The following is a 54531-nucleotide window of genomic DNA, read 5'->3' on the forward strand; positions in this document are numbered from 1 at the left end:
CCTGGTCGTGGACTCCACGCACCTCACCGTGGACGAGGTGGTGGAGCGAATCCAGCGATACCTCGCGGAACGCCGATGACCGTGTCCGCCGCCTTCCCGCCCCGCCCGCTGGGTCCGGGGGCCCGCCTCCTCCGGTTCCTCGGGGGGCTGTGGTACTTCTTCTGGGGCAAGATGATCATCACGTGGACGCTGTGGCTGCTCTTCCGCGTGCGGGTCGAGGGGCGGGAGTTCGAGCCGCGCCGTGGAGGCTTTCTGGTCGCCGCCAACCATGCCAGCGCCCTGGATCCGCTGCTGGTGGGCGGGGCGCTGCGTCGGAAGGTGTACTACATGGCGCGGGACGATCTGTTCCGGATCCCGGTGCTGGGCGCGTGGTTGCGGTCGATGGGAGTCTTCCCGGTCCGCCGGGGACAGCCCGACCGCAGGGCGCTGCGCACCTCGATGCACCTGCTCGAACAGGGGGAAGGGGTCATCATCTTCCCCGAGGGGACCCGCAGCCGGGACGGGCGGTTGCGGGAGCCGCAGCCCGGGGCGGCGATGATCGCGCTGCGGACCGGCGCCATCGTCCTCCCCGCCGCTGTCATCGGGAGCCACCGCATTCTTCCCAAGGGGGCGCGCTGGCCGCGCTTCCGCCGGGTGACGGTCCGCTTCGGCCCGCCCGTTGCCGTGCCCAGGGTTGACGGGCGCCTCGATCACGCCGTCCTGGCCCAGTGGGGAGCCCGGATCATGGGTGCGATCGAGGCGATGCTGCCGCCTGAGCAGCGGCGGGGACCATGACGTCGATGGCCTGAGGGACGGCGCGGAAGACGGCGGGGACGCGTCCTACCGTCTCGCCGTCGGCATGGATGGCCAGCGGGACCTCGCTTTCCACCACCACTTCGCGGGCACTCAGGTGCGTCACTTTGCGGTGGCGGAGGTGCGCTCCGGAGAACACTCGCGGCAGCAGGCCCAGGGTTTCCATCCGGCCCAGGTCCCGCGCCGTGATGACCTCCAGGCGGCCGTCGTCGGGCCGGGCGTGGGGGGCCATGTACATCCCGCCTGCATACCACGCGGTGTTGGCTGCGGCCACCAGGAAAAGGCGGAGGCGCTGCTCGGCGCCGTCGATGCGCAGACGCGTCGGCGCACAGCGGTAGGTGACGAGCATGGTCAGGATGGCGGCGATGTAGACGGCGGTGCCGCCGATCCACTTCGGCCAGCTGTTCACCTTGGCCGCCACCTCGGCGTCGAAGCCCACGCCAGCGATCCCCGCGAAGTACCGGTCGTTCACCTGCCCGACGTCCACCCGGCGTCGTCGTCCGTTGAGCAGGACTCTTCCCGCCGCCAGGGGATCCTTCGGCACCCCGACGCCTCGCGCGAAGTCGTTGCCCGTGCCCCCGGGGATGATGGCCACGGCCGGGGGAGAGGGCACCCGGGCCCGCAGGATGCCGTTGATCACCTCGTGCACGGTGCCGTCGCCGCCCACCGCCACGATGACCTCGTAGCCCCGGCGGGAGGCCTCCTCGGCGAGCGGAATGGCCAGCTGCGGCCGGTCCTCCACGACCTCGTCGAAGGACAGACCGGCGTCGCGCAGCGCCGACCCCACCGTCCGCCACGCCCGGACGGCGCGTCCCCGGCCTGCGGCCGGGTTGAGGATGACGAACATGCGTTGCGGCATGCCTCCCCCCTATGTATGCTAGGGAGCGATGGAAATCCTCGTCGCCCGGCACATGGGCTTCTGCGGCGGCGTCAAACGCGCCGTAGAGATGGCCGCAGGGGCCGCCGCCGGCGCCGCGGGCCCCGTGGTCACCTGGGGACCGCTGATCCACAACCCCCAGGTGGTCCGGCGCCTGGCCGCCGACGGCGTCCAGGTCGCCGAGGATCTGGACGCGCTGCGGGGGGAGACCTTCGTCGTCTCCGCCTACGGCGTGGAGCGCGCGGTGTTGGAGACCGCCCGCCTCCGCGGGATGCGCATCGTGGACGCCACCTGTCCCGTAGTGATCCGGGCCCACTCGCTGGCCTTCAAGCTCGTCGAAGAAGGCTACCAGCTCATCGTCGTCGGCGACCACGGGCATCCCGAGATGGTCACCCTCAAGGAAGTGCTGGGGGACCGGGTCACCGTGGTGCACACCCGCGAAGAGGCGGCGGCGGTCAGGTTGCGCGGGCGGATCGCCGTGATGTCGCAGACCACGCAGTCCGAGGAGAACTTCCGGCAGATCGTCGGCGACCTGAGCATCCGGACGAAGGAACTCCGCGTGGTGAACACGTTGTGCCCGGCGATCACCGTGCGGCAGCAGGAGGCTGAAGCACTGGTGGAGGAGGTCGATGCACTGGTGATCATCGGCGGCCACCACTCCTCCAACACCACGCGCCTGGCCGAAATCGGCCGCGCCCACGGCCTGCCCACCTACCACATCGAGGTTCCCGAGGAGCTCAACCCGGACTGGTTCGTGGGCGTCCGGAAGGTCGGCGTGATGTCGGGGGCCAGCACCCCGGAATGGATCATCGCCGACATCGTCGCCCGGCTGAAGGAGATCGACCTCGCGCACAGCGCAGTATAAGGCGTGAGCCTGCCCGTCGTCGCCATCGTCGGCCGCCCCAACGTGGGGAAGTCGGCCCTCTTCAACCGGCTGATCGGTCGGCGCTTGGCCATCGTCGAAGATCAGCCCGGCGTGACCCGGGACCGCTTGTACGCCCGGACCTCCTGGCGGGAACGGCACTTCACCGTGGTCGACACCGGAGGATATGTCTCGGAGGCCGGGGAGCCGATCACGGACCGGGTGCGCGCCCAGATCGAGCGGGCGATGGAAGAGGCCGACGTCATCCTCTTCACCGTCGATGCCGGCAGCGGCGTGCAGCCCGAGGATCGCGAGATCGCCCAGCGCCTTCGCGAAGGCCGCCGGCCGGTGGTGCTGGCGGTGAACAAGGCCGACCGCCCCGACCATCCCGGGGTCTACGAATTCTATGCGCTGGGGCTCGGCGATCCGCACCCTGTCTCGGCCCTGCACGGCCTCGGGATCGGCGAGCTCCTGGACGCCGTGATCGGCCTGCTTCCCGAGGCGGTCCCGGAGGACACGGAAGGCGAGGCGGTGCGGGTGGCCATCGTCGGACGGCCCAACGTGGGGAAGTCCTCCCTGCTCAACGCCGTCCTCGGCGAGGAGCGGGTCATCGTCGACAGCCGCCCCGGGACGACCCGCGACGCGGTGGACACGCCTTTCCGGTGGCGGGGACGCGACTTCGTGCTCATCGATACTGCCGGGCTGCGACGCAAGGCCCGGATCGACCGGCGCCTGGAACGCTACAGCGCCGGCCGCGCCCTGGGGGCGATCGACCGCGCCGACGTGGCGGTGCTGGTCCTCGACGCCCAAGAGCCGGTGGTGGAACAGGATCAGGAGATCGCCCGCTACACCCGGGAGCGCGGCCGCGCGCTCGTCGCCGCCGTCGCCAAGTGGGATCTCGTCAGCGCCTCCCCGCAACTGCACCAGGCCGCGCAGGAGCGCCTGCTGGCCGGCCTGCGCTTCGTCCCGTACGCGTTGCTGGTGGCCACCTCCGCCGTGCGGGGGTGGGGGATCGGCGCCCTCCTCGGCGCCGTGGCCCGGGCCGCGGAGGCCCACGCCCGACGCGTGGCCACCGGCCCGCTCAACCGGCTCATTGCGGAGGCGGAGGAGGCGCACCGGCCGCCGGCAGACCGGACGGGCAGGCAGGGGAAGATCTACTATGCGACGCAGCCGTCGGTCAGGCCCCCCACCGTGGTCTGCTTTGTCAACGATCCGTCCCTCTTCCCGGAGGAATATCGCCGGTATCTCGAACATCGCCTGCGCGGGGCCTTCGACTTCGCGGGAACGCCGATCCGCCTGGAGTTTCGCCGTCGCGAGCGGGGGAGCGGGGCGGCGTGACCATCGCGGCCGTCATCGGCGCCTACCTCCTCGGCGCGGTGCCGACGGGGCTGTTGCTCATCCGCCTCCTGCGCGGGGTGGACATCCGGGCCTACGGCAGCGGAAACATCGGCGCGAGCAACGCCTTCCGGCTGGCGGGGCCCTCCGTCGCCGCGGCCGTGCTGGTCCTGGACACGGCGAAGGGAGTTGTTCCGGTCCTCCTCGCCCGGAGCTGGGGGCTCACCCCAGCGGCGGTCGTCCTGGTGGGACTGGCCGCCATCGCCGGCCACGACTGGTCGCCCTTCCTGCGCTTCCGCGGAGGGAAGGGGGTGGCGACGTCGCTGGGGGTCCTGCTGGTCCTCTCCCCGGCGGCGGCCGCGGTGGCCGTCGCCGTCTGGGCTGTGGTGATTGCCGCCACGCAGGTCGCCTCGCTGGCCTCGCTGCTGGCGGCGGCGGCGGTTCCCGGAGTGATGTGGTGGAGGGGCGAGCCCGGCGAGCACCTGGGCTTTGCCCTGGTCGCTCTGGCCTTGGTGACCTTTGCTCACCGCGCCAACATAGGCAGATTGCTCCGGGGCGTCGAACTGCGTATCACAGACCGGCGGGACGAGGTGACTGGCCCGCCGGAGCGTCGGGCATAGTACCGGTGAGATGTGGCCGATGTCGAACGAGTGGACAACCGTGCTGTTGGCCGTGGCCGTGGTATCGCTGCTCCTGGTCGTCCTGGGTCTGCGGCAGGTGGTGTTCCGCCGGCTGGCGGACCGGTCGATCCGCGACCCGGAGACGGGGGTGTACACCTCCGACTTCATCCGGGAGGTGTATCAGTCCGAACTGCGCCGCGCCGAACGCACGGGCGTGCCCTTCTCCGTGGCCCTGGTCGCTCCCCATCTCCCGACAGAGGCGGGACAGCATCCCACGGAGCGTGACGGCCTGGCCGCCTCGATCGCCCACTGGTTGCAGCAGCACCTTCGGGGCAGCGACTATGTCGGCCGCCTCGCCGACAGCCGCTTTGTGGTGATTCTGCCCGAGACGTGGGAGGACGATGCGCGATCGGTGGCGGCCCGCATCAGCTCGGCGTTCCACCTGAAGGGCCGGGAGAGCGCCGGATGGCTGTCCTGCGACATCGGGATCGCCACCTGGCGGCCGGAGGCCACCGACGTCTGGAACCTCGCCGAGAAGCAACTGCAGCGGATGGGCGCCTCCGCCCGGAACTGACCACCGCCACCCGCGTCGCCCCGCCCATGCTATAATGGCCCGGGACGTCGGGCCGTAGCGCAGCATGGTAGCGCGCCTGAATGGGGTTCAGGAGGTCGGCGGTTCAAGTCCGCCCGGCCCGACCAGGACTGATACGGAGGATCAGCGATGCCGGGGTTCCGGCATCGTTTCTCTTTGCCCCGAATGTACCCTGCACACAGGCGGCCAGGCGGTCCCCCCGATATCCAGGGACATCAGGCGTCCGGAGATGTCCAGCGCGGGTGAGGTGAGTAGGCGTGAGGCTGTACCTCGTGCAGCACGCCGAGGCGAGGCCTGAAGACGAAGATCCAGCCCGACCGCTGACGGAGAAGGGCTGGCAGGATGCGCGGAGGGTAGCGCGTCACCTCGCCGGCCGCGGGGTACGCCCGCCACGCCTCGTCCACAGCGGCAGACTGCGCGCGCGGCAGACCGCGGACGTCTGGGCTGAGGTCCTGCCCGCCGCCGAGGTGGCCGCGGCGCCGGGACTGGATCCCAACGCCGATCCCTTGATCTGGGCCGAACGCCTCGAAGCTGAACGTGATGATCTCATGCTGATCGGACATCTGCCGCACCTGCGCCGGCTCGCCGCACGGCTGTTGTGCGGCGATGCGGAGAAGGGCGTCGTGGCTTTCCGCAACGCCGGAGTGGTCTGCCTGGAACGGGATGCCGCCGGCCACTGGTCACTGCAGTGGGCGATTGTGCCGGAGATGATCTGAGACGGAGGACCGATGTGCTCCCGGCGGAATCGCGCGCGAAGGGATCAGATTTCTATCAATCTTCCATCACTCTTCAGGCCGTCGGAAGAACTCTTTCTGTTCAGCGGAACATCGGTGTGTTAGAATGCGTTCCCAAGGATAGCCCCCCTGACGGTCACGCACTGCAGGAACGCGGGCGGAACGGGTCTGCGCCGCGCTGGAGGTGTCCGTGATGGCCGTGAACGTCGGCAGGATGCGTCTGATGACGACGCCGGTCGCGCAACGGGAGGTACGGGTGCGCACGGCGGCCGAGATGTGGCGTCGGGTGCGCGAGCTCAACGAGAGTGACGCCGATCGGGCCAAGATCACTGCCGCCTATCTACAGCTGGGAGACGTCGTCGAACTGCTGCCGCCGCAGTACCGGCTGGCCCTCGGCGGGTCGATCATCGCCTGAACCAGCGGTCTTCCAGCCGGTACCGAGGGTAGGCTGGCTCTGACTTAGCAATCGAATCTGCGCTTCCATAACTATCTCCAGGATCAGCCCCGGTCGGGTGCTGTGTGTACAAACCCGCAGCAATCCCCGCCTTGTCGATGCGCGGAGGAGCCTTCGACGACAGGACGAATTCCGGCCGGTAGGGCTGGGGCAAAGGACTGTCACGCGCGGCGGTCGGTCCAGGATTCTGTCCAAAGAGAGCGCTCACCACATGCCGACTGCGGGCCTGCTGACCAGGAAGGTCGCGGCCGTCGCACCGTTGATCTTCTCGGCCGTGCCAGCTAGAAGGATCGGAAGGAATCGGGCTGTCCTATGCCAGAGTGGAACGCGATGAAATTCCCGGTCGTTCTTCTCACAGGATTCGAGCCTTACGGCGGCCGAGGGCTGAATCCCTCGGCCGAGGTGGTGCGGCGCCTGGACGGTCTGACCATCGATGGTTTTAGAATTGTCGGCCGGACCCTTCCCGTCACTTTTCGCGGGCTGGCGGATCGGCTGATCGGTTTGCTGACGGAACTGGAACCAGTTGCCGTGGTGAGCCTGGGCCTGTGGCCTGGGGAGCCGCTGGTCCGACTGGAACGGGTGGCCTTTAACCTGGCCGCTTTCGAGATCCCCGACAACGAGGGAGTCCTAATCGAAGATACGCCCATCCGGGAGGAGGCGGCTACGGGCGTTCCCGCCCGGCTGCCATTGCGAGCCATCGAGCAGGCTCTGCTCGATGCCGGTATTCCCGCCCGTTTGTCCACCACCGCGGGCACGTTTCTCTGCAACGCCACGATGTACACCTTCCTCACGGAAACGCAGCGACGGTTCGGGGAGATTCCCTGCGGATTCGTGCACCTGCCCTATCTCCCCGAGCAGGTAGCCGAGATCTTGAGGATCTCGAAAGAGGAACGCCGTCTTGAGTTACATCAGCGCGCCGACTTGGCCTCGATGAGTCTGGACCTGCTGGTGAAGGCCGTCCGGATCATCCTGGCAGAGACCCTCCGAGTGTCCGCGGGCGCGAGGCACTAATCCTCCAGCAGTACCACCTGCTCAGGCTCGACCCCCACCGGGATTCTCATGCCAGGCCGGTCAACCTCACGGCGGGTCGACGCCGCCACCAACCGCTGCCCATCGTCCAGGGCGAGAACGTGGTCGACGTTCGTCCCACGGTAGACCACTTCGACCAACGTCGCCTCCATCCACAGATGCATTCCTTCTCTTGGGCGCACCTGAAGGTCCTCGGCGCGGATGGCGACGGCTACGGGGCCCGTCGTGACCTGGCGGCCGACCGGCTGAGGAACGATCACGCGCTTGCCGGCCAGCCGCAGTACCAGGCGGCCGTGCTTCACCTCTTCGACCATCGCTTCCAGCACGTTCGAGCCGCGGAAAAAGCTGGCCACGAACCGTGTGCGGGGACGTCGGAAGAGGACCTCTGGAAGATCGCACTGCACCAGGTGGCCCTCATGCAAGACCGCGATGCGATCGCTCATTGTGAGCGCCTCTTCCTGGTCATGGGTCACGTAGATGAAGGTCGTTCCTGTCTGCTGCTGGATGTGCTTGAGTTCGGTCTGCATATCGCGACGGATCTTCTCGTCCAGCGCTCCCAGAGGCTCGTCCAGGAGCAGGAGCTTCGGATGGACAGCGAGCGACCGCGCCAGGGCGACGCGCTGCTGCTCCCCCCCGCTCAGCACGGCGACGTTTGCCTCCTCCTTGCCTTTGAGCCCCACCAAAGCCAGCAACTCCGCAACCCGTTGTCGGCGTACTTCCGGCGGTACGTTCCGAACCCGCAGGCCATAGGCAACGTTCTGCGCCACGGTCATGTGCGGGAAGACGGCGTACTGTTGAAAGACCATCCCGAGGCCGCGGTCCCAGGGCGGGACGCTCGTGACGTCCTTGCCGTCGATGACGACGCGGCCGTCGTCCGGCCGTTCCAGCCCGGCGATGATACGCAGCAGCGTGGACTTTCCCGATCCGCTGGGTCCGAGGAAGGTGAAGAATTCTCCGCGCCGTACGGTGAGGTCGAGCTGCCGGGCGGCGATGACATCGCCGAAGCGTTTTGAAATGCCCCGTAGTTCCAGCAGGGGCATCGCGTCCGTCACAGCGTCACCCGAATGGCGCGACGCGCCATCATCGGTCGGATGACCAGCACCAACGCGACCGTCAGCAGGATCAGCAGGCTCATCAGCGCGTAGATCGTGGGCGAGAGGCCCACCTGGAGATACGTTGACCAGATGTAGGTCTGCACGGTGTTCAGCGGACCCTGGACGAGTCCGGTGCGAACCGTCTCGTTGAGCGACAAGATGAAGCTGAAGGTGGCGGCCCCTGTGATCCCCGGAGCGATGAGTGCCAGTTCCACATCCAGAAACGCACGCAACCGACCGGCGCCGTGGACGTAGGCGGCTTCCAGGTAGACGGGATCGAAGGTCGTCATCGCGGTGAGGATGATCAGGAACGCAAAGGGCAGGGCCCACAGCACATGGGCGATCAGAATCGTCCACAGCGACGGCGGGATGTTGAGCAGACGGAAGAGGAAGGCGTTTCCCAGGCCCATGCTGACGCCCGGGATGAAGAGTGGCATCAGCAGGAGCAGCAGCACGGCCCGGGGGGCCCGCAGCTCCCGCACACCCATGGCTGCCAGCAGTCCGAGGGGTGGTGTGAGCAATGCGGTCAGAATGCCGGTCAGCAGCGAGGTCTTGATGGATGTGACCAGAACCGGGTTTCGCCACAGCTCCCCGTACCAGTGCACCGTCGGCGCGTTCCCGCCCGCTACAGGCGCCAGCGAGAACAGGATGGGCGGCACGAGAGGAAGATAGAGGAAGAGAAGGATCGAGAACACATAGATCCATGCGACCAGCCCTACACCTACGCGGCGCTTCATCACACCCTCCACCGCACGATCTTGCCCAGAAACGCCGGCACATCGAAAAGCAGGTACCAGGCCGCGAGAAAAAGCAGCATGACCACAACGACGATGCTCGACATCGCAGCGGCCAGGGGGTAGTTGAGCACGTCCAACGCGCTGGTGATGGTGTTGCCCATAAGCTGGTAGCCGACGCCTCCCAGGATGATAGGCACCGCGCTTTCCCCGAAGGAGCCCACAAACCCGAAGATGAGAGCGGTAAAGATTCCCGGGATGGAAAGGGGCAGCGTGACGCGCAGAAAAGTCAGCAACGGCGGAGCGCCCAGCACCCAGCTGGCTTCAATCAGCCGCCGGTCCACGCCGGCCAGAGCCAGCCAGAGCGGGTAGATCATGAAGGGCATGTATGAGCTGATTAGCCCCACCAGCACGGAGAAATCGCTATACAGCAGCCAGTCCAGTGAACCGGCCGTGAGGTGAAGCGCCTCCAGGAGTCGGTTTACCGGTCCGGTACGGCTCAGCAGGTACGCCCAGGAGAAGTTGCGGATAACGTAGTTTACAACGAAGGGGACCGTGAAAAGCAGGAGCACCGTGCGGGTCACCTGCGGCCGGACGTGCATACTCAGAAAGTAGGCCATCGGATAGGCCAGCGCCAGCGCAAGAACCGTGACCTCCGCGGCCACAAAGAGGCTGCGTTGTAGCACGAACAGACGCGGGCCGCCGAGAAAGGCTTGGTAGGCGGCGAGGGTAAAGGCAGGACGTATCCAGAAGCCGGCGCGCTCGAAGAAGCCCACGAGGATGGTCAAGCCCAGCGGCAGAAGGAAGAAGACGGCGAGAAAGAGGAGGGGGATCGCCAGAAGGACATACCTGGCGATCCCCGACAGGCGCCTGGAAAGGGTTATTTGCTGGGTGCTGCCTTGAACCGTGCCCACTCGGACTCGTACTGCTCCACGTAGGTCGGCCAGCGGTTCTGCCAGGTCCCTCCCAGCCGGAATTTACTGCGCACATTATCGTGGATGCGCGCCACTTCGGCCGCCTCGGCGGCGGAGAAATCGCCGGCGTTAGCCTTCGCGTACGCCACAGCCTGCGGATTGGTCATGTAGCCGCGCAGCAAGGTGATCTTCGCGCCGTACCATCCATCCAACATGAAATTCAGCAGGTCATAGGCGCCCTTCTCACGGTCGGCCGGTCGCTGTGGGTTCTTGACGATGTAGGCCGCCATGGCCCAGAGCAGGTAACCCTCCTTCGGACGAGCATACACAGCGCTGACGCCTTTCTTGCGGGCCGCGAAGACCATGGGCTCCCAGCAGTCCATGACGTAGACTTCCCGGCGGGTCAACAGATCCACAGCCTGCTCGAAGCTCGTCCAGATGACCCGGAACTGTCCCTCCTTCTTCTTCTCGATGAGGAAGTCGATGACGGTCCTGATCTCGCCGGGAGTCATGTTGGCGGGATCCTTGATCGTCGCCAGCTTGTTCGTCTTGAGATACAGGGCGGTCTTCTGGCCCGCGGTGGTGAAATTGTCTTCCAGGGCGACGAAGCCTTTCCACTTGGGATCAAACAGCGCGGCGTAGGAGTCGAGCTGGCCCGTCTTCTCAGGTAGATACGCGAAGGAGTCTCCTTGCAAGACCGTGGGGACCCCGTAGATCTTTCCCTTGTAGCCGATGAACTCGAAACCGGGCTTACCGGAGGAAAGGAACTCGCTGATGTAAGCGTCCTTGCCCCAGTTGGGGAGGCGGGAGGTGGCAATAGGGATGATCAGATCATTCTCGACCAGTGGTTTTTGCATCCCACCTACGATGTTGATGACGTCGTAGACGCCTTTGCCGCCGCCCGCGATGAGCACGTTCAGGATCTGGGACGGTGCGTTTCCGATGGCGACTAAATTCACTCCCCACCCAGTGGCGTTCGTGAACTTCGACCAGTCGCCACCGGGGTCGCCCACGCCGATGTCGGCAAAGCTGAGGGTGCCCTTTTTAGCCGCGGCGGCGCCTGCCCACGATACCAGCGGCCCGAGACGAAGCAGGCTCGCCCCGGCGGTCGCGTAGGCTGCGGCCCGGAGGAATTCCCTACGACTCAGACGTGCGGCAACCTCGTCCATCCCCCACTCCTCCTCCCCAGGGTGTGAAAAGTTTGCTTCATCGGTTCGCTGTCAGTACGTCCGGTCCTCCGGGCGCGCTTTGGAATCGCCTGCAATCGTCTGGGGGAAGGTCCACGTTCCGTCCTCAGGGCGCGGTTCGCTGGGGAGACGCCGTTCATTGCTCCACAGCCGCCGGCAAGCAGGAAATTGTGCGATTGTAAGCGATATTGGCGCGCGTGATTCTTACTCGTTGCTGTCAAATTCCCCAGACGTTTGAAGTCCACGCTTCTGGCCTAGAAACTCATGGACCGTGCCGCACCACGAGGATTGTCGGAAAATGGTTGACTGTAGACTCTAGAACCGAAGCTGCACGCCGACGAGGTAGCCGGTGTACGTGGACGACGTCACCGGGCCGCCCGACCAGGTGGTCTGGAATGTGCTCGTCCGGTAATCGACGAAGGCGGTGACCAGCGGCAGGGGCGAGAGGGCGAGACCGAGGGAGTACTCGCTGCCGCCGCCGGGGCCGGCGTGTTGCGCCGCCACGGCCGGCGAACTCATCGCCAGCTCGGCCCGGTTGCTGAGACCGGCCAGTGCCGTCCAGCTCCCGCGGAGGACGGTGCCGGGAGCCAGGGGTAGACGGCCGTCGACGCCGTAGCGGAAGCCGGCGCTGCTGAGCAGCACGGCGTCCGACGGGGAGGGGCCGGTGGCAGTGAAGACGAATCCGCCGTAACCGGCGAAGGCACCCAGACCGAAGCCGCCGGCTCCCAGGCCGAGTCGCAGGCTGGCTTCCCCGCCGACGAGCTGACCGCGGAACCCGGCCAGCGGGCTTCCGGCGAAGCTCAGATGGTCGACGGGTCCGTAGAAGAACGAGCCGCCCACCTGGGCGGGGCCGATGCCCGTTCCGATCTGCAGGCCGAGGGTCGTGGCGCTCCAGCGATAGGTGCCGGCGGGCGTCGCGTAGGCGTACTGGCTCGGCCAGAGGAAGGCCTGGGTGGCCGCCTGCGCCGCAGGCGGCAGGCCGAAGAACGCGACGAGCAGAACGGCGGCCGGGAGAACGCGAGTCTTCATCCAGAGCTCCAGTGGGGGCAGAGGTACGCAGGGCGTCCATCGAAGGATTATGCCCGGGGCCGTCGGACGTAGACGGGATAGGCCGGAGGGGACGACCGATGCCGCGCTGGACGTGCGCGCTGGGACACCGACTGGAAGCGGATTCCGAAGAGGAACTGGTGCAGAAGATTCAGGACCACATGCGCAGAGACCACGGGATGGAGCTCTCACGCGAGCGGATTCTCCGCGACCTGCGCGAGGAGTGACCGGTCCGTCCCGGTCATCCGCTTCCCTGCGTCTGAGAGGGAGGCCTGCGTGGTGATCCGACGCCTCATGACCCTGCCGGGCGTGGTGAGTTTTGTCGCCCTGTTCGCCACCTTGGGGGTCTCCCCGCCGGGGGAGGCGGCGCCCGAAGCGCAGCGGTTCGTCATCGTACCCGCCGAATCGCTGGTCACCTACCGCGTCGCCGAGACGTTCTTCCGGGAAGGGAATCGCCTCAACATCGCGGTAGGCACCACCAATGCGGTGAAGGGCGAGATCATCGTCGATCGGGCCGCACCGCGCAACAGCCGGATCGGTCCGATCACGGTGGACATCAGCACCTTCCGCTCGGACCGGGAACGCCGCGACCAGGCCATCCGGGAGCGCTGGCTCGAATCGGCCCGTTTCCCCCAGGCGGAGTTCCGGAGCACCGCGATCGAGGGGCTCCCTCCGGTCTACCGCGACGGAGAGGAACTCCGCCTGCGCGTCACGGGCGACCTGCGCGTGCGGGAGACGACACGCCCCGTGACCTTCGACGTCTCGCTCGCGCTGCAGGGTTCGGTCTTGCGGGGCGTGGCCCAGGGAACGATCCGGATGACCGACTTCGGCTTTGAGCCGCCGGCCATCCTGGGCATCCTGCGCGCCGAGAACGAGGTCCGCCTGGAACTCCGCTTCGTCGCCCGGCCGGCGCCCTGACGATGGCGGTCCGGCTGGTCATCTTCGATTGCGACCGCACGCTGTGGGACCATGCCGACGTGTCGTCCCTGCGGCTTCCGTACCGGCGTCTTGATGGCGACACGGTGGTCGACAGCCGCGGCGAGCGGGTGCGCCTTTTCCCCGGGGTACGCGAGGTGCTGGAGACGTTGCGGCGCCGCGGCATCCTCGTCTCCATCGCCAGCTGGAACCGGCCGGAGCACGTCTTCCCCATCTTCGAGTTGCTGGGTCTGACGCCGTACTTCATCCGTCCCAAGGTGGAGTTCCACCCGCGGAAGGACGCGATGATTCAGGCGCTCCTCACCGAACTCGCCGCGGACGGGCACCCGCTGCGGCCGGAGGAGGTTTTGTTTGTGGATGACCGGCCGGCGAATCTCCGGCGCGTGCGCGACGCCCTGGGCCCTGTGCGCACGGTGCAGGCCGGCGTGGAGATCACAGACGTCCGGGCCGTCCTCGGGTATCTCGAGTGAGGACGGCCCGGCGCGCCCTTGTGTGACGTTACACCGCCGCGGGACGCCGCGGACGGTACCCCTCGGCCTTCAGCACCTCGCTCAGGGCGCTCAGGAACGTCAGCACGTTGCGCGGCGTGCTGCCCGCGCCCATCAACCCGATTCGGAACACCTGCCCCTTGAGGGGCCCGAGCCCGCCGGCAATCTCGATGTGGTAGTCGTTGAGCAGCCGCCGGCGTACGGCGGCCTCGTTTACGCCCTCGGGCACGATCACGGTGGTCAGGGTCGGGGCGCGATGGGCCGGCGGGGCGAGGAGGCGGAGGCCCAGCTCCTCCAGGCCCTGCCACAGCATCCGCGCACTCTCCAGGTGCCTCGCCCAGCGGCGTTCCAGGCCCTCTTCGTCGACAATCCGTAGGGCCTCCCGGAGGGCGTAGATCATGGAGACCGGCGCGGTGTGGTGGTAGACCCGCTCCGCCCCCCAGTACGTGGAGAGGAGGGAGAGGTCGAAGTACCACGACCGCACCTTCGTCCGCCGGGCGGCGAGGTGGGCGCGGACCCGCTCGCCGGCGGTGAGCGGAGCCAGGCCCGGCGGAGCCCCCAGGCACTTCTGGCTGCCCGAGTAGCACAGGTCGATGCCCCAGTCGTCCACACGCAGCTCGACTCCGCCCAGGGAGGCCACGGCGTCGACCATCAGCATGGCGCCGTGGCGCCGGGCGATCTCGGCGAGGGGCGGAAGGTCCTGAAGGATGCCGGTGCTGGTCTCGACATGGACCGCGGCCAGGACGCGGGGCCGCGTGCGGCTCACCGCGTCCTGCACCGCCGCGAGATCGACCGGGTGCCCCCACTCCGCGGAGACGGAGGTGACCTCCGCCCCGGCCCGTGTGGCCATCTCCACGATCCGCTGGCCGAAGTAGCCGGCCACGGCGACGACGATGCGGTCGCCCGGCTCCAGCAGGTTCGTCACGCCCGCTTCCATTCCCGCGCTGCCCGTTCCCGAGATGGGGATGGTCAGCGGGTTCTGGGTGCGGAATACCTTCCGCAGGAGCTCCATCGTCTCGTCCATCACCTGCAGGAAGGCCGAGTCCAGATGCCCGAGGACCGGAGAGGCCATCGCCTGCAGCACGCGCTGCGGCACGGGGCTGGGACCGGGACCGAGGAGCAGGCGTTCGGGAACCGGCGCGGATGCCACGGTGATCCTCCTAGGAGCCCAGGATCCTGGGCAGATTGATCAGGAAGTACACGAAGAAGAAGCCGAAGAACGCCGCGTTGGCGACGAGCACGGCTTCACGCCAGACGCTGGGCCGGAACTCCTTGGGCAGGAACTTCCGGTTCAGGATGATGGTCAGCACGGCGGACAGGGCCATGGTGAGGTTGGCGATGTTCGCCGACAGCGATACCAGGAACAGCGGAAAGCGGTAGCCGATGAACAGGGCGCCCCAGATGACGAAGAGGATGAGAATGGCATAATACACCAGGCGGATGTCCTCCTTCGTCCAGCGGCGCACGCGCTCCAGGCGGCTCCACAGCATGTCGGTGATCTGGCGGGCGACCAGATCGACGTTGCTCAGCTGGGTGCTGAACAGGATCCAGAAGCCGAAGAACGCCGCCAGGTAGATGCCCCAGATCCCGCCGCCGAGCTTCTCGCCGATGTACGAGGCGATCCCCCACCGGGGTAGGTCGGTGCCGAGGGGCACGGTCCCGCGGTAGAGGATGCCGGGCAGGTACATCCCCAGCATCGCGCCGAGGAAGAAGATCCACCACTGGTCCAGATGCAGAATCCGCATCCAGGTGCGCCAGGAGGTCAGATTGTCGGGGGTGGGGTCGGCGACCTTCCCCGCCGGCGACACCTTCACCCTGGCACCGCCGACGGCCGGGGAGATGTAGCCGACCTTCTGCCCCATCCCATAGCCCTTGTCCCGGTACCAGTTGGTCATGGCGTTGTTGCCGAACCCCCCGTAGGCCGAGTAGCCGACCAGGGCGCCGAGCAGCAGCACGTCCACGCCTTTGGGAACATAGCCGAAGCGGAAGAACCCGGCGAGACCCTCCACCCAGATATCGCCCGGGACCAGGATGAGATCGAGGATGAACAGGCCGGCCAGGACTACGATCATCATGATCCAGTTGGCCCACTCCAGCGTACGCTCGACCTTGCGGCCGAACAGCACGAGGACGACGCAGAACACGAACGTCAGGTAGCCCAGGGTGAGGACGAAGCTGCGGTCCTCGTTGCCCGGGATCCGTCCCAGGAAGAAGGCGCCCAGGGCCGTGGCCGAGGCGAAGGCCCACCCGGGCAGTCCGCGCTCCAGAAAGCCGATCACCGAGTACAGGGTGCCCCAGAACCATCCTCCGGGGGCCAGCCGCATGTACCCCACCGTGACCGGCTCGCCGGTGTAAATCGTATACCGCGCGAACTCCGTGTTGAGAAAGGTCTGCAGAACGGCGGACACCGTGGTGATCCACAGCAGGGCCAGGCCCCACTTGACGAAGAGGGAGGGGCCGATCAACCACTCGCCGCTGCCGATGGTGCCGCCCAGGGCGATGATTGAGGGTCCGAGGATCGCGATCAGGCGACGAAAGGGAAGCGGGCTCGGGGGCTTGGGCAGGTCGGTGACCTCGAAGGGAGGGCCGAAGCCGCCGGGCCGCTGTGCCATGACGGCCACCTCTTCCACCTCCTCGGAAGAAGACATGATCAGCCCCGATCGATCCAGACGCCGTCTGCGGGATCGGCTCCCACCTCCTTTGGGGATCCGGGCCTCTCCTCGCGGCACCGGTCTCCCGGCCGGCTAGGCGTCCAGATAGCGAACCACGGGCTCGACGGTCGGCCAGGCAACGACGATGCGGAGCGGCTCCGTACCGTCGTTGCGCAACCCGTGACTGGTACCGGCCGGGGCGACCAGGGCCACCCCGGGCTCCAGGAGGAATTCTTCGCCGCCGAGGGCGCACCGTCCCCGCCCGCTGATCACCAGCATGGCGTCGTCCACATCGTGGTGGTGCAGGGGGATCTCCGCCCCGGGAGCCAGCACCAGCTCCGCCAGCTGGATGCCTGTGGCGCCCAGCGCCCGGCCGACGGCCGTCCGCTGGGCGACGCCCGGAAAGGCGCTCACCGCCTGCACCTCCTCCAGTCGGATGTATCCCATGCGTCGTACCCTCAGAACAGCCCCGTGATCTTCCCCGTCTTCAGGTCCACATCGACGGCCATGAAGGCCGGCCGCGAGGGCAGTCCCGGCATGGTGGGGAAGTCGCCGGCCAGCGGATACAGGAATCCCGCGCCGACGCAGGCCCGGAGGTCGCGGACGGTGAGCCGCCAGCCGGTCGGCGCGCCCATCAGGGTGCTGTCGTCGGACAGGGACAGGTGGGTCTTGGCCATGTTCAGGGTCAGCGTCTGGTAGCCGAGGTCCGTATAGAGTTTGATCCGCTCCCGGGCCAGAGGGGTGTAGTCCACGCCGTCCGCGCCGTACAGAAGGGTTGCGGTGGCTTCGATCTTCTCCGTGATGGGCGCGTCGGAAGCGTAGAAGAAGCGGTTTTCCACCGGTTGCTCGGTGACGCGCACCACGGCCCGGGCCAGGTCGATGGCCCCTTCGCCGCCCAGCCCCCAGGCGTCGTGCACCACGGCGTCGTCCGCGCCCAGCTCCACGGCCAGCGCCCGCACCAGGTCCAGTTCGGCGTCGGTATCGGTGGCAAAGCGGTTGATGGCCACGACCACCGGCACCCCGTAGGTTCTGACGATCCGGATATGGGCGGCGAGGTTCGTGCGGCAACCCGCCTCCACCGCGGGCAGGTTCTCCCGCTCCGCCGCCTCCTTCACCCGGGCGTAGGGCATGCCCGGACGCAGCCGGAAGGCCCCGCCGTGCTGTTTGAGGGCCCGCACGGTGGCGACGATCACCGCGCAGTCCACCTGCAGCCCCGGCGTCTGCCGGATGACGACGTCCATGAGCTTGGCGAAACCGCAGTCCGACCCGAAGCCGCTCTCGGTGACCACGTAGTCGGCGAGTTTGAGCGCTGTCAGCGCCCCCACCACCGAGCTGTTCCCGTGGGCCACGTTGGCGAAGGGGAAGCCGTGGACGATGACCGGGTGGTTCTCCGTGGACTGCACCAGATTGGGTTTGATCGCGTCCAGCAGCAGCGCCGTCATGGCGCCGGCGACCCGGAGGTCTTCCGCCGTGACCGGCTTCCCCTCCCGGGTGAACCCGACGACGATCCGGCTCAGCCGCGCCCGGAGGTCCGGGAGATCGCGCGCCAGGGAGTGGATGGCGGCGGTCTCGCTGGCCGCGGTGATGCAGTACCCGGTCTGCCGCGGATAGCCGTTGGCCCGGCCGCCCAGCCCGATGACGATGTCCCGCAGGGCGCGGTCGTTCACGTCCACGCAGCGCGGCCAGGTGACGGTGAGCGGGTCGATGCCCAGCGGGTTGCCGTGCAACAGGCTGGCGTCGATGGCCGCGGCGCACAGGTTCTGGGCCGACTCCACGGCGTGGATGTCGCCCGTGAGGTGGAGGTTGATCTGCTCCATGGGCAGCATCTGGGAGTAGCCGCCGCCGCAGGCGCCGCCCTTGATGCCAAAGGTGGGGCCCTTGGAGGGTTCGCGCAGGACGTTGCATACGCTGTGGCCCAGGCGGGCCAGGGCCTGGCCGATCCCCAAACTGGTCACGGTCTTGCCCTCGCCCAGCGGGGTGGGGGTGATGGCCGTGACCGTGATGAACTTGCCGTGGCGGCGATTCTGCAGCCGTCGCAGCACGGCGGCAAAGTCGATCTTGGCCATGAACGGCCCGTGGAGCTCCAGTTCTTCGTCCAGGACGCCCAGGCGATGCGCCACCTCCCGGATCGGCAGGAGCTGCGTCTCCTGAGCGATCTCCAGGTCGCTGGGCACGGGACGTCGGATCTGCACCGTCATCTCATCCTCTCCTCTCCCCCAGGGCCGTCCGTTCGGCCGCCTCCACGACATTCAGCAGGAGCATCGTCACCGTCATGGGCCCGACGCCGCCCGGGACAGGAGTGATGGCCTCGGCGATCTCCTTGATTGCGTCGAAGTCACAGTCGCCGACGAGCCGGAACCCCTTGGGCGCCGCCGCGTCCGGGACCCGGTTCACGCCCACGTCGATGACGACGGTCCCGGGGCGGACCATGTCCGCGGTGATGGCCCGGGGATGTCCCATGGCCGCCACGAGAATCTCGGCCTGGCGGGTGAACGCCGCGAGATGGCGCGTGCCGGTGTGGCACACCGTCACCGTGGCGTTGGCCCCCGGCCGTTTCTGCAGGAGCATCGCGGCCAGCGGCTTGCCCACCAGGTTGCTGCGGCCGCAGATCACCACGTGTTTGCCGCCGGGATCGTACCCGTTGCGGAGGAGCATCTGGACCACCCCGTGGGGGGTGCAGGGCAGGGGGCAGGGCTCCCCGCGCAGCAGCCGGCCGACGTTGATCGGATGAAAAGCGTCCACGTCCTTGTCGGGCGAGATCTCGGCGATGATCCGGTCGCTGCGGATGTGCGGCGGCAGCGGCAGCTGCACCAGGACGCCGTGAAACCGGGGGTCGGCGTTCAACTCCCGGACCACCCGCAGCACCTCGTCTTCCGGGGCGGTGGCCGGGAGGCGGATCGTCTCCTCGTCGATGCCGACCTCGGCGGCGCCCTTCGCCTTCGCCGTGACATACGAGACCGAGGCCGGATCTTCGCCGACGAGGATGACGCCCAGACCCGGCGTCAGCCCGCGGCTGCGCAACCTCGCCGCCCGCTCGCGGAGTTCGTCGCGGATCTGGGCGGAGGTGTCGGCTCCGCGCAGGATCCTGGCGGTCATGGTGCTCCCGCCCATCAAGGATAGAGGCGCGCCGCGACGATCCCCATCCGGCCGGTGCCCGATTCTCGGGACTCCGAACGAACGGTCGTATCTTGCTCCTCAACGTACGTAGCGAGGCCTCGCCGGCGGCCCAACGGACTGCGCGTGGGACAGGAGACAATAGAGGGGGAGCCGGAAGGAGGCGAGGAAGAGGTGGGCGATCGGACAGTGGTGCGGTTGGGCCTGACCGGCGATGTCATGCTCGGCCGTCTGGTCGATCACTACGTCCTGGCCGATCCGATGCGCGATCCGGCCGAGATCTGGGGCGACACCCTGGACCTGTTCGCGTCCGCGGACGCCCGGCTCATCAACCTGGAATGCGTCATCGCGGCCTCCGGCCGGCCCCTGCCGGACAAAACCTTCACCTTCCGCGCCCGGCCCCGGGCGATCGAGGTCCTGCGGGCGGCGGGGGTGAACTTCGCCGGGCTGGCCAACAACCATGTGCTCGACTACGGCCCGGAGGCGCTGCTGGAGTGTCTGGACCACCTGCGCGCGGCCGGCATCGCCGCGGCCGGAGCCGGCCGCGATCTCGCCGAAGCCGCCGCGCCGGCGGTGATCACCGCCGGGATCGCACGAGTAGCCGTTGTGGCCTTGACCGACAACGAACCCGGCTGGGAGGCGGGAGACAACCGCCCGGGCGTGCTGGTGGTGCGCTACGACGAGAGGGGCCTGGTTCCGCCCTACCGCGATCGGATCGCCGCCGCCCTCCGTCGGGCGCGGGAGACCGCCGATGTGGTGGTCGTGTGCGCCCATGTCGGTCCGAACTGGGGGCCGCCGTCGCCGGCGATGCGGGCCCTGGCCCGCCAGCTGCTCGATTGGGGCGGGGACCTCTACTGGGGACACTCCAATCACAGCGTGCAGGGCATCGAGTGCTACGGGGACAAGGTCATCATCTACTCGGCCGGCGACTTCGTCGACGATTACGCCGTCGATCCCGAAGAGCGCAACGACCTGTCCTTCTTCATCGAGGTGGCCGTGCGGGGGAGGTCGGTGGAGACGGTGCGCCTGCATCCGGTACACATCGAGGCGCTGCGCGTCAGAAGGGCACCGCCCCGGGAGGCGACCTGGCTCCGCCGGCGGATGGAGGCGCTGTGCCCGCCCATGGGGACGCGCGTGGACGCGGAGAACGGAGTCCTCGTCCTCTCCCCGGCGGCGTCGGGGGTCGAACGATGACGTCGCGACGGCCGCTGCGGCTCTTCGCCGGGTACGTCTTCGATCTGGACGGGACGGTGTATCTCGGCGACCGCCCGCTGCCCGGAGCGAAGGAGACGGTGGCGCGGTTGCGGGAACTGGGACGGACGGTCGTCTTTCTCTCCAACAACCCCCTGCACACCAGGGAGGAGTACGCGTCGAAGTTGACGCGCCTGGGCATCCCCACGGATCCGGAGGCCGTCGTCAACTCCTCCTACGTGCTGGTCCGCCATTTGCGGCGCACCGCCGGGGGCGCCCGCCTGCTGGTCCTCGGGGAGGAGTCGGTGCGGAGGGAGCTGCGCAGCGCCGGGCTCGTCCTCACCGAAGACCCCCGTTGGGCCGACATCGTCGTCGCCTGTTTCGACCGCACCTTCGACTACCGCAAGCTGCATGCCGCCTTCCAGGCGATCCGCCGCGGGGCGCGCTTCATCGCCACCAACCGGGATCCGTACTGCCCGACGCCCGGGGGCGGCCTGCCGGACTGCGGGGCGATCGTCGCCGCGATCGAGACCGCCACCGGTCACCCCCTCGATGAGGTCGTGGGCAAACCCTCGGCGATCATGGCCGGCGTGATCCGCGAGCGGCTGGGCGGCGCAGCGCAGGACAGCCTGATGGTCGGCGACCGCCTGGAGACCGACCTGGCCCTGGCGAAGGCGGCGGGGATGGCTTCGGCCATCGTCCTCACCGGAGCCACCGACGAGGCGGCGCTGGAGCGCTGGCCGGAGAAGCCGGACTTCGTGCTGGAGGGGATCGCCGAGGTTCTGCCGGCCTGACCTCCGCCCACCTGACCTCAGAGGTCGGCCAGGAACGCCGTCTCCAGGGCGACCCGTTCGCGGTAGCGCCGGACCTGCGCCGCGACTTCTGCCGTCGACCATCCCAGTTCTCCGGCCATCAACCGGGCGACCCCCTCCACGCACCCGAGGCCGTGATCGCGATCCAGGACCGCGAGATGGCTGCGCGAGAACATAAAGTCCACCACATGCAGGCACTGCTCCGCCCGACAGGCATAGACGACGTCGGCGGCACGCACAGGCAGCCCCGGGACCAGCGGACGGGCCAGGGCGGGCTCGGAGGCGATCAGCGCTTGAACCGCCGGTTCACGGTCGTCCAGGGGAAGGGTCGCCGTCCGGCAGGGGAGGCGCCTGCCGTCGCGGCGCACCAGGAGATCCACCGTGTCCTCCGCCATCCGGCGGTACGTGGTGAGCTTTCCGCCGACGATGGAGACCAGGCCGGAGGCATGCTGGACGACCTCGTGGCTGCGGGACAACTCGGCCGACCGCGCCGCTCCGCGCTGGACGAGCGGGCGGAGCCCGGCGAACGCCGAGACGACGGCCTGGCGCGGAAGGGAGATGCGCAGGTACCGGTTGAGATGATCGAGAAGATAACGGGCCTCCGCCGCGGTGGCGCGCGGGGCGTCCGCATCGCCCGCATAGGAGTCGTCCGTGGTCCCCAGCAGCACCCGGCCGTACCAGGGGATGGCGAAGGCCAGCCGCCCGTCGTCCGTTTCGGGGATGACGAGGGCGGTGGCCCCGAAGAGGTCGGCGCCGTCGAGGACCAGGTGGACGCCCTTGCTGCGCTCGATGCGGAACGGCACCGCCCCGGCCAGCCCGGCCACCTCCTCCGCCCAGATCCCCGCAGCGTTCACCACGTGCCGCGCCGTGACCTCATAGGTCGTGCCGTCGAGGCGGTCCAGGATCCGGACCCGGGCCGGCGATCCCATGGCCACCGCGGTGACCTCGGAATGGTTCAGGGTAAGGGCGCCGAACCGCCGCGCCGTGGCCAGGACGGCCAGCGTCAGAAGGAGATCGTCGGTCTGCGCGTCGTGATAGAGGAAGGCGGCGCGGAGCCCCTCCACCCGCACCGCCGGGACCAGTGCGGCCGCGTCCGCGGGCCGCAGCCGACGGTGGACCAGGTCGGTTCGGGCCAGCACATCGTAACCCCACAGGCCGGTCCGCAGCGCCAGGGGCGCCAGCGGGCGCAGCAGGGCCGGGATGCCCAACCCCAGGGGTCTGGCGGTCTCCGCATACAGAGGCACGAGGAAGCCGAGGGGACGGACGAGGTGGGGAGCCAGGCGGCGAAGACGTTCGCGTTCGATCAGGGCTTCGCGCACCAGGCCGAGCCGCCCCTGGGGGAGGTAGCGCAGCCCGCCGTGGACGAGTTTGGTGGACCGGCTGCTGGTTCCGCCGGCGAAGTCGCCGCGGTCCACCAGGGCCACCCGGTACCCCCGCGTGACCGCATCCAGGGCCACGCCGGCGCCGGTGATGCCGCCGCCGATGACGAGGACGTCGCATCCGCCCTGAAGGTGCTGCCGGATCTGCGACCGGGTGGGGGGCGCGGCGACCACACCGGCTCTTTCGACGCCGCGCCGGTGTTCTCCGTCGAGAGACGGCCCGAAGCGGACGACCCGGCGGAAACGGAAAAACGGCAAGGAGGGAGCCGGCAACGCCGGCGAATACCGAACGGAGATTTCCACCGTCCCGGAGGGCCTTGTGACGAAGTCCATCACGGTAACCGTCAACGGCACGGTCTACCGCCACGACGTCGAGCCGCGCCTGCTGCTGGTCCACTACCTGCGCGAGGTGCTGGGGCTCACCGGCACCCACATCGGGTGCGACACCACGAGCTGCGGCGCCTGCACCGTGATCCTGGACGGCCTGGCCGTGAAGTCCTGCACCGTCCTGGCGGTGCAGGCGGACGGGACGTCAGTCCTCACCGTGGAGGGGCTGGCCCGCAACGGCACGCTGCATCCCATCCAGGAGGCGTTCTGGGAGGAACACGGGTTGCAGTGCGGGTTCTGCACGCCCGGCATGATGCTCACCGCGCTGCAGATCCTGGACCGGCACCCGGATCCCACCGACGAGCAGATCCGCCAGGGGCTGGAGGGCAACCTCTGCCGGTGCACCGGCTACCAGCACATCGTCAACTCCGTCCGCGCCGCGGCCCGCAAACTCAAGGCCGCCGGCGCGGCACCCATCCCCCGGGCCGGGAGGCCGCACGGATGATCCCCGCCGCATTTGACTATCACCGGCCCGCCTCGCTGGAGGAGGCGCTGCGCCTGCTGCAGGAGGCGCCCGAGGCCAAGCTCCTCGCCGGCGGCCACAGCCTGCTGCCGATGATGAAGCTGCGGATGGTTACCCCGCGCGTCCTGATCGACATCGGGCGGCTGGCCGAGCTGCGCGGGATCCGGGAGGAAGACGGCCGGCTGGTGATCGGGGCCCTCACCACCCACTGGATGATCGAGTCGTCCCCGCTGGTGCGCGTCCGGGTCCCGGCGCTGGCCGAGGCGGCGGGGCGGATCGGCGACGTCCAGGTGCGCAACGTCGGGACGATCGGCGGGAGCCTGGTGCACGCCGATCCCGCCGCCGACTACCCGGCCGTGATCCTCGCCGTGGAGGCGGAGATGATCGCGGTCGGCCCGGGAGGGCGCCGCGCCATCCCGGCGGACGGTTTCTTCACAGGGGTGATGGCGTCCGCCGTCGGCGTCGATGAGATCCTGACGGAGATCCGCTTCCCCCGCCTGCCCGACGGCGCGGGTCAGGCTTACCTGAAATTCCCCCATCCCGCCTCGGGGTTTGCCGTCGTCGGCGTGGCCGCTCAGGTCCGGATGCGAGGGACCCGCTGCGAGGAGGCCCGCGTCGCCGTCACGGGGGTCGGTCCTACGGCCTACCGGGCCACGGCGGTGGAGCGGTTGCTGGCCGGGGGCCCCCTGGACGAGCAGCGGGTGGCGTCCGCCGCAGAGCACGCCGCCGACGGGATCGAACCGAACGAGGACCTCTTCGCCGACGCCGAATACCGCGCGCACCTGGCGCGGGTCTTCACCAGGCGGGCCGTCCTGGTCGCGCGGGACCGCGCCGGGGCCCGCTGACCGGCCCATCCACAGATGGCCACGCGGGAGGAGCTGATCGATCTGCTGTCGGGTCTGGCGCTGTTCGCCGACCTCTCGCGGCCGCAGCTCGAGGCGGTGGTGCACCGGCTGGAGGAGGAATACTTTGCCGCGGGCCAGCGCATCCTCCGCCAGGGGTTCAGCGGCGGCAGCCTCTACATCATCCTGGAAGGAGAGGCCGCGGTCTCCATCGACGGGACGCAGCGCAGCGTGCTGGGGAAGGGGGATTTCTTCGGGGAGATCTCGCTGCTGCTGGGCGAACCGCCCATCGCCGACGTCGTCGCGCTGCGGCCGCTGCGCTGCCTGTCGCTCCCCGGGCCCGAGCTCGCCGAGTTCCTGCTCGCCTATCCCCATGTCGCCTACCGGATGCTGCAGGCCGAGGCCAGACGGCTGCGCACCACCAGCCTATGGCGGTAGGACGCCGCGCCGGCCCGCGACCCCGATCTCCGGCGAAGGGAAGACGGTTGGCACGGAGGGTCCCGGACGGCCGGCCCTTTCCGCCCGGAACATACCCCGTCGTCGTCGTCGGCAGCGGGCCCGGAGCCCTGCAGCTCAGTTACTTCCTGACGCGCCTCGGTGTCGGTCACGCTGTGATCTCCGACGATCCGGGGCCCGGCGGGATGTTCCGGCGCTACCCGCTGTACCAGCGCCTCAACACCTGGTCCAAACCCCACCCGCCCGTTCCGCCCCGCTCCCGCCACTACGCCTGGTACGACTGGAACAGCCTGCTCGCCGACGAGCCCGCCCACCTGGCCCTCCTCCCGGAGTTCATGGCGGGCGACTCCTACTTCCCCACCCGCGCGGAGATGGAGCGGGCCCTGCGCGCCTTCGTCCGCCGGGCCGGGGTGCGCGTCCGCTACGGCTGCCGGTGGGAGGGGACCCGCCGGGACGACCACGGATTCATCCTCGACAGTTCCGACGGAGAGTACCGGTGCCGCGTCGCGGTGTTCGCCGTCGGGATGGCGCAACCGTGGAAACCGCAGATCCCGGGGATCGACCTGGTCCCGCACTATGCGGATGCGCCCCCGGCCAAGTCGTACGCCGGTAGGCGCGTCCTCATCCTGGGCAAGCGCACCTCCGCCTTTGAGATGGCCGACGCGCTGTTGCCCTACTGCCCGCAGATCATTTTGGTCTCACCCAGGCCCGTGCTGCTGTCGATCCACACCCGGTCCACCGCCGGGGTGCGGGCGCGGTACCTGCTCCCCTACGAAGACCACCTGTTGGGTGGAGGCGTGTTCATGCTGGACGCCGCCACCAGTCTCATCGAGCGCCGGGGCGAGGGGTACCGCGTGCGGGCGTCGGGGACGACCCGGCCGGGGGAGTTCACCTTCGAGGTCGACCGGGTCGTCGCCGCCACCGGGTGGACGACGCCGCTTCAGGATCTGCGGAGTCTCGGGGTGGCCACCATCAGCCAGGACCGCCTGCCCGCGCTGACGCCGTTCTGGGAAAGCAGCACCGTCCCGGGGATCTTTTTCGCCGGCGCGGTCACCCAGGGCGCGGTGGGACTGCGCAAGCACGGGATCCCAAGCAACTCCGGGGGGCTGGGCGGGTTTCGGCACAACGCCCGCATCCTGGCCCTGCACCTGAGGGAGACCTACTTTGGCCGGCCGGTCCGCCGTCCTCCGATCGCCAGAGATCGGCTCGTGTCCTACCTGCTGGCCGAGGTGGCCACGGCGGCCGAGTTGTGGAACCAGCGCTCCTATCTGGCGCGAGTCATCGTCTTCGACCCCGCCCGGGGGATCACCGACGGCGGCATCGTGCCCCTCCAGCACTTCGTGGACACCGGCGGTCCCGACGCCGCGGCCGTCGTGCTGGAGACCGATCCCGCAGGCGACCACCACCCCGCGGTCTACGTGCGCCGGGGCGGGAAGGTCACCGAACACGTCCTCCCGGGAGATGTGCTCTACAGGTTCCAGACGGAGGTCTACCAACAAGAGCTCCGCGGCATCTTGCAGGGGCTGCTGTGACCCCCGGTCCAGGCGTGCCGGGGATCTCAGGACGCGGGCTGCTCGGTGGTCTCGCGGAGCCGGCGCGCCACCTCTTTCAGGATCGTCAGGGTGACTTTGGGATTGCGCTCCAGCAGCCTGGTGAAGTCCCACGAGGCCAGGGCCAGCACCGTCGTCGGTTCCTCCGCGATGACGTGGGCCAGGCGCGGGCTCTGATCCAGCACGGAGAGCTCGCCGAAGAACTCGCCGGGCCCCAGCAGGTTCAGCGTGCGGTCGCCCCGCTGCACGCGGGCCCGTCCCGCGGTGATCAGGTAGAACCCGGTCCCCACCTGCCCCTGCCGGACGATGTACCGGCCGGCGGGGAAGGTGATCTCCTCCATGAGGTCGGCGATCGCCCCCAGCGCCCTCGGGCCGAGGCCGCCGAAGAGCGCCACCTTGCGCAGGAGGGCGACCCGCGCTTTCCGCGTCGTCTCCATGGCCGGGGGGTTCTCCGCGGGCGGCAGGGAGTCCTGGGGACGCCGCCTGCGGGAGGAGACCCCGCGGCCGGGCGCCGAAATGTTGCAGTCAACGAAGGGGGTGGGGTGCGCGATGCAGGAGTCCTCTGACGGCAAGTGGGTTCAGGTGGCGGAGAACCGCTGGCGGCGCATCAACCGGCGGGAGTTCCTCAAGCTCACCGCGGGCGCTGCGGGGGCGGCGGCCGCCGCCGGAAGTTTCGGGTCCCTGCTGACGACCGTCGTCCGCGCCCAGCAGCGCGAGCTGCGGATCATGACCTGGAGTCACTTCGTTCCCGCCTTCGACGCCTGGTTCGACCCGTGGGCGGAACGGTGGGGACAGAGCAAGAACATCCGGGTCACCGTGGACCATATCTCCTTTGCCGACATCGTGCCGCGGGCCAACGCGGAGGTGGCGGCGCAGGCCGGCCACGACCTGTTCTTCTTCCTCTCGCCGCCGTCGGCGTTCGAGCAGCAGGTGCTCGACCTCAGCGACATCAACCGGGAAGCGGAACGGCGCTACGGCCCCATGGTGCCCCTGGTCCGCAAGAGCACCTACAACGCCAATACACGGAAGTTCTTCGGCTTCTCCGACAACTGGGTGCCGGATCCGGGCGACTACCTGAAAAGCGTCTGGACGGCGGTGGGGTTCCCCAACGGGCCGGCCTCCTGGGACGACCTGCTCACCGGCGGCCGCCGGATCAAGGAGCGCTTCCGCGAGATCCAGATCCCCATCGGCATCGGATTCTCCCAGGACATCGACTCCAACATGGCCACCCACGCCATCCTGTGGTCCTTCGGAGCCAGCGAGCAGGACGCCGACGAGAACGTCACGCTGAACTCCGAGGAGACGATCCGGGCCGTGGAGTTCGGCGCCACGCTGTTCCGGGAGACGATGAACCCGGCGGTGCTGTCCTGGAACGCGGCCAGCAACAACCAGGCCCTCAACGCCCGGCAGACCAGTTACATCCTGAACTCGATCTCCGCCTACCGCACCGCCCAGGACAACCGCCTGCCGGTGGCGGACGACATCAACTTCGTCGGCGCGCTGCGCGGCCCGCGGGCCCGCTGGGCCAGCGAGCACGTCATGGGCGTCTGGGTGATCTGGCGGTTCGCCCGCAACCCCGACAACGCCAAACAGTTCCTGCTGGACCTGGTGGACAACTACCGGGACGCGGTGATCGCCAGCAAGCTCTACAACTTCCCCTCCTTCATGGGCTCGGTGGCGCCGAAGAGCGTGCCGGTGGCACAGAAGCCCGACGAAGGGCGGAAGTGGGTCCGGGCGGCCGTGCTGAAGGATCCCTTCGGCAGCAACCCGGTGAACAAACTGGCGGTGCTGGCCGATGCCGAGGCGTGGTCCACGAACCCCGGGCATCCCGGGCCGGCCAACCCGGCGATCGGCGAGATCTTCGACACCTTCGTCATCCCCGACATGTTCGCCAAGGCGGCCACCGGGCAACTGACGGCGCGGCAGGCCGTGGCGGAAGCCGACCGGCGGGTCAAGGAGATCTTTGCCAAGTGGCGCCGGCTCGGTCTGGTCGGCGGCGGGGGACGGGATCGCTAGGCGCCGGTCCAGGCCGTTCGGGGTACGGGGGGATAAGGGGCGGGCGGCCCTTATCCCCTTTCGCCCGTCATAGGGAGCGTCCATGGGATACGTTGAAACGCGAAACCTCCAGAAGCACTTCGGCGAGGTGCGCGCCGTCGACGGCGTAGACCTCGACGTCAGGGAAGGAGAACTCCTCGTCCTCCTCGGTCCCTCCGGCTGCGGGAAGACGACGCTGATGCGGATGATCGCCGGGCTGGAGCAGCCCACGGCGGGGGAGATCTACATCGCGGGGGAGCTCGTGGATCAGGACGTCCCCCCGCGGGCCCGCGGGATCGCCATGGTCTTCCAGAGCTACGCCCTCTACCCGCACAAGACGGCGTTCCAGAACATCGCCTTCCCCCTGGAAGCCCTGGGGAAGCCGCGGGAGGAGATCAAACGCTCCGTGGACTGGAGCGCCGGGATGTTCGGCATCCGGCACCTGCTGGGTCGTCGGCCCCGCCAGCTCTCCGGCGGGGAGCGCCAGCGCGTTGCCCTGGCCCGCTCCGTCGTGCGCCAGCCGCGGGTGTTCCTCTTTGACGAGCCGCTCAGCAACCTCGACGCCCAGCTGCGGGCCGTGGCCCGGTTCGAGCTCAAACAGTTCCAGCGCCAGATCGGCACGACCACCATCTACGTGACCCACGACCAGATCGAGGCCATGGGGCTGGGCGACCGCATCGCGGTGATGAACAAGGGGAAGGTGCGGCAGATCGGGACGCCGCGGGAGGTCTACGACTACCCCGCCGATACCTTCGTCGCCACCTTCCTCGGCTCGCCCCCGATGAACCTGGTCCCCCGCGATGTCCGCACGATCCTCGGATTTCGACCGGAGGCGTTCCTCCCCAGGAGCGCCTACCCCGAGGAGGTCCCGGTGGAGACCTTCCAGTTCCGGGTGCGCGAGGTGGAGCACCTGGGATCCGACCGGCTGGTCTACGGCACGCTGGAGGGCGGCTATCCGCCCGATGTCACGGTGATCTCGAACATTCCCTCGACGATCACGCTGCCCATCACCGACGGGGAACTGTATCCCTTCGCCGTGGCCCGGTCGCACCTGCGGACCTTTGATGCCCAGTCCGGCCTGCGGCGAGACGACCGTGCTGCGTAGGGAAGCCCACCCCGCCGTGGCTCCGGCGGTGATCTTCCGCCGGCGGACCCTGGCCGACCGTGAGGAGGTGCTGGGCCGGATCATGCTGGCCCCGGCCCTGATCTACGTGATCGTCCTGGTGGCCGCCCCGCTGCTCCTGGCCGTCCTGCTCAGCTTCAGCGCCTCGTTTTCCGGTAGCCTGGAGTTCCGCTGGATCGGGCTGCGCAACTTCGCCACCATCATCCGCGATCCCCAGTTCCACCTCGCCCTGCGCAACACCACGCTCTTCACCATCATCTCCCAGATCCTGGTGATGATCCTGGCCGTGACCGCGGCGCACGTCCTGGATGCGGCCTTCCTCGGCCGGCGGGTGGTGCGGTTCCTCCTGCTGCTGCCCTGGGCCGTGCCGGTCTCCCTGGCCGCCATGGCCTGGACCTGGATCTTCGACTCCACCTTCAGCGTGATCAACTGGACGCTCAAGGTGGCCGGGCTGCTGGACGGCTGGTTCTACTGGTTCGGAGACCCGACCCTGGCCATGATTGCGATCATCACCGTGCACGTCTGGCGGATGTTCCCCTTCGCCACGGTGATCGTCCTGGCCGGGATGACCGCCGTCCCCCAGGACATCCGGGAGGCAGCCGTGATCGACGGCGCCTCCTTCTGGCGGCGTCTGTTCCAGGTTCAGCTGCCGCTGCTGTTGCCCATCGTCACCGTCGCCGTGCTCTTCGGCGTCGTCTTCACCTCCACCGACCTGGGCGTGGTCTGGCTGCTGACCCGCGGGGGGCCGTACAACAGCACCCACGTCCTGCCCACCCTGGCCTTCCAGCGGGGCATTCTGGGCGCCAACCTGGGGGAGGGGGCCAGCATCGCCATCTTCCTGCTCCCCGTGCTCCTCGTGGCCGCGGTGGGCATGCTGCGCGTGGCCCGCCGCACGGAGGTGGGGACGTGAGGCGCCGTCGGGTGCTCCGGGTCGTCAAGCGGATCCTGGTGTACGGGGCGGCCCTGCTGTTCACGGTGTTCGCCATCTTTCCCTTCTACTGGATGCTGCTCACCTCGTTCAAGACCAATCGCGATCTCTACGTCGGGGCCACCGACCTGGGCCACATCCCCTGGATCTTCAACGAGGCGCCGACGCTGCAGCATGTCCGGCTGCTCTTCTTCGGCACACCCTACCTGGTCTGGGTGCGCAACACCGTGCTCATCGGCGCGGCCGTGGTGCTGATCACACTGGTCTGCGCCGTGCCGGCCGGCTACAGCCTGGCCCGGCTCACCGGCCGCTGGGGCGAGCGGCTGGGCATCGGCATCTTCCTCACCTACCTGGTCCCGTCCACCTTGCTGTTCATCCCCTTTGCGCGGGTCATCGCCCTCCTGGGGCTGCAGAACACGCCGTGGGCCCTGATCCTGATCTATCCCACCTTCACCATTCCCTTCTGCACCTGGTTGTTGATGGGTTTCTTCCGCTCCATCCCGCGGGACATCGAGGAGCAGGGCATGATCGACGGCTACAGCCGGTGGGGCGTGATCCGGGTCATCGTCCTCCCCCTGGCCGTCTCCGGGATCCTCACCGCCGTCATCTTCGCCTTCACTTTGGTTCTGCAGGAGTTCGTCTACGCCCTGACCTTCATCAGCTCGGTGGGGAAGATGACGGTGAGCCTGGGGGTGCCGGTGGCCCTCGTACGCGGCGACGTCTTCTACTGGGGATCGCTGATGGCCGCCGCCCTCATCACCAGCGTGCCCATCGCCGTCGTCTACAACCTGTTCATCGACCGCTTCATCGCCGGGCTCACCGCCGGCGCGGTCAAGGGCTAGGCGATCGCCCTGGACGTCGTCATCCGGGTCGCGAATCTGCGCAAGGTGTTTGGTCCCACGGTCGCCGTGGACGGGATCTCCTTCCAGGTGCGTCGGGGCGAACTGTTGGGATTCCTCGGACCGAACGGCGCCGGCAAGACGACGACCATCGCCATGCTCCTGGGCCTCATCGCCCCCACCGCCGGGACCGTGCACCTCCTCGGCCTCCCGATGCCCGCCCGCCGCGGGGCGATCCTCGGGCGGGTGAACTTCTCCTCGCCCTACGTGGCGCTGCCCTACGACCTCCTGGTCTGGGAGAACCTCGTGGTCTTCAGCCACCTCTACGGGGTCGGCCACTACCGGCGGAAAATCGAGGAACTCGCCGGCCTGTTCGGCGTCACCCACCTGCTCCACCGCCGCACCGGCAGTCTCTCCTCCGGCGAGACGGCCCGCGTCAACCTGGTCAAAGCCTTTCTCAACGATCCCGAGATCCTGTTCCTGGACGAGCCCACCGCCGCCCTGGACCCCGAGGCCGCCGACACCGTCCGTGCCCTGTTACTCCGGCAGCGGGAGCGGGCCGGCCTGACCATCTTCTACACCTCGCACAACATGCGGGAAGTCCAGCGCCTGAGCACGCGCATCATCTTCCTGCACCGCGGGCGGGTGCTGGCCGACGGCCCCGCCGAGGAGGTGGTGCGGCAGTACGGGAAGACCGACCTGGAGGAGTTCTTCGTCGCTCTGGCCCGCTCCGAGCGAGCCGGTCAGCCGCCGTGAGCGCCCGACGGGTGTGGGCCCTGGTCCTGCGGCAGGTCTACGTGATCCGGCGCAGCTTCGCCCGGATCACCGACCTGTTCTACTGGCCGCTGGTGGACCTGTTCTTCTTCGGCTTTCTCTCCCTCTACCTCGGCCGCCGCCAGGGGGGCGCCGCCCTAGTCGGCCTGCTGCTGGGCGCGCTCATCCTCTGGGACATCTTCTTCCGCGTGCAGCAGGGGATCTCGGTCTCGTTCCTGATGGAGCTGTGGACCCGCAACTTCGTGAACCTCTTCGTCACGCCGATCACCGTTTCTGAGTTCCTACTGGCGATGATGCTGTGGGGGGTGGGCAAAATTCTGATCACGGCCACCCTGATGACGGTCCTGGCGCTGCTCTTGTACGGGTTCAACCTCTTCACCCTGGGCCTGGGCCTGGTGCCGCTGATCACCGGGTTGATCCTTTTCGCCTGGGCGGTGGGGACCATCATCACGGCGATCATCCTGCGCTACGGGCAGAGCGCCGAGACGCTGGCCTGGAGTCTGGCGTTCCTGTTCCAGCCCTTCGGCGCGGTGTTCTTCCCCCTGTCGGTGTATCCGCAGTGGCTGGCCCGGGTCCTGCTGCTCCTGCCGCTCCCCCACCTCTTCGAGGGGATGCGGGCCGTCCTGGCCGGAGGGCCGTTTCCGGTGCGCCACCTGGCCTGGGCGTTCGGTCTGGACGCCGTCTACCTGGCGGTGGCCTTCGCCTTCTTCGGCTACATGTTCGCCCAGGCGCGCGCCCGGGGGTTGCTCCTCAAGCTCCAGGAATGACAGGGACGGGCAGGGCGCCCGGCGGGGTCACAGAATCGTCTTCTCGTGTCCCGCCGCCGCCCCCGTCCCCGCCCCGAGGCGGACGCCATCCGGGCCTTCGGCGCCTACATCCGCCTGCTGCGGGAGCACGCCTCCGCGGCGGGCCGCGGCAACACGCTGCGCCAGCTGGCCCGGGAGACCGGCATCGCCCCCAGCGTGCTCAGCCGCGGCGAACGGGGCCTGCAGGACCTGCGGCGGTCCGACTACCTGGACCGCCTGGCCCCCCACCTCGGCGTCCGCCCGTCGGTGTTGCGGCGCGTGGCGGCCTCGATCTCGGGGCAGGACCTCCTGCGGGTGCGCCCCCTCCGGAGCACAGACGACACCTCCGGCCTGCCCGTCCGCGCGGCGCAGGCGATCCTGTGGGCCCGCCTGCGCCGCGAAGTCGACGCGCTGCGGGAGGCGCCTCCGGAGACCCTGGAGGCCGTGCTGGCCTACCTGGAGTTCCTGGCCCTGCGCAAAGGGAACCGCTGACCCGCCGCCGTAGGTAGTAGGGCGGCGGTATGGTATGGCGGATGTCTCGGCGACGATGATCATCAAGGCCCCGCTGGAGCAGGTCTACCGCGTGGCCAAGGACGTGGAGCGATTTCCGGAGTTCATGCCGGACGTGGAGTCGATCCGCGTGCTGGAGCGGACGGAAGACGGCACCGTGACGGAGTGGGTCGGCCTGGTGCAGGGTCGGAAGGTACGCTGGGTTGAGGAAGACCACTGGGACGACGCCGGCCACCGCTGCGCGTTCCGGCAGCGGGAAGGGGACTTCTCCCGGTACGAAGGGATCTGGCGGTTTGAAGCCGTCCCGGAGGGGACCCGCACCACGCTCGATCTCTCCTATGAGATGGACCTGCCCCTGGCCGGGCCGCTGCTCAGCAGCCTTCTCAAGGTGCTGGTCCGAAAGAACCTGGAGAGCATGCTCACCGCGCTGAAACACCAGCTGGAGGGAACACACCAACCGGGGGGTTCCCGGTCGGCAACCCCTGAAGGGAGAACCCCTCGCACATCCTGAAGGAGGTGGACGATGGACCCGCTCATTCCGTGGCTGTACGCCCGGCTGCGCCTGCGGCTCGACGAACGCGGCCAGTCGGAACTGATCGTCGTGGCGCTGATCATCTTCCTCCTGTGGCTCTTCGTGACGGGCCGGAGGGTCGTCGTCCAATAGGCGGCGCGCCACAGGCCTCGGGGAGCCGAATCGCTCCCCGAGGCCTTTTTTGCGGGAGGGGAGGGGTACAGAACTCAGAGGACGAGAAAACGCCCGACGGATCGCGGACACTATAGGAGGGCGTCAGACACCGGCGCAGGATGAAGACGCGCACACGCAGCATTCCGATTGCCAGGCCGCTGATCACGGACGACGAGAAACGCCGGGTCCTGGCCGTGCTGGATTCCGGCCGCCTGGTGGCCGGCAACCAGGTGCGGGCCTTCGAGGAGGCCTTTGCCGCCTACCTCGGCCTGCCCTTCGCTGTGGCCACTTCCTCCGGCACGACCGCCCTCCAGGTCGCCCTCGAGGCGCTGGGCATCGGCCGCGGCGACGCCGTCATCACCACGCCGTTCACCTTTGTCGCCACGGCCAACGCCATCCTGTACACTGGCGCCCGCCCCATCTTCGTCGATGTCGACGAGAAGACGGCCAACCTCGACCCGAACCAGGTGGAGGACGCGCTGCGCCGCGAAGGGGCCAGGGCCGTCCTCCCCGTCCACCTCTACGGTCTGCCCGCCGAGGTCTCCCTGCTGGCGGAGATCGCCCTGCGCCGTGACGCCCTGCTGGTGGAGGATTGCGCGCAGGCCCACGGCGCGATGCTCCACGGCCGCAAGGTCGGGACCTTCGGCCAGGCCGCCGTCTTCAGCTTCTACCCGACCAAGAATATGACCACGGGCGAGGGCGGGATGGTGGTGACCCCCCGCGAGGAGGTGGCCCGGCGCGCGGCGCTGCTGGTGAATGTGGGGCAGGACGGCGCCGACCCGTACCGCTACGAGCAGATCGGCTACAACTACCGGATGACCGAGATCGCCGCCGCGATCGGGCTGGGGCAGCTGCAGCGGTTGGACGAGCAGAACGCCCTCCGCCGGCGCCACGCCCAGCGCCTGAGCGCCGGATTGGCCGACCTGGACTGGTTGACGCTTCCGGGAGAACCCCCGGGGTCCCACCACGTGTACAACCAGTACACCGTACGCGTCGCCGCGGACCGGGACGGCCTGGCCCGCCATCTGGCGGCGCGGGGCATCGCCACGCGGGTCTACTATCCGCAACTCATCCCCCACTCTCCCGCCTACCGACGGCTTGGCTATGGCGGGACGTTTCCCGTGGCGGAGAAACTGACGCGCCAGGTGCTGTCGCTGCCGGTGCACCCGGCGCTGGCCGAGGACGACGTGGACTGGATCATCGAATCGGTCAGGGCCTTCCCCGGCCCGGGACGGGTCTAGAGGCGCCTCCGGTGGCGCGCCGCGTCCGCGTCGGGGTCGTGGGATTGGGGCAGTGGGGGCGTCACCATGCCCGGATCTACGCCGGCCTGCCCGACGTGGAACTGGTCGGGGTCGTGGATCTCAACCGCGCGGAACTGCGCGGCTTCGTCAACCGCTACCGCACCGCCGGATACACCGACTACCGGGAACTCATCGGCAAGGTGGACGCGGTCAGCGTGGCCGCTCCCACCGCGCTGCACCACGAGATCACGCGCGCCTTTCTCCGGGCCGGGATCCACTGCCTGGTGGAGAAGCCGATCACGACCACCGTGGCCGAGGCGGAGGAGCTGGTGGAACTGGCCGACCGGCGCGACTTGGTGCTGCTGGTCGGCCACGTGGAACGCTTTAAGCCGGCGGTGCGGCGCCTGATCGAACTCAGCCGCGACCCGCTGTTCATTCAGGCCCGTCGGGTGCGTCCCTACGACCGCAACCGGGTGATGGACGTGGGCGTGGTCATGGACCTGATGGTCCACGACATCGACATCGTGCTCTCCCTGGCCGGCGGGCGGGTCACCGACGTCGGCGGGATGGGCGTGCAGATCCACAACTCCCATGAAGACCTGGCCGTCGCCCACCTGTCCTTCTCCTCGGGCTGCGTGGCCTGGCTGCTGGCCAGCCGCGTCTCCGCGGACAAGGTGGCGGAGATCGAGGTCACCACCGCCGACCGGGCCATCCGGCTCGACTACCACAAGCAGCAGATCGCCCTCCATCCCTTCGGCGGCGAGACGGAGCAGATGGCCATCAAGGGCGACGAGCCGCTGCGGGCCGAGCTCCGGCACTTCGTGAACTGCGTGCAGGGGCTGGAACTGCCCCTGGTCCGCGGGGAGGACGGGCTGCGGGCTCTGGAGGTGGCCCTGCGGTTGGGCGAGGTCATGGCGGTGGTAAGCCGACGGGTGCACGTCTGACGCCCGACGTGCGCTGGCACCTCCTCGACCTTTCCTCCACCCGACGGGTCCAGATCATCGACGTCACCGAGTCGCTGCGCCGCATCTGCCGGGAATCCGGCGTCCGCGAGGGGCTGGCCGTGGTCGTCTGCGAGCACACCACCGCCGGGGTCTGCGTCAACGAGGCGGAACCCAATCTCCTGACCGATCTGCAGCGGGCGCTGGAGCGCCTGATTCCTGAAGAGGGGGACTACCGGCACAACCGTCTCGACGACAACACCGACGCGCACCTCCGTGCGGTGCTCATCGGCCACAGCGTCACGCTTCCGATCCAGGACGGGGTGCCGGTGCTGGGAACGTGGCAGCGCGTCCTGTTCGTCGAGCTGGACGGCCCGCGCCGCCGGCGCCTGCGGGTCGGGGTGGGCGGCTAGGCGTCAGGGCCGGACGACCACGCAGGTCGTGACCTTTGTCACGCCCTCGATGCGCTGGATCTGACCGGCAATCCCGGGGAACTCTTTGGTGTGTTCCTGTTCCACGACGGCGATCACGTCGAAGTCGCCCATGGTGACGTGGGCCTCGACGACCCCGTCGATCTGCTGGACGTCCCGGGCGACGGCGGCCGGCGTGCGGCGATCCAGCGAGATGAGGATGTAGGCGGTGTGCGTCACGTCGAGCAACTTCTCCGGCCTCCCCTCGGGTCCTGTTGGGACCGCGGGAGGCGTTGACAGCGCCCAGGCGGTTGCATAGGATTGGGCCAGCACGAGGCCCGCAGTCTTCTGGGGCAGGGTGAGGCCCGCCGGGGGCGGGCCAATTCCCGATCGGCGGTGACAGCCCGTGAGGGCCTGCGTCGGCAGGCCCGTGGCCCGGTGGAATTCCGGGGTCGACGGTACAGTCCGTATGAGGTGAAGACGGCGGGGAGGGCGCGCTGAGGGCCCCTAGGACGCCCGCAACCGGGCGTCTTTTGCTTTTGTCCCCGCCCGGAGAGGAGGGGAGCAGGATGAAGGCACGAGAGGTGGCGGCCGCGGCGATCTTCATCGCCCTGACCTTCGTCGTCACCCGGTACACCGTGATTCCCATTCCGGCAACGAAAGGGTACTTCAACCTGGGCGAGGTCGTCATCTACCTCGCGGCGATCGTCTTCGGGCCGCTGGTGGGCGCCCTGGCTGGCGGAGTAGGGGCCGCCCTGGCCGACCTGGCCGCGGCTCCGCCGTTCGCGCCCTTCACGCTGGTCGTCAAAGGGATCGAAGGGCTGCTCGTCGGCTGGCTCGCCGGCCGGACATCCGCCTCCCGCGTGGGCGCGACGCTGGTCGGCGGGGCCTGGATGGTGGCGGGCTACTTTGCCGTCGAGGTGATCTTCGCCCGGCGTCTGGGCATCGCTCCGACCCCGACCCTGGCCGTGGGTGCGGCGCTTACCGAGGTTCCCTTCAACGTCGTCCAGGTGCTCTCCGGGGTGATCGTCTCCGTCCTGGTCGCCTCGCGGCTGCGCAGCCTGGCGCCCGGACGCCTGGCCTCATGAGACCGCTCACGCCGTGAGGCCGGGAAAGGTGCCCAGCCGCGTGCTGGAACGCGTGGTGTACCCCTACCTGGGAAGGCGGCCCGATGTCCTCCTCCACGCGCACCTCGGCGAAGACTGCGCCGCCGTGGAGTTCGGCGAGTGGGTGGCCGTCCTCACCACCGATCCCGTGACCGGGGCCGCGGCGCATCTCGGTCGTTATGCCGTGCACGTCTCGTGCAACGATCTGGCCACGAGCGGCGCGGAGCCGGTGGCGCTCCTGCTGACGCTGCTGCTGCGCGACGGGACGACCGAGGAGGAACTGGAGCAGATCATGCGGGAGGCGGGCGAGGTCGCCCGCAGCCTGGGGGTGGAGATTGTCGGCGGCCATACCGAGGTGACGCCGGGGATCGACCGGACCATCGCCGTGGTGACGGCGCTGGGACGGGCGCGCCGGGGCCGGGTCCTTTCCGCGGCCGGGGCCCGTCCCGGGGACACCGTCCTGCTGACGAAGAGCGCCGGAGTGGAGGGGACCGCCATCCTGGCCCTCGACCTCGCCGACCGCCTGCGCGGCCGGGTCGAGGAAGAGGTCCTGGTCCGGGCCCGGGGCTTCCTCGAGAAGATCAGCGTCGTCGCCGAAGGTCTCGCCGCCGCCGGCAACGGCGCGGCGGCGATGCATGATGTGACCGAGGGCGGGGTGCTGGGCGGCGCCTGGGAGCTGGCCGAGGCGGCGGGGGCGGGCATCGAGATTCACGCCGACGCCGTCCCGGTGGCTCCCGAAACCGCGGCGATCTGCGCCGCCCTGGGTGTCGACCCGTTGCGCCTCATCGGCAGCGGCGCGATGCTGATCGCCACCTCCTCACCCGAGCGCACCGCCGCGGCGGTGCGGCAGGCGGGGGTTCCCGTTGCAGAGATCGGGGTGGTGACGGCGCAGGAGCGCGTCGTCGTGCGTAGCGGACGGCGGATGCCGCTGGCGGCCCCGGAGGCCGACGAACTCTGGCGGGTCCTGGCCGAGGTCCGCCGGTAGGCCCGCCGGCATCGGGAGCATGGGCAGCCGTCGAGGGCGAGGGGGAACGGAGATGGCGACGGTGGGACAGGAGGGGAGCGCGCACCGCAGGGAAATCTTCAGCTCGCGCTCGATTGCGGAGGTGGGGGTGGCCATCGGCCTGGCCGCCGTCCTGCATCTGGTCCGGCTGTGGGAGATGCCTCAGGGAGGGTCCATTACGCTGGGAACGATGGTCCCGCTGCTGATTCTCGCTCTGCGCCGGGGTCCCGCCGTCGGCGCCTTGGCCGGAGCCCTGTACGGGTTGTTCGAGGGCTGGATCCTGAGCGGTGGGCGGTTCTTCTACCACCCCGTCCAGGTGATCCTGGACTATCCGCTGGCCCACGGACTGCTCGGTCTCGCCGGATTCTCCCCGCGCTACCCCGCCTTCGGCGTCGTTCTGGCGGCCGCGGCGAGGTATCTGGCGCACGTCCTCTCGGGCGTGGTCTTTTTCGCCTCCTACGCGCCTCAGGGACAGCCCGTGTGGCTGTACTCCCTCGGTTACAACATCACGTACCTCGGACCGGAGTTCGCCCTGGCCATCATTCTGACGCTGCTGGTCTGGGAACGCCTGACCCGGCTGACGATCCGGCCCGCCTGACGTGGCTGCCCGCGCCCGGCGGCGGGCGGTGATCCTGGCCGGGGGTCGGCTCCGCGCCGCGCCCCGGCTGCGGGAGCGGCTGCGTCGCGCCGCGCTGCTCATCTGCGCCGACGGCGGCCTGCGGGCGGCCCGGCGACTCGGGCTGCGGCCCGCCGTCGCCGTCGGCGACTTCGATTCGGCGTCCCGCCGCCTGGTCGCCTGGGCCCGGACGCGCGGCGCAACGGTCGTCAGCTACCCCGCGGCGAAGGACAGGACGGACACCGAACTGGCCCTGGAGTGGGCGCTGCGCGCCGGAGCGGCGGAGATCGAACTGTACGGCGCGCTCGGCGGCCGGCTCGACCACCTGCTGGCCAACGTGACGCTGCTGTTCCGGGCGCGGGTCCGCGGCCGATCCCTGCGCATCGTCGATGGACCGGTGGAAGCGTTTCTGGCCACCGCCCGGACCCGCATCGTTGGCAGGCGCGGCGACCTCGTGTCATTGCTGCCCCTGTCGGCGGAGGTGACGGGGATCACGACGCGGGAGTTGCGGTACCCCCTGCGGAATGCCCGGCTGCAACGAGGCCGCACCCTTGGGATCAGCAACGAAGTCATCGGCAGGCATCCCGAAGTGCGGGTCCGCCGCGGGCATCTCCTCGTCGTGGTGACGCGTCGCCGGGCGCGTCCCCGCCGTCGGACGTCGTCCCGCGCCCCGGTATAATAGGTGCCGTGCAGGATTACTGGATTCGCAGCGTGACCGAGGACGGCCACATTCGCGCCATGGCCGCCGTGAGCACGAAGACGGTGGAACAGGCCAGGATCCGCCACGCCACGGCGCCCACGGCCACGGCGGCGCTGGGCCGCACGTTGACCGCGGCCGGGTTGCTCGGCACGATGCTTAAGCAGGGCCAGAGCGTGATGGTCCGGGTGCTGGGAGACGGCCCGCTGGGCGGCGCCCTGGCGATGAGCGACAGCCGCGGCGGCGTCCGCGGCTACGTGGTCAACCCCGACGTGCACCTGCCCCTCACGCCCTCGGGCAAGCTCGACGTGGGCGGGGCGGTCGGCCGCGGCACGTTCCATGTCACGCTGGACCTGGGGCTGCGCTACCCGTATCACGGCAGCGTCCCGCTGGTCTCGGGCGAGATCGGCGAAGACCTGGCCGCCTACCTGTTGACCTCTCACCAGATCCCGTCGCTGGTGGCTTTGGGCGTGCTGATCTCGCCTGACGAACGCGTCCTGGCGGCGGGAGGGTTGATCGTGCAGGTCATGCCGGGCGCCGACGCGCAGGTGATCGACTACCTGGAGGACCGGGCCCGGGCGCTGCCGACGGTCACGGCGATGATCAGCAGCGGGCGGACGCCCGAAGAGATGGTCCAGGCGGCGCTCGGCGAGCTGCCCAGCCGCGTCGTGGAGCGGGCCCCGATGCGCTTCCGCTGCCGGTGCTCGACGGGGAAGGTGCGCGCCGTCCTGGCCAGCCTCGGGCCGGAGGAACTGGGGAGCATCATCCGGGACCAGGGCCGGATCGAAGTGCGCTGCAACTTCTGCGGAGCGCGCTACACCTTCGCGGAGGAGGACGTCGGGGAGATCACCACGCCGTCGTAGCCCCCGCCGCTCCGGAGGCGATCCTCAGCTGGCCCGCCGGACGCGGCCGCTCCGCAGACAGGTGGTACACACCGTCAGCCGGCGGGGTGTCCCCTCGACGAGCACCCGGACGCGCTGCAAATTCGGCAGGAACCGCCGCTTGGTGCGGACCCCGGAGTGACTGATGGTGTGCCCCACGGCGGGCCGCTTGCCGCATACCGCACACTGTCGCGCCATGACCCGCGTATTTTACCACACGGCCCGGGGCAAGGAAAGCCGGACGCGCCGTAGAACAGTGTCGCGGATGGCCACGTCGCCCCCGTCGTCCGAAACCGCCGTCCGACCCGCCGCTGCCGCCGATCCGCTGCTGATTCCCGTCCGGACCATCACGGGTGTCGGGCCGACGCGGGCCCGGCAACTGCAGCGGCTCGGGATCGTCTCCGTCCGGGACCTGCTCTACCATCGCCCGCGCCGCTATGAGGATCGGCGGCATCTGGCCCGGATCGACCAGCTCGTTCCGGGTCAGAAGCAGTCCACCCAGGGTACCGTCGTGGCGCTGAGCGAAAGGCGATACGGGACCTACCAGTTCCAGGCGGCGATCGCCGATGCCGGCGGCGTGCTCCAGTGTATCTGGTTCGGCCAGCGGTATCTCCGGCGGCTCATCCGACGCGGAACGCGCCTGGTGGTGTACGGACGGGTCGAGTACCGGGGTGCGCGCGTCATGACCGTCGAGGAGTTCGAGATCCTGACGGGAGACGAGGACGATGCGCTGCACACCCAGCGGATCGTCCCTGTGCATCCGGCGACGGAAGGCCTCAGTCCGAGACTGCTGCGGACGATCATTCATCGGGCGCTCAGCGCTCATGCCGCAGCGGTCCCCGAGATCCTGCCGCCCGCCCTCCTGGAGCGCGAGGGGTTTCCGGGCCGCAGCGAGGCGTTGTGGGCCCTGCACTTCCCCTCCACGCTGGCCGACGCCGCTGCGGCCCGGGCGCGACTGGCTTTCGACGAGCTGTTTCTCCTCCAGCTCGGCGTCCAGATGCGTCGACGGGCGGTGGCGCAGGTGAACAAGGGGTACCGGTACGACGTCGGAGAGGAGGCGATCCAGGCCTTCGTCGACACGCTGCCTTTTTCCCTGACGTCGGCGCAGCAGCGGGCGCTCCGCGAAATTGTGGACGACCTGCGGGCCCCCGCCCCCATGAACCGTCTCCTCCAGGGCGACGTGGGGTCGGGGAAGACCGTCCTGGCCGCGGCGGCGCTGTACCTGACCGCGCGGAGCGGGCATCAGGGCGTGCTGATGGCCCCGACCGAGATCCTGGCCGAGCAGCACTTCCGCACCATCCGCCGGCTGCTGGACCCCTTGGGCGTCACCGTGGCCCTGCTCACCGGAAGCGCGGGCCGGCGGGACCGGGAGGAGCTTCTGGCCCGCCTGGCGGCCGGGCGGGTCGACGTCGTCCTCGGCACCCACGCCCTGCTGGAAGGGGACGTGATCTTCCACCACCTGGGCCTGGTCATCGTCGACGAGCAACACAAATTCGGCGTGCTGCAGCGCGCTCGGCTGCGCCGCAAGGGGTTCCATCCCGACGTCCTGGTCATGACCGCCACGCCGATTCCGCGCACGCTGATGATGACGCTGTACGGGGACCTGGACGTCTCGGTGCTCGACGAGCTGCCGCCCGGGAGGGGAGTGGTCAAGACCTACTGGCGCGGTCCCGAGAAGCGGCCGCAGGTCTATGCCTGGGTCCGGGAGCAGGTACGCCGCGGCGCCCGGGCCTATGTGGTCTGCCCGTTGATCGAGGAGTCGGAGAAGCTTCAGGTCGAAGCGGCCGTGCACCTGGCAGAACGCCTGCGCACGGGGCTCCTGGCGGGCCTGCCGGTCGGGCTGCTCCATGGCCGGATGCGGCCGGAGGAGAAGGAGCAGGTGATGGCGGGCTTCCGCCGCGGCGACCTCACGGTCCTGGTCACGACCTCGGTCATCGAGGTCGGGGTCGACGTCCCCGAGGCGACGATCATGGTGATCGAGGACGCGGATCGCTTCGGGCTGGCCCAGCTCCATCAGCTGCGCGGTCGGATCGGGCGCGGCACGGGGACCTCCTACTGCGTGCTGCTGGCTCAGGCCGCGACCGAGGAAGCCCGGATGCGCCTGGAGACGCTGGCCGCGACGCATGACGGGTTTGCCATCGCCCAGGCCGACCTGGACCTGCGCGGTCCGGGGGAGCTGCTGGGGACGCGCCAGCACGGGCTGCCCGACCTCCGTGTCGCCGACCTGGCGCGCGATCTGCCGCTGCTGGAGCGGGCCCGCGACGAGGCGGCGCGGCTCCTGGCGGCCGATCCGGAGCTCGCCGACCCCCGGATGCGGGCCACGCGCGAGGAGCTGCGGGCGCTGTTCACGCCGCAGGAGACGGCGGCGGTGGGGTGAGGGTGGTCCAACGGGCGCGCAGGCGGCGGTCCCTCCTGCGGCCGACCGCCGCCCGCGTGCGCCAGGCCGTGTTCAACAGCCTGGCCGCACGCATTCCCGGCAGCCGCGTTCTCGATCTCTTCGCCGGCTCGGGCGCCTTCGGGCTGGGCATGCTGGCCCGGGGAGCGGCCCGGGTGGTCTTTGTCGAGGGCGACGCCGTCCTCGCGGAGGGCATCCGTCGCAGGGTGGCCAAGGAAGGATGGGCGGACCGCGCGCAGATCCTGACCGGGGATGTGATCGCTGCGGTTCGCCGCCTCGACCGCAGGGGGGAGTCCTTCGACCTCCTCTTCATGGATCCACCCTACGGAGGGAGGTGGATCCCGCGGACGCTGCGGGCGATCGCCCAGACCCGTCTGGTGGCGCCCGGCGGGCTGATCATCGCCGAAGGGCACTGGCGGGATCGGCCCGGCGACGAGGCCGGGTTCCGGCGGCTGCGGGAGGTCCGGTACGGCGAGACGGCGCTGTGGTACTACGCGGGGAGCGGGGAGGACGGGCATGACCGTGGGGATCTATCCGGGGAGTTTTGATCCGGTGCACCTGGGCCATCTGGATGTGATCGTGCGGGCGGCGCGCGTCTTTGACCGCCTGATCGTCGCCGTGGCCCGGAACTCCGAGAAGGAAGGTCTGTTCACGCCCGTGGAGCGGCTGGAGATGCTGCGGTCCGCCGTGGGCGATCTGCGCAACGTCGAGGTGGATGCCTTCGACGGATTGACGGTGGAGTATGCGCGGGCGCGCGGCGCCGGGGTACTGGTGAAGGGCCTGCGCGCCGTCGTGGACTTCGAGTACGAACTGAAACAGGCGGCGATGAACGCGCGCCTGGCGCCGGAGATCGATACTGTGTTCTTCATGACCTCGCCGCCCTACTACTTCGTGAGTTCCACCCTGATCAGGGAGGTGGGACGGCTGGGCGGCTCGGTGGCGGGACTCGTGCCCGAAGGCGTCGAGGAGCGCCTGCGGGCCAAGTTTCGCCGGACCTGATTCGGCCACGGTGTGATCGCGGGACCCGGCCGAGTCGGTGACCGGGGCGCCCGGGGAGAGCGGCCCGAGCCGCTCTGCCGGGTTGAAAGGGATGGCGACCTCTGCCTATAATGGACAGTCTGGTTGCGGCAGGTGACGGTCGTGCTGGTGGAGATCCGTGAGCTGGCTCCGGGTGAGACCCTGCGGCTCGCCTTTGAGGAATCCGTCGCCCTGGTCAGCGACGGGAGCACCGTGGAGACGCCGGCCCACGGTCAGGTCCAGCTGCACCGCCGGGTACGGAGTGTACGGCTGCAGGGACATGTGGAAGCCGACATGCCGTTGATCTGCAGCCGATGCCTGGGGAACGTGACCGGACGGCTGGCCGTCGATCTGGACGAGGAGTTCTCTTTGGGCGAGGCCCCGCCTCCCCACGGGGGAGAGCTGGGACCGGAAGACTTCGTGTCCTGGATCGGGACCGACCAGCCGCTGGACATCGGCGAGATCGTCCGCCAGCATCTGCAGCTGGCCGTGCCCATGGCCCCGCTGTGCCGGCCGGAGTGTCGCGGCCTCTGCCCGGTGTGCGGCGCGAACTGGAACGACCTGCTGTGCGACCACTATTGGACGGAGCGGGGAGGCTAGCATGGGGATCCAGAAACACCGGAGGTCGCGAAAGAGCGGGGCGATGCGCCGCGCCCACTGGAAAGCGCGGCCGCTGACGCTCGTGGAGTGCCCGCAGTGCCACCGTCTGATGCGGTCGCACCGCGTCTGCGGGCACTGCGGGTACTACGCCGGCCGCGAGGTGGTCAAGCAGGCGAAGGAGGAGAAATAGCCCGTCGTGCGGATCGCCGTTGACGCCATGGGCGGCGACTATGCGCCCGGGGCCGTGGTCGCGGGATCGATTGCGGCGGTGCGCGAGCTGGGGGTGGAGGTCGTCCTGGTCGGCCCGGAGGCGCGCGTCCGGGAAGAGCTGGGCCGCCATCGCGACGCGCCGCCGCTGGCGATCGTGGACGCGCCCGAGGTGATCGAAATGCACGAGCCGCCGGCGATGGCCCTGCGTCGGAAGAAGCGCGCCAGCATCGCCGTGGCCGTCGACCTGCTCCGCAACAAGGCCGCCGACGCGGTGATGACGGCGGGCCACACCGGCGCCGCCATGGGGGCGGCCCTGCTCGGGCTGGGACGCATCGCCGGCGTCGACCGGCCGGCGCTGGCCGTGGTCCTCCCCACTAAGACCGGGCGGCCGACCATCCTCCTCGACGTCGGCGCCAACGTGGACTGTAAACCCCACCACCTGCTGCAGTTCGCCCTGATGGGGTCCGTCTACGCCAGCGCCGTGCAGGGCACATCCGCCCCGCGGGTGGGGCTGTTGAATATCGGTGTGGAGGAGGGCAAAGGCTCCGAGCTCACCCTGGCCGCCGGCGACCTGCTCCGGGGATCCGGACTGAACTTCATCGGCAACGTCGAGGCGCGGGACGTCTTCAACGGGGTCGCGGACGTCATCGTCTGCGACGGATTTGTCGGGAACGTGGCGCTGAAGTTCGGCCAGGGCCTGGCCCTGGCCATCCGCGACATCGTCAAGGGCGAACTGACCGGGCTGCGGGGCAAGCTCCTGCTCCTCTACCTGACCCCGCTGGCCGGCCGCGTTCGACGGATGTACCGCCGCATTGACTACCGGGAATACGGGGGCGCGCCGCTGCTGGGTATCGACGGCGTGGTGGTGGTGGCCCACGGCAGCAGCAACGCCCGGGCGATCCGCAACGCCATCCGGGTGGCCCAGGAGGCGGCGTCGCGCGGGTTGGTGGAGCAACTTCGTTCCCGGATGCCAGTTCTCGGGGTGAGCACCGGACCATGACCTCCCCCTCTCACCGTCCGACCAGGGGATCGACCGTCGCCGGCATCGGCCGCTATGTCCCGGAGCGTGTCCTGACCAACAGGGATCTGGAACGGCTGGTCGAGACCACCGACGAGTGGATCGTGACGCGCACGGGGATCCGCGAACGGCGCATCGCCGCCGACGACCAGGCCAGCTCCGATCTGGCCGTGGAGGCGGCCCGGGAGGCGATGGCCGACGCCGGCGTCGCGCCCGACGACCTCGACCTGATCATCGTGGGCACGGCCACCCCGGACATGCTCTTCCCGGCCACGGCCTGTATCCTGCAGGACCGGCTGGGCGCCCGCCGGGCGGGCGCCTTCGACCTCTCCGCGGCCTGCAGCAGCTGGGTCTACGGCGCGGCAGTGGCCCACGGCTACATCGTCGGCGGACTGGCCGAAACCGTGCTGGTGGTCGGCGCGGAGACGCTTTCCAAGATCACGAACTGGAAGGATCGCGCCACCTGCGTCCTCTTCGGCGATTCGGCGGGCGCGGTGGTGATGCGGCCCAGCGAACCGGGACAGGGCTTTCTCTCCTTCCACCTCGGTGCCGACGGCTCCGGCGGGCCGCTGATCATCCTCCCGGCCGGCGGGTCGCGCCTGCCCGCCACCGCGCAAACCGTCGAGCGCGGGGAACACTACCTGCGGATGAACGGCCGCGAGGTGTTCAAGTTCGCGGTGCGTCTCATCCCGCGCGCCATTCAGGAAGCCGTCGACCGCGCCGGTCTGGCCCTGGAGGACGTGGACTGGTTCATCCCCCATCAGGCCAACATCCGCATCATCGACGCGGCGGCGGAGCGACTGGGGCAGCCCCGGGAGAAGTTCTTCGTGAACGTGGAGCGCTACGGCAACACCTCCTCCGCCTCGGTGCCGGTGGCGCTGTACGAGGCGGTGCGGGCCGGTCAGATCCGCCGCGGCGATGTCGTCGTGCTCGTCGCCTTCGGCGGAGGGCTGACCTGGGCGTCGGCGGCGCTGCGCTGGACGAAGTGATCGCCTTCGTCTTCCCCGGGCAGGGGGCGCAGTACGTCGGGATGGGTCGCGAGTTGAGCCTCATCTTCCCCGAGGCCCACGAGGTCTTCGAGCGCGCGGACGGGATTTTGGGCCTGCCGCTGTCCAGGCTCTGCTGGGAAGGGCCGGAGGACCGGCTCCGTCAGACGGAGATCACGCAGCCGGCGATTCTGACGGTCAGCGTGGCGGCGCTGGCCGTGCTCCGGCGGCGCGGGTACCGGTGCGACCTGGCGGCCGGGCTGAGCCTGGGCGAATATTCCGCCCTCGTGGCGGTCGGGGCCCTGACGCTGGAGGACGCGCTCCCTCTGGTGCGCCAGCGGGGGCGATTCATGCAGGAGGCCACCGGCGCCCGCCGGACGGCGATGGCCGCCATCCTGGGTCTGGACGCCGAGGCCGTGGTCCAGATCTGCGAGCAGGCCCGGGTGAAGGGCGTCGTGGAGCCCTCCAACTTCAACAGCCCGGGCCAGGTCGTCATTGCCGGCGACGAGGTGGCGGTGCAGGAAGGGATGGTCCTGGCCAGAGCCGCGGGGGCGCGGCGCGCCGTGTTGCTCCCGGTCAGCGCGCCGTTCCACACCAGTCTGATGGCCCCCGCTGCGGAGCGCCTGGCCCCCTTCGTGGAACGGCTCCCCCTGCGGGAACCGGAGGTCCCGGTGGTCAGCAACGTCACCGCCCAGGCCGTGCGCTCGCCGGAGGAGATCAAGCGGCTGCTCGTCCTGCAGGTCTCCCGCCCGGTGTTGTGGGAACAGTCCATGCGCGCCATGGGCCACGTGGAGACCTTCGTGGAGCTGGGTCCCGGCTCCACCCTGTCGGGACTGATCCGTAAGACCGTCCCGCAGGCGCGTGTCCTGCGCGTGGAAGACCGGGCCACCGCCGAGGAGACACTGGCCCGTCTGGAGGCGCAGGCGAAGATCCATGGGCCGGCTTGAGGGTCGGGTGGCGATCGTCACGGGGGCTTCGGGAGCCCTGGGCGGGGCCATCGCCAGGGCCCTGGCCGCCGAAGGCGCCGCGGTGATCGCCCATTACGCCCGGAACGCCGACGCCGCGGCGGTCCTGGTCGACGCCATCCGCCGGGGCGGGGGGCGCGCCGAGGCCGTGCAGGCCAACCTGGAGCGTCCGGAGGGCGCCGCCGATCTGGTCGCCTCCGCGCAGCGCAGCTTTGGCGGGCTGCACATCCTGGTGAACAACGCCGGGATCACCCGTGATATGCTCGTCCTGCGGATGAAGGAGGAAGACTGGCAGGCGGTCATCAATACCAATCTGAGCAGCGCCTTCTACTGCATCAAGGCCGCGCTCCGAGAGTTCCTGCGGCAGCGCAGCGGGCGGATCATCAACATCACCTCGGTGGCGGGGCAGATCGGGACGGTGGGACAGGCCAACTACGCCGCGTCCAAGGCGGGGCTGATCGGATTGACCCGGGCCGTGGCGCGCGAGGTGGCCTCCCGGGGGATCACGGTGAACGCCGTGGCGCCCGGCTTCGTCGAGGTCGGCCTCACCGAGCGCCTGCCGCCCGACGTGGTCCGCAGCTATCTGGAGCAGGTTCCGTTGGGGAGGGCAGGGAAACCTGAGGAGGTGGCGGCGGCCGTCGTCTTCCTCGCCTCGGACGACGCGGCCTACATCACCGGCCAGGTCCTCAACGTGGACGGCGGTCTGGTGATGCGGTAGGGTAAACTGGTCCGGGGGTGGGAGACCCGATGGCTTCCGTGTTCGATCGTGTCAAGAGTATCGTCGTGGAGCAACTGGGCGTCGCGGAAGAGGAGGTGACCCCGGAGGCCTCCTTCGTCGACGATCTCGGAGCGGACTCCCTGGACGTCGTGGAGCTGGTTATGGCCCTGGAAGAGGAGTTCGGCGTGGAGATTCCCGACGAAGACGCCGAGAAGATCGTCACCGTCGGCGAGGCGGTGAAGTACATCGAGGCGCACGCCGGCGAGCACGCCGCCGAGTAACCGCCCGCCTTTCGCTCCTGCCCTTCAGCTGGACGCTCCCATGGCGCTCCATCGCGTAGCAGTCACCGGCATCGGTGTGGTCAGCCCCATCGGGACCGGCAAGGACCGGTTTTGGGCCGCGCTGGTCGCGGGCCAGAGCGGGGTGGGGCCCATCACGCGGTTCGACGCCAGCGGCTTCGAGACGCGGATCGCCGCGGAGGTCCGGGATTTCGATCCCACGAACTGGATGGACCGCAAGGAGGCCCGCCGGAACGACCGGTTCGTCCAGTTCGCCTACGCCGCCTGCCGGATGGCCCTGGAGGACGCCCGCTTCCAGATCACGCCCCGCAACGCCCACCGCGTCGGCGTGCTGATCGGGTCGGGGATCGGCGGGGCGGAGACCTGGGAGGAACAACACCGCATCCTGCTGGAGCGCGGCCCCGGCCGGGTCAGCCCCTTCTTCATCCCCATGATCATCATCAACATGGCCTCGGGGGTGGTTTCGATCCTGCTGGGGGCGAAGGGGCCCAACAGCGCCGTGGTCACGGCCTGCGCCACCGGCGGCAACGCCATCGGCGACGCGGCCCGGATCATCCAGCGGGGCGAGGCCGACGCGATGCTGGCCGGCGGTTCCGAGGCCACCATCACCCCGCTGAGCCTGGCCGGCTTCTGCGCCATGAAGGCCATGAGCACCCGTAATAACGACCCCCAGCGTGCGTCCCGTCCCTTCGACGCCCACCGCGACGGCTTCGTCATGGGCGAAGGGGCGGGGGTGGTGCTGCTGGAGAACCTGGAGCTGGCCCGGCGGCGCGAGGCGCCGATTTACGGGGAGATCGTCGGCTACGGCATGAGCGGCGACGCCTACCACATCACCCAGCCCGACCCGGGCGCCGACGGCGCGGCACGCAGCATCCGGAACGCCCTGCACGACGCCGGGCTAGACCCTTCCGCCGTGGACTACATCAACGCCCACGGGACGAGTACGCCCTACAACGACAAGACGGAGACCCTGGCCATCAAGCGCGTCTTCGGGGAGCACGCCCGGAAGCTCGCCGTCTCCTCGACCAAGTCCATGACCGGGCATCTTCTGGGGGCCGCCGGCGGGGTGGAGCTGATCGCCTGCGCCCTGGCGCTCCAGCACCAGACGCTGCCGCCCACGATCAACTACGAGGTCCCCGACCCGGAGTGCGACCTGGACTATGTGCCGAACACGGCCCGGCGCGCCGACATCTCGGTCGTGATGTCCAACGCCTTCGGCTTCGGCGGCCACAACGCCATCTTGGTCATGCGCAAGTATGACGGCTCCTGAGACCGCGACCACCACTCCTTCCGGTGTGCTCCCGGATCGCGACGCTCAGCTGGCCCGCCTGGAAGACCGCCTCAACGTGCGCTTCCGCGACCGCCGGCTGCTGGACCTGGCGCTCCGCCACGGGTCCTTCGGGGCGGAGGGCCGGGGCGGCCGGCGCGAGAGCTACGAGCGGCTGGAGCTGCTGGGAGACGCCGTCCTCAACCTCGTGGTCTGCGACCACCTCTACCACCGCTATCCCGAGGCCACCGAGGGGGAGCTGGCCAAACTGCGCGCGCGGGTGGTCAGCGAACCCTATCTCGCCCGCATCGCCCAGCGGCTGGATCTCGGGCGCTACATCCTGATGGGGAAGGGGGAGGAGAAGTCGGGCGGGCGCACGCGGCCCTCCATGCTGGCGGACGTGACCGAAGCGGTGCTCGGCGCGGTGTATGTGGACTCGGGCTTCGGCGTCGCCCATGCCGTGGCCACCCGCCTGCTGCAGGACGCCTTCGACGAACTGGAACGGCCGACCGAGGATTACAAGAGCGTCCTGCAGGAGCTGCTGCAGGAACGGGAGCACCGCCTGCCGCGATACCGGATCAGCAGCGTGGAAGGGCCCGACCACGCCAGGGTGTTCGTCGCCACCGTGGAGGTGGGCGGCCGCATGCTCGGCGAGGGGAGGGGACCGAGCAAGAAGCAGGCCGAGCAGGCCGCCGCCCAGGCCGCGCTCCAGCTCCTCCACCGCCGGGCGAAGCGGGGGCATCGGTGAGACACCTGTGGGCCCCCTGGCGGCTGGAGTACATCCAGGCGGAGAAGTCCGCCGGCTGCATCTTCTGTCTCGCCGCCGCCGGGATCGACCGCGAAGACTCCCTGGTCGTCGCCCACAGTCGGCGCGCCTTCGTCCTGCTCAACCTCTACCCCTACAACTCCGGCCACGTCATGGTCGCCCCCATCCGGCACAAGGCCGCCCTGCGGGATCTCGACGACGAGGAGCTGCTGGACCTGAGCCGGCTCGTGGATCGGACGGTCCGGGTACTGGAGCGGGTCCTGCGGCCGGAAGGGTACAACATCGGCCTGAATTTGGGCCGGGCCGCCGGCGCCGGCGTGGAGGATCACCTGCATGTGCACGTCGTGCCCCGCTGGGTGGGGGATACGAACTTCATGCCGGTCCTGGCCGAGACCAAGGTCCTCCCCGAGCATCTCCGGGCCACCCGGGCCCGTCTGGCAGAGGGATTTGCCGCACTGGCCGCGGAAGAACAATAACCCCCCCTGATGGGCCGGTTCGATGAAGACCGTCGGGCAGTTGATGGGGTCTCCGGTGATCTCCGTGGCGCCCACCGAAACGGTGGCTGCGGCCATCGCCCGCCTTCGCCAGCACGGCATCGGCGGGCTGCCCGTGGTGGAGCGCGGCCGCCTCGTGGGGATGGTCACCATCCACGATCTGCTGGGGCGGCCGCCGTACCGTCCCGTGCGTGAGGTGATGTCTCCGGCGGTCGGCACCGTGGCCCCGGGCGAACCGGTGACCACGGCCTACGCCCTGATGGACGCTCACGGCGTCGACCGGCTGGCCGTGGTGGAGGGGAACACGCTGGTCGGCGTGGTGACCCGGGGCGATCTCCTGCAGGAGCTGGGCAAGCTCACCGACCCGCTGACGGAGTTGCCCTGGTCGGGCTCCCTCCGCCAGCACGGCGCCGATCTGCTGAAGGCCGGGCGGGAGATCGCCGTCCTCTTCATCGACCTGGACGACTTCGGGATGGTGAACAAGCTCTACGGGCACGTGGTGGGCGACAACATCATCAAGGCGGTGGCTGCGCTGCTGCTGGGGCGCATCGATTCCGAAACCGATTTTCTCTGCCGGTACGGCGGCGACGAGTTTGCCATCGTCACGACGCGGGACCTGGAGTCCGCGAAGCGTCTGGCTCAGGAGCTGCGCCAGGCTATCGCCGGCGTGGCGGTGCCCGGGGCCTCGCCCGGCGCCATCAGCGGGTCGATCGGCGTGGCCGGAGGGAAGCGGACCCAGGAACGGCAGGACGTGCACTACGAGGCGACGGTGGACGACCTGATCACCATGGCCAGTCGCGCCTCGACGATGGCGAAACGGACGCCGCAGCATGTGCTGCAGGGGGCGGCGCCCGCCCCCACGGCGGCCGCTGCTCCCTCGCCGCGGATCGGGATCCGCCGCGTGGATCTCCACGTCACCGCCCTGCGCGGGGTGGCCACGGTGGAGCTGGAGCACCGGGGCCGCCAGGTGAGCGGCCGGGCGGAAGGACCGGTCCTGGGGATGGGCGGACTGCGTCTGTTGGTGGAGGCGACGTTGAACGCCGTCCGCCAGTATCTGCCCCCGGGATGGGAGGTCGCCCTGGAAGACCTGTCGCGCGCGACCGTGGGCGGATTGGAGGTGCTGCATGTCCTGCTGGTCGCCGCCACCCCGACCCAGGAGGAGCGCCTGCTCGGGTCGGCGTCGTTCGCCGCGGATCCCCATGAGGCCGCGGTCCGGGCGACGATGAAGGCGGTGAACCGGTTGCTGCTCCAGCGCATGGAAGTACCGGCGTGAGGCGCCGTCCCCTCCTGGCTCTGCCCGCCTTCGTCGCGGTCCTCCTGGCCGTCCTGGCCGGAGCGCTGGTTGCCCAGCCGCTGCCGGCGGCGTCGCCGGCTGCGGTCCTGGAGCACCTGCGGATCCTCAGCCAGCAGAACGGACCGCGCGCGGCGGGGACTCCGGGAGATCTGCGGGCCGTCGATTACGTGGCGGGGGAACTGGCCCGGATCGGCTACGCCGTGGAGCGGCAACCATTCCCCTTCCAGTACTTCGAAGAAACCCAACCTCCGCTGCTCACGGTGGTGGGGGAGGCTCCGCGGCGGCTGGCGCCCTCGACGATGCTGTACTCGGCCTCCACTCCGGAGGAAGGCATCGAAGCCGAGGTCGTCGCCGCCGGGCTGGGCCGCCCGGCCGACTTCTCAGGTCTCCGGGTGGAGGGGAAGATCGTCCTGGTCCAGCGGGGGGAGATCTTCTTCCGCGACAAGGTGGCCAACGCCGCCGCGGCGGGAGCGCTGGCGGTGCTGATCGTCAACAACCAGCCGGGGGGCGCCGTGGTGGGCACCTTGATGGCTCCGGCCAAGCTCCCCGCCGTGGCCATTTCGCAGGACGAGGGCCAGGACCTCCTGCGGCGGCTCGCCGCCGGTCCGGTGCGGGTCCGGCTCGTCGTGCGCACCATCTCCGAGGAACGGATCAGTATGAACGTCATCGGCGTCAGGCGCGGCACGGCGCTGCCCGGCGAGGTGGTGGTGGTGGGCGCCCACCGGGACTCGGTGCCGACCAGTCCGGGGGCCAACGACAACGCCTCCGGCACCGCGGCCCTGCTGGAGGCGGGGAGGCTGCTGGCCGGGGTGCGCACCGCCCGCACCGTGCACGTCGTGGCCTTCGGCGCGGAGGAGCTGGGGCTGATCGGCTCCCGCTTCTACGCGCAGCATCCCCCCGGACGGATCGTGGGAATGGTGAACCTGGATATGGTGGGCCGCGGGGTGCTGTCCGTCGGGAACTCCAGCGACGACACCACGCTGGTCGACCTCGCCGAACGGATCGCGGCCCGGCTGCAGCTCCCGGTGGCGAGGTTCAAACTGCGCAGCGGCGCCAGCGACCACGCCGCCTTCGAGGAAATCGGCGTGCCCGCCGTCTTCATCCACACCGGCGACGACCCGGCGATCCACACGCCGAACGACATCGTCGACCGCATCGATCCCCTCCTGGTGGCCAGGGCGGCGACGCTCGCCGCCCACGTCGCGCTGGAGGTCGCCGGCCCGTCGCGCTAACGCTTCTCGCCGGGTTGAGGTTTCCGAATCTCGACCCGGCCGATCCGCCGCCCCACCACGCTCTCGATGGTCACGGTCAGCCCGGCCAGGGGGAACCGCTCTCCGGCCTCGGGAATCCGGCCGAGGTGATGAAAGATGACGCCGCCCAGCGTGGCCG

The 54531-nt window shown here is 69.5% G+C and carries 66 protein-coding genes and 1 tRNA gene (2 of these 67 only partly in view); 51 read left to right on the plus strand and 16 right to left on the minus strand.

The genetic code is table 11. The features are described 5' to 3' along the window. Both cmk and QN141_07250 read left to right on the plus strand, forming a co-directional pair. Positions 1-79: the 3' portion of a (d)CMP kinase gene (gene cmk, locus QN141_07245; protein MDR7558268.1), read on the plus strand. The gene continues 599 nt to the left of window position 1, outside the view; 79 of the gene's 678 nt are visible here — the last part of the coding sequence; the start codon falls outside the window, past its left edge; its stop codon occupies positions 77-79. Further along, complete coding sequence (locus tag QN141_07250; GenBank protein MDR7558269.1) at positions 76-774, plus strand: lysophospholipid acyltransferase family protein; 699 nt, start codon at positions 76-78, stop codon at positions 772-774. The genes cmk and QN141_07250 overlap by 4 nt, the downstream gene beginning before the upstream one ends. Here the strand turns inward: QN141_07250 and QN141_07255 are convergent. Next, positions 722-1651, minus strand: a complete 930-nt coding sequence (locus tag QN141_07255; GenBank protein MDR7558270.1) for a diacylglycerol kinase family lipid kinase — start codon at positions 1649-1651, stop codon at positions 722-724. The genes QN141_07250 and QN141_07255 overlap by 53 nt on opposite strands. Before the next feature lie 28 nt (positions 1652-1679). On the opposite strand from QN141_07255, the gene ispH reads away from it, so the two are divergent. From ispH to QN141_07295, 8 genes are all read left to right on the plus strand, one after another. Next, a complete protein-coding gene (ispH, locus tag QN141_07260; protein ID MDR7558271.1) occupies positions 1680-2534 on the plus strand; it encodes a 4-hydroxy-3-methylbut-2-enyl diphosphate reductase in 855 nt (284 codons plus the stop codon). Between the two features lie 3 nt (positions 2535-2537). Next, a complete protein-coding gene (gene der, locus QN141_07265) occupies positions 2538-3869 on the plus strand; it encodes a ribosome biogenesis GTPase Der (GenBank protein MDR7558272.1) in 1332 nt (443 codons plus the stop codon). Beyond that, positions 3866-4486, plus strand: coding sequence for a glycerol-3-phosphate 1-O-acyltransferase PlsY (gene plsY / locus QN141_07270; GenBank protein MDR7558273.1), 621 nt, complete (start codon positions 3866-3868; stop codon positions 4484-4486). Before der ends, plsY begins: the two co-directional genes overlap by 4 nt. 19 nt (positions 4487-4505) lie before the next feature. Then, positions 4506-5060: a GGDEF domain-containing protein gene (locus tag QN141_07275; GenBank protein ID MDR7558274.1), complete on the plus strand. Its 555-nt coding sequence runs from the start codon at positions 4506-4508 to the stop codon at positions 5058-5060. 48 nt (positions 5061-5108) lie between these two features. Continuing rightward, positions 5109-5185 (plus strand) — tRNA-Pro (locus QN141_07280). Positions 5186-5335: 150 nt separating this feature from the next. After that, a complete protein-coding gene (gene sixA, locus QN141_07285) occupies positions 5336-5794 on the plus strand; it encodes a phosphohistidine phosphatase SixA (GenBank protein ID MDR7558275.1) in 459 nt (152 codons plus the stop codon). A gap of 241 nt (positions 5795-6035) precedes the next feature. Continuing rightward, positions 6036-6227, plus strand: coding sequence for a hypothetical protein (locus QN141_07290; GenBank protein MDR7558276.1), 192 nt, complete (start codon positions 6036-6038; stop codon positions 6225-6227). A 369-nt stretch (positions 6228-6596) separates the two neighbouring features. After that, the gene (locus QN141_07295) at positions 6597-7277 is read left to right on the plus strand and encodes a pyroglutamyl-peptidase I (protein ID MDR7558277.1); all 681 of its coding nucleotides are present in this window, start codon (positions 6597-6599) and stop codon (positions 7275-7277) included. On the opposite strand, the gene QN141_07300 is transcribed toward QN141_07295, so the two are convergent. The 5 genes from QN141_07300 to QN141_07320 form a co-directional block, all read right to left on the minus strand. Beyond that, a complete protein-coding gene (locus QN141_07300) occupies positions 7274-8347 on the minus strand; it encodes an ABC transporter ATP-binding protein (protein ID MDR7558278.1) in 1074 nt (357 codons plus the stop codon). The two genes, QN141_07295 and QN141_07300, sit on opposite strands and share 4 nt — an antisense overlap. Continuing rightward, a complete protein-coding gene (locus QN141_07305) occupies positions 8344-9126 on the minus strand; it encodes an ABC transporter permease subunit (protein MDR7558279.1) in 783 nt (260 codons plus the stop codon). Before QN141_07305 ends, QN141_07300 begins: the two co-directional genes overlap by 4 nt. Beyond that, positions 9126-10037 (minus strand): ABC transporter permease, encoded by a 912-nt coding sequence (locus QN141_07310; protein ID MDR7558280.1) that lies wholly within the window; start codon positions 10035-10037, stop codon positions 9126-9128. Before QN141_07310 ends, QN141_07305 begins: the two co-directional genes overlap by 1 nt. Then, positions 10004-11206, minus strand: a complete 1203-nt coding sequence (locus tag QN141_07315; protein MDR7558281.1) for an extracellular solute-binding protein — start codon at positions 11204-11206, stop codon at positions 10004-10006. The genes QN141_07310 and QN141_07315 overlap by 34 nt, the downstream gene beginning before the upstream one ends. A gap of 333 nt (positions 11207-11539) precedes the next feature. Further along, positions 11540-12253, minus strand: a complete 714-nt coding sequence (locus QN141_07320; protein MDR7558282.1) for a hypothetical protein — start codon at positions 12251-12253, stop codon at positions 11540-11542. Positions 12254-12351: 98 nt separating this feature from the next. Between QN141_07320 and QN141_07325 the strand changes: the two genes are divergently transcribed. Genes QN141_07325 through QN141_07335 form a run of 3 tightly spaced genes read left to right on the plus strand, consistent with a single transcriptional unit; the run spans position 12352 to position 13677 of the window. Further along, complete coding sequence (locus QN141_07325; protein ID MDR7558283.1) at positions 12352-12498, plus strand: DUF1059 domain-containing protein; 147 nt, start codon at positions 12352-12354, stop codon at positions 12496-12498. Positions 12499-12550: 52 nt separating this feature from the next. Further along, positions 12551-13189, plus strand: coding sequence for a YceI family protein (locus QN141_07330; GenBank protein ID MDR7558284.1), 639 nt, complete (start codon positions 12551-12553; stop codon positions 13187-13189). A 2-nt stretch (positions 13190-13191) separates the two neighbouring features. Next, entirely contained in the window at positions 13192-13677 is a 486-nt protein-coding gene (locus tag QN141_07335; protein MDR7558285.1) for a magnesium-dependent phosphatase-1, read from the plus strand. 28 nt (positions 13678-13705) lie between these two features. Here QN141_07335 and QN141_07340 read toward each other — a convergent pair whose 3' ends face one another. From QN141_07340 to QN141_07360, 5 genes are all read right to left on the minus strand, one after another. Further along, positions 13706-14845: an alanine--glyoxylate aminotransferase family protein gene (locus tag QN141_07340; protein MDR7558286.1), complete on the minus strand. Its 1140-nt coding sequence runs from the start codon at positions 14843-14845 to the stop codon at positions 13706-13708. Positions 14846-14855: 10 nt separating this feature from the next. Continuing rightward, positions 14856-16307, minus strand: a complete 1452-nt coding sequence (locus tag QN141_07345; GenBank protein ID MDR7558287.1) for an Nramp family divalent metal transporter — start codon at positions 16305-16307, stop codon at positions 14856-14858. Positions 16308-16439: 132 nt separating this feature from the next. Next, on the minus strand, positions 16440-16793 hold the full coding sequence (locus QN141_07350; GenBank protein MDR7558288.1) for a cupin domain-containing protein: 354 nt from the start codon (positions 16791-16793) through the stop codon (positions 16440-16442). An 11-nt stretch (positions 16794-16804) separates the two neighbouring features. After that, the gene (locus QN141_07355) at positions 16805-18544 is read right to left on the minus strand and encodes a formate--tetrahydrofolate ligase (GenBank protein MDR7558289.1); all 1740 of its coding nucleotides are present in this window, start codon (positions 18542-18544) and stop codon (positions 16805-16807) included. A 1-nt stretch (position 18545) separates the two neighbouring features. Continuing rightward, complete coding sequence (locus QN141_07360) at positions 18546-19442, minus strand: tetrahydrofolate dehydrogenase/cyclohydrolase catalytic domain-containing protein (GenBank protein MDR7558290.1); 897 nt, start codon at positions 19440-19442, stop codon at positions 18546-18548. A 192-nt stretch (positions 19443-19634) separates the two neighbouring features. Between QN141_07360 and QN141_07365 the strand changes: the two genes are divergently transcribed. Together QN141_07365 and QN141_07370 are read left to right on the plus strand one after the other, a co-directional pair. Next, complete coding sequence (locus QN141_07365) at positions 19635-20654, plus strand: CapA family protein (protein ID MDR7558291.1); 1020 nt, start codon at positions 19635-19637, stop codon at positions 20652-20654. Next, complete coding sequence (locus tag QN141_07370; protein ID MDR7558292.1) at positions 20651-21445, plus strand: HAD-IIA family hydrolase; 795 nt, start codon at positions 20651-20653, stop codon at positions 21443-21445. The genes QN141_07365 and QN141_07370 overlap by 4 nt, the downstream gene beginning before the upstream one ends. 17 nt (positions 21446-21462) lie before the next feature. Here QN141_07370 and QN141_07375 read toward each other — a convergent pair whose 3' ends face one another. After that, on the minus strand, positions 21463-23016 hold the full coding sequence (locus tag QN141_07375; GenBank protein ID MDR7558293.1) for a glycerol-3-phosphate dehydrogenase/oxidase: 1554 nt from the start codon (positions 23014-23016) through the stop codon (positions 21463-21465). Positions 23017-23161: 145 nt separating this feature from the next. Between QN141_07375 and QN141_07380 the strand changes: the two genes are divergently transcribed. Genes QN141_07380 through QN141_07395 form a run of 4 tightly spaced genes read left to right on the plus strand, consistent with a single transcriptional unit; the run spans position 23162 to position 26522 of the window. Continuing rightward, entirely contained in the window at positions 23162-23674 is a 513-nt protein-coding gene (locus QN141_07380; GenBank protein ID MDR7558294.1) for a (2Fe-2S)-binding protein, read from the plus strand. Then, entirely contained in the window at positions 23671-24537 is an 867-nt protein-coding gene (locus QN141_07385; protein MDR7558295.1) for a xanthine dehydrogenase family protein subunit M, read from the plus strand. Before QN141_07380 ends, QN141_07385 begins: the two co-directional genes overlap by 4 nt. Before the next feature lie 15 nt (positions 24538-24552). Then, positions 24553-24972 (plus strand): cyclic nucleotide-binding domain-containing protein, encoded by a 420-nt coding sequence (locus tag QN141_07390; protein ID MDR7558296.1) that lies wholly within the window; start codon positions 24553-24555, stop codon positions 24970-24972. A 47-nt stretch (positions 24973-25019) separates the two neighbouring features. Next, positions 25020-26522 carry an NAD(P)-binding domain-containing protein gene (locus tag QN141_07395; protein ID MDR7558297.1) on the plus strand — a complete coding sequence of 501 codons (1503 nt, stop codon included), beginning with the start codon at positions 25020-25022 and terminating at the stop codon, positions 26520-26522. Between the two features lie 26 nt (positions 26523-26548). On the opposite strand, the gene QN141_07400 is transcribed toward QN141_07395, so the two are convergent. After that, on the minus strand, positions 26549-26977 hold the full coding sequence (locus QN141_07400; protein MDR7558298.1) for a cyclic nucleotide-binding domain-containing protein: 429 nt from the start codon (positions 26975-26977) through the stop codon (positions 26549-26551). A gap of 112 nt (positions 26978-27089) precedes the next feature. Between QN141_07400 and QN141_07405 the strand changes: the two genes are divergently transcribed. The 12 genes from QN141_07405 to QN141_07460 all read left to right on the plus strand — a co-directional run bounded on the left by QN141_07405 (position 27090) and on the right by QN141_07460 (position 36813). Continuing rightward, the gene (locus QN141_07405; protein ID MDR7558299.1) at positions 27090-28556 is read left to right on the plus strand and encodes an ABC transporter substrate-binding protein; all 1467 of its coding nucleotides are present in this window, start codon (positions 27090-27092) and stop codon (positions 28554-28556) included. An 82-nt stretch (positions 28557-28638) separates the two neighbouring features. After that, on the plus strand, positions 28639-29679 hold the full coding sequence (locus QN141_07410) for an ABC transporter ATP-binding protein (GenBank protein MDR7558300.1): 1041 nt from the start codon (positions 28639-28641) through the stop codon (positions 29677-29679). Then, on the plus strand, positions 29639-30607 hold the full coding sequence (locus tag QN141_07415; protein MDR7558301.1) for a sugar ABC transporter permease: 969 nt from the start codon (positions 29639-29641) through the stop codon (positions 30605-30607). Before QN141_07410 ends, QN141_07415 begins: the two co-directional genes overlap by 41 nt. After that, positions 30604-31467 (plus strand): carbohydrate ABC transporter permease, encoded by an 864-nt coding sequence (locus tag QN141_07420; protein MDR7558302.1) that lies wholly within the window; start codon positions 30604-30606, stop codon positions 31465-31467. Before QN141_07415 ends, QN141_07420 begins: the two co-directional genes overlap by 4 nt. Positions 31468-31512: 45 nt before the next feature. Beyond that, on the plus strand, positions 31513-32220 hold the full coding sequence (locus tag QN141_07425) for an ABC transporter ATP-binding protein (GenBank protein MDR7558303.1): 708 nt from the start codon (positions 31513-31515) through the stop codon (positions 32218-32220). After that, the gene (locus tag QN141_07430; protein MDR7558304.1) at positions 32217-33005 is read left to right on the plus strand and encodes an ABC transporter permease; all 789 of its coding nucleotides are present in this window, start codon (positions 32217-32219) and stop codon (positions 33003-33005) included. Before QN141_07425 ends, QN141_07430 begins: the two co-directional genes overlap by 4 nt. A 45-nt stretch (positions 33006-33050) precedes the next feature. Next, positions 33051-33515, plus strand: coding sequence for a helix-turn-helix transcriptional regulator (locus tag QN141_07435; GenBank protein ID MDR7558305.1), 465 nt, complete (start codon positions 33051-33053; stop codon positions 33513-33515). Positions 33516-33549: 34 nt separating this feature from the next. Next, positions 33550-34044: an SRPBCC family protein gene (locus QN141_07440; GenBank protein MDR7558306.1), complete on the plus strand. Its 495-nt coding sequence runs from the start codon at positions 33550-33552 to the stop codon at positions 34042-34044. Between the two features lie 12 nt (positions 34045-34056). Beyond that, positions 34057-34197, plus strand: coding sequence for a hypothetical protein (locus QN141_07445; protein ID MDR7558307.1), 141 nt, complete (start codon positions 34057-34059; stop codon positions 34195-34197). A gap of 140 nt (positions 34198-34337) precedes the next feature. Beyond that, positions 34338-35459 (plus strand): DegT/DnrJ/EryC1/StrS family aminotransferase, encoded by a 1122-nt coding sequence (locus tag QN141_07450; GenBank protein ID MDR7558308.1) that lies wholly within the window; start codon positions 34338-34340, stop codon positions 35457-35459. A gap of 11 nt (positions 35460-35470) precedes the next feature. Beyond that, positions 35471-36403, plus strand: coding sequence for a Gfo/Idh/MocA family oxidoreductase (locus tag QN141_07455; protein ID MDR7558309.1), 933 nt, complete (start codon positions 35471-35473; stop codon positions 36401-36403). An 8-nt stretch (positions 36404-36411) separates the two neighbouring features. Then, positions 36412-36813, plus strand: a complete 402-nt coding sequence (locus QN141_07460; GenBank protein ID MDR7558310.1) for a secondary thiamine-phosphate synthase enzyme YjbQ — start codon at positions 36412-36414, stop codon at positions 36811-36813. Between the two features lie 3 nt (positions 36814-36816). Here QN141_07460 and QN141_07465 read toward each other — a convergent pair whose 3' ends face one another. Further along, the gene (locus tag QN141_07465) at positions 36817-37050 is read right to left on the minus strand and encodes an Lrp/AsnC ligand binding domain-containing protein (protein MDR7558311.1); all 234 of its coding nucleotides are present in this window, start codon (positions 37048-37050) and stop codon (positions 36817-36819) included. Between the two features lie 329 nt (positions 37051-37379). Between QN141_07465 and QN141_07470 the strand changes: the two genes are divergently transcribed. The 5 genes from QN141_07470 to hslO are packed head-to-tail and all read left to right on the plus strand — an operon-like array spanning position 37380 to position 41095. Continuing rightward, a complete protein-coding gene (locus QN141_07470; protein ID MDR7558312.1) occupies positions 37380-37898 on the plus strand; it encodes an ECF transporter S component in 519 nt (172 codons plus the stop codon). Positions 37899-37926: 28 nt separating this feature from the next. Next, on the plus strand, positions 37927-38901 hold the full coding sequence (locus tag QN141_07475; GenBank protein MDR7558313.1) for an AIR synthase family protein: 975 nt from the start codon (positions 37927-37929) through the stop codon (positions 38899-38901). Between the two features lie 52 nt (positions 38902-38953). Beyond that, positions 38954-39517, plus strand: coding sequence for an energy-coupled thiamine transporter ThiT (gene thiT, locus QN141_07480; GenBank protein ID MDR7558314.1), 564 nt, complete (start codon positions 38954-38956; stop codon positions 39515-39517). A gap of 1 nt (position 39518) precedes the next feature. Beyond that, positions 39519-40214, plus strand: a complete 696-nt coding sequence (locus tag QN141_07485) for a thiamine diphosphokinase (protein MDR7558315.1) — start codon at positions 39519-39521, stop codon at positions 40212-40214. An 8-nt stretch (positions 40215-40222) separates the two neighbouring features. Then, positions 40223-41095, plus strand: coding sequence for an Hsp33 family molecular chaperone HslO (gene hslO / locus QN141_07490; protein ID MDR7558316.1), 873 nt, complete (start codon positions 40223-40225; stop codon positions 41093-41095). A 24-nt stretch (positions 41096-41119) separates the two neighbouring features. On the opposite strand, the gene rpmB is transcribed toward hslO, so the two are convergent. Then, entirely contained in the window at positions 41120-41311 is a 192-nt protein-coding gene (rpmB, locus tag QN141_07495; GenBank protein ID MDR7558317.1) for a 50S ribosomal protein L28, read from the minus strand. Positions 41312-41378: 67 nt separating this feature from the next. Here rpmB and recG point away from each other — a divergent pair, with 67 nt between their 5' ends. The 15 genes from recG (at position 41379) to QN141_07570 (ending at position 54374) form a co-directional block, all read left to right on the plus strand. Next, a complete protein-coding gene (gene recG, locus QN141_07500) occupies positions 41379-43490 on the plus strand; it encodes an ATP-dependent DNA helicase RecG (GenBank protein ID MDR7558318.1) in 2112 nt (703 codons plus the stop codon). Continuing rightward, positions 43487-44056, plus strand: coding sequence for an RsmD family RNA methyltransferase (locus QN141_07505; GenBank protein MDR7558319.1), 570 nt, complete (start codon positions 43487-43489; stop codon positions 44054-44056). Before recG ends, QN141_07505 begins: the two co-directional genes overlap by 4 nt. After that, a complete protein-coding gene (gene coaD, locus QN141_07510; GenBank protein ID MDR7558320.1) occupies positions 44025-44507 on the plus strand; it encodes a pantetheine-phosphate adenylyltransferase in 483 nt (160 codons plus the stop codon). Before QN141_07505 ends, coaD begins: the two co-directional genes overlap by 32 nt. Before the next feature lie 132 nt (positions 44508-44639). Beyond that, positions 44640-45125: a DUF177 domain-containing protein gene (locus QN141_07515; protein MDR7558321.1), complete on the plus strand. Its 486-nt coding sequence runs from the start codon at positions 44640-44642 to the stop codon at positions 45123-45125. A gap of 1 nt (position 45126) precedes the next feature. Then, on the plus strand, positions 45127-45315 hold the full coding sequence (gene rpmF, locus QN141_07520) for a 50S ribosomal protein L32 (GenBank protein ID MDR7558322.1): 189 nt from the start codon (positions 45127-45129) through the stop codon (positions 45313-45315). 6 nt (positions 45316-45321) lie between these two features. Then, positions 45322-46335 (plus strand): phosphate acyltransferase PlsX, encoded by a 1014-nt coding sequence (gene plsX / locus QN141_07525; GenBank protein MDR7558323.1) that lies wholly within the window; start codon positions 45322-45324, stop codon positions 46333-46335. Next, positions 46332-47342 (plus strand): beta-ketoacyl-ACP synthase III, encoded by a 1011-nt coding sequence (locus tag QN141_07530; protein MDR7558324.1) that lies wholly within the window; start codon positions 46332-46334, stop codon positions 47340-47342. The genes plsX and QN141_07530 overlap by 4 nt, the downstream gene beginning before the upstream one ends. Then, complete coding sequence (gene fabD / locus QN141_07535; protein MDR7558325.1) at positions 47339-48286, plus strand: ACP S-malonyltransferase; 948 nt, start codon at positions 47339-47341, stop codon at positions 48284-48286. Before QN141_07530 ends, fabD begins: the two co-directional genes overlap by 4 nt. Continuing rightward, positions 48273-49022 (plus strand): 3-oxoacyl-[acyl-carrier-protein] reductase, encoded by a 750-nt coding sequence (gene fabG, locus QN141_07540; GenBank protein ID MDR7558326.1) that lies wholly within the window; start codon positions 48273-48275, stop codon positions 49020-49022. The genes fabD and fabG overlap by 14 nt, the downstream gene beginning before the upstream one ends. A gap of 29 nt (positions 49023-49051) precedes the next feature. Further along, a complete protein-coding gene (acpP, locus tag QN141_07545; protein ID MDR7558327.1) occupies positions 49052-49303 on the plus strand; it encodes an acyl carrier protein in 252 nt (83 codons plus the stop codon). Between the two features lie 40 nt (positions 49304-49343). Continuing rightward, positions 49344-50591 (plus strand): beta-ketoacyl-ACP synthase II, encoded by a 1248-nt coding sequence (fabF, locus tag QN141_07550; GenBank protein MDR7558328.1) that lies wholly within the window; start codon positions 49344-49346, stop codon positions 50589-50591. Then, positions 50578-51336 (plus strand): ribonuclease III, encoded by a 759-nt coding sequence (gene rnc / locus QN141_07555; GenBank protein ID MDR7558329.1) that lies wholly within the window; start codon positions 50578-50580, stop codon positions 51334-51336. Before fabF ends, rnc begins: the two co-directional genes overlap by 14 nt. Further along, positions 51333-51830, plus strand: a complete 498-nt coding sequence (locus QN141_07560; protein MDR7558330.1) for an HIT domain-containing protein — start codon at positions 51333-51335, stop codon at positions 51828-51830. Before rnc ends, QN141_07560 begins: the two co-directional genes overlap by 4 nt. A 22-nt stretch (positions 51831-51852) precedes the next feature. Next, a complete protein-coding gene (locus QN141_07565; GenBank protein ID MDR7558331.1) occupies positions 51853-53121 on the plus strand; it encodes a GGDEF domain-containing protein in 1269 nt (422 codons plus the stop codon). Further along, positions 53118-54374, plus strand: coding sequence for a M28 family metallopeptidase (locus QN141_07570; protein ID MDR7558332.1), 1257 nt, complete (start codon positions 53118-53120; stop codon positions 54372-54374). The genes QN141_07565 and QN141_07570 overlap by 4 nt, the downstream gene beginning before the upstream one ends. Here the strand turns inward: QN141_07570 and QN141_07575 are convergent. Beyond that, on the minus strand, positions 54371-54531 hold the final stretch of the coding sequence (locus QN141_07575) for a hemolysin family protein (protein ID MDR7558333.1). The gene runs 1147 nt beyond the window's last position; the window shows 161 of its 1308 coding nt (coding positions 1148-1308); the start codon falls outside the window, past its right edge — the gene reads right to left on this strand; its stop codon occupies positions 54371-54373. The genes QN141_07570 and QN141_07575 overlap by 4 nt on opposite strands.

The organism is Armatimonadota bacterium, from assembly GCA_031459765.1.
Lineage (GTDB): Bacteria > Sysuimicrobiota > Sysuimicrobiia > Sysuimicrobiales > Kaftiobacteriaceae > Kaftiobacterium > Kaftiobacterium secundum.

Bases quoted from the DNA above. Each gene is read 5' to 3' on its own strand.
- QN141_07445 (MDR7558307.1), top strand. From the start codon at position 34,057: ATGGACCCGCTCATTCCGTGGCTGTACGCCCGGCTGCGCCTGCGGCTC.
- QN141_07290 (MDR7558276.1), top strand. From the start codon at position 6,036: ATGACGACGCCGGTCGCGCAACGGGAGGTACGGGTGCGCACGGCGGCC.
- ispH (MDR7558271.1), top strand. From the start codon at position 1,680: ATGGAAATCCTCGTCGCCCGGCACATGGGCTTCTGCGGCGGCGTCAAA.
- QN141_07295 (MDR7558277.1), top strand. From the start codon at position 6,597: ATGAAATTCCCGGTCGTTCTTCTCACAGGATTCGAGCCTTACGGCGGC.
- QN141_07400 (MDR7558298.1), bottom strand. From the start codon at position 26,977: ATGGAGACGACGCGGAAAGCGCGGGTCGCCCTCCTGCGCAAGGTGGCG.
- QN141_07410 (MDR7558300.1), top strand. From the start codon at position 28,639: ATGGGATACGTTGAAACGCGAAACCTCCAGAAGCACTTCGGCGAGGTG.
- QN141_07450 (MDR7558308.1), top strand. From the start codon at position 34,338: ATGAAGACGCGCACACGCAGCATTCCGATTGCCAGGCCGCTGATCACG.
- rpmF (MDR7558322.1), top strand. From the start codon at position 45,127: ATGGGGATCCAGAAACACCGGAGGTCGCGAAAGAGCGGGGCGATGCGC.
- QN141_07390 (MDR7558296.1), top strand. From the start codon at position 24,553: ATGGCCACGCGGGAGGAGCTGATCGATCTGCTGTCGGGTCTGGCGCTG.
- QN141_07275 (MDR7558274.1), top strand. From the start codon at position 4,506: ATGTCGAACGAGTGGACAACCGTGCTGTTGGCCGTGGCCGTGGTATCG.
- rnc (MDR7558329.1), top strand. From the start codon at position 50,578: ATGACGGCTCCTGAGACCGCGACCACCACTCCTTCCGGTGTGCTCCCG.
- QN141_07440 (MDR7558306.1), top strand. From the start codon at position 33,550: ATGGCGGATGTCTCGGCGACGATGATCATCAAGGCCCCGCTGGAGCAG.
- QN141_07405 (MDR7558299.1), top strand. From the start codon at position 27,090: ATGCAGGAGTCCTCTGACGGCAAGTGGGTTCAGGTGGCGGAGAACCGC.
- QN141_07255 (MDR7558270.1), bottom strand. From the start codon at position 1,651: ATGCCGCAACGCATGTTCGTCATCCTCAACCCGGCCGCAGGCCGGGGA.
- QN141_07355 (MDR7558289.1), bottom strand. From the start codon at position 18,544: ATGACGGTGCAGATCCGACGTCCCGTGCCCAGCGACCTGGAGATCGCT.
- QN141_07250 (MDR7558269.1), top strand. From the start codon at position 76: ATGACCGTGTCCGCCGCCTTCCCGCCCCGCCCGCTGGGTCCGGGGGCC.
- QN141_07470 (MDR7558312.1), top strand. From the start codon at position 37,380: ATGAAGGCACGAGAGGTGGCGGCCGCGGCGATCTTCATCGCCCTGACC.
- QN141_07530 (MDR7558324.1), top strand. From the start codon at position 46,332: ATGACCTCCCCCTCTCACCGTCCGACCAGGGGATCGACCGTCGCCGGC.
- recG (MDR7558318.1), top strand. From the start codon at position 41,379: ATGGCCACGTCGCCCCCGTCGTCCGAAACCGCCGTCCGACCCGCCGCT.
- QN141_07315 (MDR7558281.1), bottom strand. From the start codon at position 11,206: ATGGACGAGGTTGCCGCACGTCTGAGTCGTAGGGAATTCCTCCGGGCC.
- fabG (MDR7558326.1), top strand. From the start codon at position 48,273: ATGGGCCGGCTTGAGGGTCGGGTGGCGATCGTCACGGGGGCTTCGGGA.
- acpP (MDR7558327.1), top strand. From the start codon at position 49,052: ATGGCTTCCGTGTTCGATCGTGTCAAGAGTATCGTCGTGGAGCAACTG.
- QN141_07565 (MDR7558331.1), top strand. From the start codon at position 51,853: ATGAAGACCGTCGGGCAGTTGATGGGGTCTCCGGTGATCTCCGTGGCG.
- QN141_07360 (MDR7558290.1), bottom strand. From the start codon at position 19,442: ATGACCGCCAGGATCCTGCGCGGAGCCGACACCTCCGCCCAGATCCGC.
- QN141_07385 (MDR7558295.1), top strand. From the start codon at position 23,671: ATGATCCCCGCCGCATTTGACTATCACCGGCCCGCCTCGCTGGAGGAG.
- fabF (MDR7558328.1), top strand. From the start codon at position 49,344: ATGGCGCTCCATCGCGTAGCAGTCACCGGCATCGGTGTGGTCAGCCCC.
- QN141_07305 (MDR7558279.1), bottom strand. From the start codon at position 9,126: ATGAAGCGCCGCGTAGGTGTAGGGCTGGTCGCATGGATCTATGTGTTC.
- QN141_07345 (MDR7558287.1), bottom strand. From the start codon at position 16,307: ATGGCACAGCGGCCCGGCGGCTTCGGCCCTCCCTTCGAGGTCACCGAC.
- QN141_07335 (MDR7558285.1), top strand. From the start codon at position 13,192: ATGGCGGTCCGGCTGGTCATCTTCGATTGCGACCGCACGCTGTGGGAC.
- QN141_07325 (MDR7558283.1), top strand. From the start codon at position 12,352: ATGCCGCGCTGGACGTGCGCGCTGGGACACCGACTGGAAGCGGATTCC.
- QN141_07320 (MDR7558282.1), bottom strand. From the start codon at position 12,253: ATGAAGACTCGCGTTCTCCCGGCCGCCGTTCTGCTCGTCGCGTTCTTC.
- QN141_07415 (MDR7558301.1), top strand. From the start codon at position 29,639: ATGCCCAGTCCGGCCTGCGGCGAGACGACCGTGCTGCGTAGGGAAGCC.
- coaD (MDR7558320.1), top strand. From the start codon at position 44,025: ATGACCGTGGGGATCTATCCGGGGAGTTTTGATCCGGTGCACCTGGGC.
- thiT (MDR7558314.1), top strand. From the start codon at position 38,954: ATGGCGACGGTGGGACAGGAGGGGAGCGCGCACCGCAGGGAAATCTTC.
- QN141_07370 (MDR7558292.1), top strand. From the start codon at position 20,651: ATGACGTCGCGACGGCCGCTGCGGCTCTTCGCCGGGTACGTCTTCGAT.
- rpmB (MDR7558317.1), bottom strand. From the start codon at position 41,311: ATGGCGCGACAGTGTGCGGTATGCGGCAAGCGGCCCGCCGTGGGGCAC.
- QN141_07350 (MDR7558288.1), bottom strand. From the start codon at position 16,793: ATGGGATACATCCGACTGGAGGAGGTGCAGGCGGTGAGCGCCTTTCCG.